Source organism: Amycolatopsis sp. w19, assembly GCF_051373225.1.
Taxonomy (GTDB): domain Bacteria; phylum Actinomycetota; class Actinomycetes; order Mycobacteriales; family Pseudonocardiaceae; genus Amycolatopsis; species Amycolatopsis japonica.
In genome coordinates this window covers 112,826-160,452 of record NZ_JBPQFM010000020.1, presented here as the reverse complement: position 1 = coordinate 160,452, position 47,627 = coordinate 112,826, and the positions used below count along the sequence as shown (strand labels likewise).

Genomic DNA, 47,627 nt, shown 5'->3' with positions numbered 1-47,627 from the left:
CTACAATCACCACCGCGGCCACACCGCACTCGCCGGCAAACCACCCGCCAGCCGCGTCCCCAACCTCCCAGGTCAATACACCTAGGCGCAAGGATGGGGGCCTTCATGTACCTGAAGGGGGCCATCCAGTAAGCGCACTGGGTGTACCCGCGAGGTGTACCCATGGCATGGGGATGGCTGCGGTCTCGAAGCCCGTACAGCGTCGAAGGCATGACACGACAGCACACCCGCGCCTGGTTCGGCCTGCTGGTGATCCTCTGCCCGGTGTTCCTGGTCTCGATGGACGGCTCGATCCTGTTCCTCGCGATGCCCAGGATCAGCCAGGCGCTCACGCCCACGGCCGATCAGGCGCTGTGGATCCTCGACGTCTACGGCTTCGCGGTCGGCTCGCTGCTGATCGCGTTCGGCGCCATCGGCGACCGGTACGGACGGCTGAAACTGCTGATGATCGGCGCCGCCGTGTTCGGCATCGGCTCGGCGGGCGCGGCCTTCGCCCCGAATCCGGAAACGCTCGTCGCCTTCCGCGCGCTGATGGGGCTCGCGGGCGCGACGCTCCTGCCGTCCGCGCTGGCCGTGCTGAGCGAACTCTTCCCCGATCCGCGACGACGGGCGCGCGCCATCGGGATCTTCGCGGCCGCGTTCGCCGCCGGATTCGCGATCGGGCCGGTCGTCGGCGGGATCCTGCTGGAACGCTTCCCGTGGGGCTCGGTCTTCCTGGTCAACCTGCCGGTGATCGCGGTGTTCCTGGCGCTCGCGCCGGTGCTGTTGCGCGAAGTGCGGGCCGCCGGGACGGGCCGGGTCGACGTGCCGAGCGTGGTGCTCTCCGCCGCCGGTCTCCTGCTCGCGATCTACGGGATCAAGCACGCGGCGGCCGACGGTCTCTCCGTCGCCTCGGTCGCTTCCGGGATCGCCGGCGCGGTGCTGCTGACGTGGTTCGTCCGGCGGCAGCGCGGACTGGAGCATCCGCTGATCGAGTTCTCCCTGTTCCGCGACCGCGTCTTCACGATCGCGATCGTCACCGGGCTGGTGCCGTTGGCCGCGTGGTCGGCGGCCGCGTACCTGTCGGGGATCCACCTGCAGTCCGTACTCGGCCTGCCCGTCCTGCACGCGGCGCTGCTGGCGCTGCCCGGCGCGGCCGTCCTCACGATCATGTGTGTCGTCACGCCCGCGCTGGTGGACCGCGTCGGCAAGCGAACGGCGCTGGTCGCCTGCCATTTCTCCATCGCCGCCGGGCTGGCACTGCTGCTCATGACCGGGGTCATGGGCGGCGCGGGCTGGTACGTCGCGTCGACGGTGGTCGCCGGGATCGGCTACGGCATCTCGTTCAGCGTGGTGGCCGACACGGCCGTCGCCGCGGTGCCCGCCGAACGGGCCGGAGCCGCGGGCGCGATCGCCGAGACCAGCAACGAGATCGGCAACGCGCTGGGTATCGCGCTCATGGGCTCGCTCGCCGCGCTGGTGTTCCGCCTGGCGGGACCGGATCTCGCGCCCACCCTCGGGGAAACCCTCGAAATCGCGCCCGCCGCCGCTCTTGACGCGAAGGCGGCCTTCGTCGCCGGTCTGCACACCGCCGTGGCGGTGCTCAGCCTGCTGCACGTCGGGCTAGGGGTTCTCGCTCTGCGATGGCTCCCTCACCCGGAGAAGGCGCTTGTGCCCCAGGCGTCGGCGTAGGCGAACTCGGCCAGGGGAATCCGCTCCCGCGGCGCCTTCTCGCGCTCGATCCGCCAGTCCTCTTCGAGCACCGACGGGTCCGCGGGGTGGCCGACCGCGATGGCGACCTTGGGGACGACGTCGTCGGGGAGGCCGAAGAAGTCCTTCGCCGCCTCGGCGGAGAAGCCCGCCATCTGGTGCGCGATCAGGCCGAGGTCGACGGCCTGGAGCACGAGGTTCTCACTCGCCAAGCCCAGCCCGTACTCGGCGTACGGGACGTCGCCCTTCTCGTTCGTGGTCACCATCACGCCGATCAGCAGCAGCCCGGCGCGATGGGCCCACGCGCGGTTGCCCGAGTTGAGCGTCGAGAGGATGCGGTCGAACGCCGGCGTGCCGCGCAGGCCGACCAGGTAGCGGGCGGGCTGGGTGTTGCCGAACGACGGCGCCCAGCGAGCCGCTTCGAGCAGCGCGCGGAGCTGGTCTTCGGACACCGTGGCGGCCTCGTCGTAGGCTCGCGGGCTCCACCTGGCGGCCATGATCGGCGCGATCGGGGTACTCGTTCGGGCGGGTTTGTGCATTGGCGGACGATAACAAGGGGTGCTCTCCGTCACTAAAGTGAAAGCCCTCCGACTATTTCGTTGGTGTTAAGGAAGATTTACTTCGGGACGTCCTCTATGTGGTGGTCAGGACAACTTACGAGGGTGGCGGGCGTGCGTGACCCCGGTAGGCTTTCGCCCAAATAAGGGACGCGGGGGCTCCTCGGTGCCCACGAGGAGCACGCCCGGCCCGTCGAGGAGGTTCGGGCGTGGCCCTCGTGGTCCAGAAGTACGGCGGTTCGTCGCTGGAAAGTGCCGACCGGATCAAACGCGTCGCGGAACGCATCGTCGCCACCAAGAAGGCGGGCAACGACGTGGTCGTCGTCTGCTCCGCCATGGGCGACACCACCGACGAGCTGCTCGACCTGGCTCAGCAGGTCAACCCGGCTCCGCCGGAGCGTGAGATGGACATGCTGCTCACCGCGGGTGAGCGCATCTCCAACTCGCTGGTGGCGATGGCGATTTCGGCCCACGGCGCGGAGGCCTGGTCGTTCACCGGTTCGCAGGCGGGCGTGGTGACGACGTCGGTGCACGGCAACGCGCGGATCATCGACGTCAGCCCCAGCCGCGTGACGGAGGCACTCGACCAGGGCTACATCGCGCTGGTGGCCGGTTTCCAGGGCGTGTCGCAGGACACCAAGGACATCACCACCCTCGGCCGCGGCGGTTCGGACACCACCGCCGTCGCGCTGGCCGCGGCGCTGAACGCCGACGTCTGCGAGATCTATTCCGATGTGGACGGTGTGTACACCGCCGATCCCCGGGTCGTGTCCGACGCCCGCAAGCTCGACACCATCGCCTACGAGGAGATGCTGGAGCTCGCCGCGAGCGGATCGAAGATCCTGCACCTGCGCTCGGTGGAGTACGCGCGCCGCTACGGCGTCCCGATCCGAGTCCGTTCTTCCTACAGTGACAAGCCGGGCACCACGGTGACCGGTTCTATCGAGGAGATCCCCGTGGAACAAGCGTTGATCACCGGTGTGGCGCACGACCGCTCCGAAGCCAAGATCACGGTGACCGGCGTACCCGACACCACCGGTGCCGCCGCCCGGATCTTCCGCGTGATCGCCGACAACGAGATCGACATCGACATGGTGCTGCAGAACGTGTCCAGCACCTCGTCGGGCCGCACCGACATCACGTTCACCCTGTCGAAGGCCAACGGGGCCAAGGCCGTGCAGTCGCTGGAGAAGATCAAGGACGAGATCGGCTTCGAGTCGGTCCTCTACGACGACCATGTCGGCAAGGTGTCGCTCGTCGGCGCGGGGATGCGTTCGCACCCCGGTGTCACGGCGACGTTCTGCGAGGCGCTCGCGCAGTCGGGCGTCAACATCGAAATCATCAACACCTCGGAGATCCGGATCTCGGTGCTCATCCGGGACGCGCAGCTCGACGACGCGGTGCGCGCGATCCATGAGGCGTTCGAACTCGGCGGCGACGAAGAAGCCGTCGTCTACGCGGGGAGTGGTCGCTGATGTCGGAAGGTTTGCGGGTAGGCGTGGTCGGGGCGACCGGTCAGGTCGGCGGCGTCATGCGCCGTCTGCTGGCCGAACGGGGTTTCCCGGTCGCCGAAATGCGGTACTTCGCTTCGGCACGGTCCGCCGGTTCGAAGCTTCCTTGGCGTGACGGGGAAATCGTCATCGAGGACGCGACGACCGCGGATCCGTCCGGTTTGGACATCGCGCTGTTCTCGGCGGGCGGCTCGACCTCCAAAGCCCAGGCGGAACGGTTCGCCGCCGCCGGTGCCACGGTGATCGACAACTCGTCGGCGTGGCGGATGGACCCGGACGTCCCGCTGATCGTCAGCGAGGTCAACCCGGAGGCGGTCAAGGAAGCGCGCAAGGGGATCATCGCGAACCCCAACTGCACCACCATGGCCGCGATGCCGGTGCTCAAGCCGCTGCACGCCGAAGCGGGTCTGGTGCGGCTTGTGGCCAGCACCTACCAGGCGGTTTCCGGCAGCGGGCTCGCCGGCGTCGAGGAGCTGGAAGGCCAGCTCGCCGCGGCCGCGGCGAACGCGGGCGCCCTGACCCACGACGGTGCGGCGGTGACCTTCCCCGAGCCGAAGAAGTACGCGCGGCCCATCGCGCACAACGTCCTCCCGCTGGCCGGGTCCATTGTGGACGATGGCGAGTTCGAGACGGACGAGGAGAAGAAGTTCCGCAACGAGAGCCGGAAGATCCTGAGCATCCCGGAGCTGCGGGTCTCGTGCACCTGCGTGCGGGTGCCGGTGTTCTCGGGGCACTCGATCTCGATCAACGCCGAGTTCGCGCAGCCGCTTTCCGTCGCCCGCGCGACCGAACTGCTGACCGGCGCGCCCGGCGTCGAGCTGTCGGACATCCCGACCCCGCTGCAGGCCGCCGGCCAGGACCCGTCCTACGTCGGGCGGCTGCGGACGGACCCGGGCGTCGACGGCGGTCGCGGCCTGGTGCTGTTCCTGTCGAACGACAACCTGCGGAAGGGTGCGGCGCTCAACGCCGTGCAGATCGCGGAACTGGTCGCCGCGAACTCCTGACCCGTGCCATGAAAGGTCCTTTCCTCGCAAAATTTGCGAGGAAAGGTCCTTTCCTCGCATCCGCTGAGCCGCCTTCAGGGCATGAGTGTCCACAAGGGACGCCTGCGCGTGGTGAAATGAACGATTGATCACCATATGCACGGTTTCGCGCGGGGGGTCGTGAGTGGAAATGAGGGTTAGAACGACCATTGCCACTCACGACCCCTCGGTGAACCACTCAAATCGAGCACACGGGCCGACCTGGAGTTCCTTGTGGACGGTGGCGCCATGATCGGTCCCGTGGGCACTCCCGGCTCATGTCACGAGGTCCTTGGGGCGACGGGCGGCCAACGCATTCAGAGGACTAAACGCGCGCAGCACCAGCGCAGGCCGCATACCGCGTAGCGAGGAACTCGCCCCGAGGATCCCCGCTGTAGGACCAAACCCCGCCGTCCGCCCGCGTGCCCAAGTGCCGGAACTGCTCGACGGCCTCGTCGAAGCGTCCGTTCTCCACGAGCGCCTTCGCCAGATACGCCCGGTCTCCCCGTTTCTCCGGATAGTCTTCGCCGTCGAGAAGCGCCAGGATCCCGTCGAGCGCGCCGGACACCCGCGGCGAACGCCAAGCGGGAACGTCCTGGAACTCGGCCTCGTGCGCCGCGGCCAGCAGCAGCGGCGCCAGGTTCGGCGACTCCGCGGCCGCGGTCCCGGCGAACTCCCACATCAGCTCGTTCGAGCCGAACCACTTCGCGCACCAGTACTGCAACGCCCGTGAGTGCGCGCCGCGGTGCCGTGGGTCGCGGGCGACGAGTTCCGCCCAGACCTTCCGGTACTCGTCGTTCTCGTACTGCCGACCCATCGCGATCGTGAGCGCGGTCACCCACGGCGTCGGGTCTTCGGGAGCGAGCCCGGCCGCCTCGTGCACGGCATCCTCGGCCTGCTCCAGCACCCGGAAGAACGCGGCGAACTGCTCCTGCGTGACGTGCTTCGCCTGCAGTGAGCTGCGCACCTCCCAAGCCACGTCCACCAGGGACGCCGCGTTGACGAGCGCCGCGCCCGGGTCGCCGGGGCGGGCCTTGCGCCACGCGCGCAGCCACTCGTCGTCCTTCGCGGCGGCCTCGCCGAGCGCGCCGGTCACCTGGTCGCGGCGAGCCCAGTTCCCCCGGGTCGACGCCAGCAGCGCCGCGGCGCCTTCCCATTCGCCGCGGGCGGTCGACTCCTGCACCGCGAGGATCTCCCCGTCGGTCCAGTACTCCTTGGCCGACACCTCGCCGTCGGCCGGGAGACCCCAGCGGGTGACGTCCGGGATCCTGCCCTTGAACTTGGGCTTCTCCGGCGGCAGCAGCGCGGCGAACTCTTCGGGCGTCAGCACGTTGTCGAGTTCGTCGATGCTGACGCCGCGCCGCTTCGCTTCCTTCATCACGGCGAACACGGCCTTGCGCTGACGGGATTTGAGCAGCCAAAGCATGAAAACTCCTTAAGAACGAACAAGAGTGAGAGCCGGCCGGTAGCCGGCGGGCACGCCGGCGGCCGTCAGCAGCGCACGCAGCGGGGCGGTGTCGGATTCGGCCGCGGTGGCCTGGTCGAGCGCGGGCTCCAGCCGGCCTTCCAGCGGCTCGTCCACGGTGAACGGCGCCGGTCCGGACCACGAAAGCGACCATCGCCCCGCGCCGACGTCGGTGAGCGCCGCGTGCACGACGACCGCCAGCCGCCGGCGGACCGAGACGACGGCGAACTCCCGGCGGGCGCGCGGACCGGCACCGGCGGGCGGCGCCGCGTCCGGATCGGCGAGCTCCTCGTGCCTGCCCGCGTCGAGGAGGTCCAGCGCCATGTCGAGGGTGCGCTCGCCGAGGACCTCGGCGGCCGCTTCGGCGGCGGCGTGACGATGGCCGATGGCGACCAGCGACTGCCAGTCCGTCCGCCGTTTCGTGTGCGCCTCGTCGGAGAAGACGGTGAACAGCGCCTCGTCGAGCATCTTCTCGGCACCGGTCAGCAGTTCGGTCGCCGGACGTTCGCCGCCAGGGCGGACCGGGACCCGGGTGCCCGCTTCGAGCGTCGCGACCCGGTCGCGGGTGGCCGGATGCGTGTCCCATCGCGACGTCTCGTCCTCCGACGGGTTCCGGCGCATCTCCTCCAACTGCTCCGCCCTGGTCGGGTCGGTGAGCAGCGCGCGATAGCCCTCGCCGAACCGGTCCGGGAGATACCCGGCGTCCCAGCCGATCGCGGCGTAGTTGTTCATGAAGAACCGCCAGGTGACGGCCAGCGCTTCGATCTCGCGCAGGGCCGAGGTCGCCGCGTCGGTACCCGCGAGCCGTGCCGAGACGGCGTCGGCCGCGAGCTCCTGAGCCCGGCAGACACTCATCGAGACGACGAAATACAGCTTCGCGTACTGCTTGAAGAGCCATCCGACGAAGCGTTCGAAGTAGCCGTCGCGGTCGAGGCCGTTGACGACCCGCGCGATCGACTTGCGCCCGCGATAGGTCAGTGCGGCGAAGCGGGTGTCCTTGTTGCTGTAATGCCCCAGTTCGTGCGCGAGCACGGCGCGGAACTGGTCCTGGCGCAGGCCCATGATCAGCGGGACCCCGATGATCATGCGGCGGCGCAGCACCCGCAGCCCGAGCCACGAGGTGCGCTCGGTGACCGCGGCGTTGACGTCCGGATCGAGGTAGATCTCGTCCGGCGGGCGGGTGCCCGCCTCGGCCGCCAGTTCCCGGACCAGCGCCCAGAGCGCGGGTTGCGACTCCGGCGTCACCTGGACACCGGGTACGTCGTCGTCGGTCACCCGCTCGACCGTGAGCAGGGTCTTCAGCAGGATCCAGCCGACCGGAACGGTGATGATGCCGAGCTTCACCGCCGCGATGACGTTGTGCCGCAAGGCCAGTACTTCGAGTGTCACGATCCCGCCCACGAAGGCGAGCACGAGCAGCGGGAACCCCGCCAGCAGGACGGCAGCGAGCAGCCCACGAAAAGACTTCACTGTGAAACGGACCTTCCCCAGAGTTGGTGTACCCCCGACACCGAGCGCTCATTGTGCCCGAAGCGCCTCGCGCGGCCGATCACTTTTCGAATACGATCGAAGACTTCGGGATGAACATCACCCCGGCGCGCGTCGTCGCATGTGGACTGTCCATTGTGGATCAGATAATTGCCTTGTCCGGTTCGCCCGATCGGTGCATTCTCGACGACGACAAAACGTTTTCCACGAAAGGAAAGTCATGTACACGGCGGTCGAAGGCTCGCGGGTTCCGATCCGGATGTGGGCGGACCCCGCATCGGTCGAGGACCAGGCCATGCGACAGCTGCACAACGTCGCCAACCTGCCGTGGGTGCACGGCGTCGCGGTCATGCCCGACGTCCACTACGGCAAGGGCGCGACCGTCGGCAGCGTGATCGCGATGCGCGACGCGGTGTCCCCGGCCGCCGTCGGCGTGGACATCGGCTGCGGGATGAGCGCGGTGCGGACCTCGCTCACCGCCGCCGACCTGCCCGACGACCTGCTGAAGCTCCGCCGCCGGATCGAATCGGCCGTCCCGGTCGGGTTCGGCCTGCACAAGACCCCGGTGAACCCGGCGAAGGTGCACGGTGTCGGTGGCTGGGACGCCTTCTGGAAGTCCTTCGGCGACCTGCATCCCGGCGTCCAGGAACTGCACGACCGCGCGTCGCGCCAGATCGGGAGCCTCGGCGGCGGCAACCACTTCATCGAGGTCTGCCTCGAACAGGGCGGCGAGGACGAAGGCCGCGTGTGGCTGATGCTGCACTCCGGTTCGCGCAACATCGGCAAGGAACTCGCGGAACGGCACATGGCCGTCGCGCGGAAGCTGCCGCACAACGCGGATCTGCCGGATCCGGACCTCGCGGTGTTCGTCGCGGGCACGCCGGAGATGCGGGCGTACCGGCGCGACCTGTTCTGGGCGCAGGACTACGCGGCGCGCAACCGCGCCACCATGGTCGCGCTCGTGAAGCAGGCGCTGAAGGACGTCGTGCCGCAGACGACGTTCGACGACGCGATCAGCTGCCACCACAACTACGTCGCCGAGGAGACCTACGACGGCGTCGACCTCCTGGTGACCCGCAAGGGCGCGATCCGCGCGGGTTCGGGTGACCTCGGGATCATCCCGGGCAGCATGGGCACCGGTTCGTACATCGTGCGCGGCCTCGGGAACGCGTCGTCCTTCCAGTCCGCGTCGCACGGGGCGGGCCGCCGGATGTCGCGGAACAAGGCCAAGAAGCTGTACACCGCCGAGGACCTCGCCGCGCAGACCGCCGGCGTGGAATGCCGCAAGGACTCCGGTGTGGTGGACGAGATCCCGGCCGCGTACAAGGACATCGAAACGGTGATCAAGGCGCAGACGGATCTCGTCGAGGTGGTCGCGCACCTCAAGCAGGTCGTCTGCGTGAAGGGCTGAAACGTGGGTGGTGTGGCGGGGAACCCGACATACCACCCACGTTCCTCGCTACTGTGGTCTTCATGAAGAGGTTGGGAATCGCGGCGCTACTGGCGGCCGCCGGACTCGCGCTGGCGGGCTGCAGCGAGGTCACGAACGCCGTCGATCAGACGAACAAGGCCGCGACGAAGGTCGGTGCCTGCGCCGAGGCGCTCAGCCTCGCCGACCTCAATCCGGACCCGGCGACGATCAAGGAACGCGCCGCGGACAAGGAGAAGCGGCTGCGTGAGCTGGCGAACAGCGTCGGCGAGCAGAACGTCGCGAGCGCGCTCACCGGTATGGCCGACTCGTACCTGCAGGTGCAGAAGGAGAACATCCAGGACGCGGGCAAGATCGCGGACTGGACCAAGCGCAACCTCGACCGGCTCGACGCCCTCCGGAAGGTCTGCGCCTAGCCCCTCTCGCATTTCGTCCTCTGAATGCGGTAGTTGGTATCACCAACGACCGCGTTCAGAGGACGAAACGCGTCAGGAGGAGGTGAGCGCGGGCACCGGGGCGGGTGTCCGGGACCGACGCCAGAACAGGCCGACCGATGCGATCGCCAGCGCGCCCAGCGCCGAGGCCGTGAACCCCCAACCGGGGCTCGAATGGTCGATCACGAACCCGATGATCGGGCTCCCGATCGCGAGCCCGATCCGGCTGGCCGCGTCCAGCAGGCCCATCGCCTCGCCGCGCACCCGAGGCGGCGCCGCCGCGCTGACCGTCTCCGTGCTCGCCGCGAGCGTCGGTGCGCACAGCACGTTGCTCGGGAAGAGCACGATCGCCAGCAGCCACCACGGGTGGTCGATCAGCCCGACCGGCAGCGTCAGCACCGCGAGCAGCACCATCAGCGTGCCCTGCGAAAGCGACCGCCGGACCGCGCCGTGGATCGCCCCGCCGAGGACGGACGCGACGCACATGAACGTGATCAGCAGTCCGGACCAGGCGATGTCCCCGCTCGCGCGCAGCGTCGCCAAGGCGGCGAGCTCCATGCCGACCAGGCAGAACAACGCGCCCGCGGCGATGAACATCGCCATCACGAGCCGTCCGGTGAGCCAGCTCCGCACGGGCGGCCGCTCCCCGCTGAACACCTCGGCGTCGGCCTCGGCGCGGATCGGCGGGTTCTGCCGGTAGATCAACGTCGCCGAAAGCGCGAAGCAGACCCCGATACCGGTGAGCGCGTAGACCGCGGGCAGTTGCGTGATCGCCATGATCCCGGCCGACGGCCCGATCATGAACGACGCCTCCACCAGGATCGTGTCCAGTGAGTAGGCCGCGCGCCGCTGCTCCAGCGGCACGAGCGCGGTGAGCACCAGCCGCGCGAGCGTTCCCGCGGGCACCGACAGCACGCCCGCGGGGAGCGCGACCGCGAGCAGCACCTGATACGGCAGATGCGGTGCGCTGATCCAGAACGTCGACGAGGCCACCCCGCAGATCGCGACCACCGGCCGCAGCCCGTAGCGGTCGACGTACCGGCCGACGAGCGGTGCCCCGATCGCGCTGCCGAGGGTGGTGGCGGCGCCGATCAGCCCGGCCGCGCCGTAACCGCGGCCGAGGTCGTTGACCACGTACAGCGTCATCGTCACGCCCATGGCCGTCATCGGGAGCCGGGCCAGGAACATCAGCAGCATCGAGCTGGGGACTCCGGGCACGGCTAACACGCGACGATACGGAGCGAGGGCCATGGAACCGATGAGAACGTAACTTGGTACGCGCGTGCAAGTTTTTTTCGCGAGGTACGGGTCACCCGGTCCGGGGGGTTTTCTTGACTGATTCCAGAATAGGCGAGAGGGTGGTGTCGACTGACCGCTCACCACCACGAACCAGGAGGCACCGGCGTGACCCTGCCGACCACGAACAACGTGGGCATCCCCGTCGCGAGCGACAACGACTCCCTGACGGTAGGCGCCAACGGCCCGATCCTGCTCCAGGACCACTACCTGATCGAGAAGAACGCCCAGTTCAACCGTGAACGCGTGCCGGAGCGCGTCGTCCACGCCAAGGGCGGCGGTGCGCACGGCTTCCTCGAGGTCACCGAGGACGTCAGTCAGTTCACGAAGGCCGCGCTGTTCCAGCCCGGCGTGCGCACCGAGAGCCTGGCCCGCTTCTCGTCGGTCGCCGGCGAGAACGGCTCGCCCGACACGTGGCGCGACCCGCGCGGCTTCGCGGTGAAGTTCTACACCTCCGAGGGCAACTACGACCTCGTCGGCAACAACACCCCGGTGTTCTTCATCCGCGACCCGATCAAGTTCCCCGACTTCATCCACTCGCAGAAGCGCCGCGCCGACAACCACCTGCGCGACCACGACATCCAGTGGGACTTCTGGACGCTGCGGCCCGAGTCCGCGCACCAGGTCACCTGGCTGATGGGCGACCGCGGCATCCCGTCGAACTGGCGGGAGATGGACGGCTTCGGCTCGCACACCTACCTGTGGGAGAACGCCGGCGGCGAGAAGTTCTGGGTCAAGTACCACTTCAAGACCGACCAGGGCATCGGCTACCTGCCGCAGGCCGACGCGGACCGCATCGCGGGCGAGGACTCCGACTACTACATCCGCGACCTGTTCAAGAACATCAAGCAGGGAAACCACCCCAGCTGGACGCTGTACGTGCAGGTGATGCCGTATGCCGAGGCCGCGGACTACCGCTTCAACCCGTTCGACCTGACCAAGGTGTGGCCGAAGGGCGACTACCCGCTGATCAAGGTCGGCCGCTGGGTGCTCGACCGCAATCCGGCGAACTACTTCGCGGAGATCGAGCAGGCCGCGTTCGAGCCGTCCAACCTGGTGCCGGGTATCGGCCCGTCGCCGGACAAGATGCTGCAGGGCCGCCTGTTCGCGTACCCGGACGCGCACCGCTACCGGATCGGCGCGAACTACACGCAGCTGCCGGTCAACGCGCCCAAGTCCCCGGTGAACAGCTACTCGCGCGACGGCGCGATGCGCTACAACAACCCGGGCGACCCGGTGTACGCGCCGAACTCCTACGGCGGCCCGCACGCGAGCGCGGAGATCGCCTCCGAGACCGCTTCGGGCTACGGCGTCGAGGACGAGGTCATCCGGTCGGCGTACAAACTCCACGCCGAGGACGACGACTTCGGCCAGCCGGGCACGCTCGTCCGCGACGTGATGGACGACGCGCAGCGCGAGCGGCTCGCGAACAACATCATCGGCCACGCGTCGAACGACGTCTCCCGGCCGGTGCTGGAACGCGTCTTCGAGTACTGGCGGAACGTCGACAAGGACCTCGGCGACAAGGTCGCGGACGCCTTCCGCGAGTAGAAGGACCTCTTTCGAGAGGCTGCTCCCACCACGGAACGCCCCCGGTGCCCGCACCGGGGGCGTTCCCATGTCCCCACTCGCATGTGAAGCCAGAAGGTGGCGTGGCGTGCGTGGGGGACACCCCGAGTGGAGCAGTGCGACACGCCTGTCCGACGGAGTGATGAAGCCAAACGATCACCGTTTACACCGCTGTGGGTGAACGAGCCGCTCCACGGTGGAGATCGGTCACAGGTGGTCATAAATCGGCGGGAAAAGGATGATCTTCAGGGGGAAGCACAAGATTTCGACGTTAATCAATTGCGGGAGTCTTCCCCGGGAATGAATCCGGCACGTAAGGGTTAGAAAAGTGTTCCAACCGGTGATCGGGTGGTGTTCGGCCGATACGGCGGGTATCGATTTACCTCGTCAGGTCCCAGAGGCCAGGAGGTAAGGAATGAAAGGCAACATTGCCCGGATGATTGCCGTGGTCGCCACCGGCAGTCTGTTGGCGGTGGCCTCGGCCGGCGCCGCGACGGCTGGTACCGATGGTGGAAAGGGTTCGTCGAACACGCAGGCGCTCGCCGCGCAGGTGCTGCAGATGCGGGACGGCCTCACCAAGGTGGCCTACGCCGGTGACGTCGCCAAGACGCGGGCGGACTTGGACAAGCTGAGCCCCGTCCTCGGTGACATCGCCGCGGGCAAGCGCTACCAGATCCAGACCGAAACACAGAAGCTCGGCGACCTGGCCCAGGGCCGCTCCGTCGAGTCCAGCAGGCTGCTGGCCGACCCGACCGCCAAGGCGCGTCAGCTGCCGCCGCTGCCGGTGCCGATCCCGTCGCTCCCGGACCTTCCCGGACCGCTGAAGATCGTCAGCGACCTGGTGAAAGCCCTGCTCGCGGCCGTGACCGGCATTCTCGGCGGCTTGCTCGGCGGACTCCCTGTCCCGCCGCTTCCGGTGCCGCCTGTGCCACTTCCCACGCCTTGATATCGCCGCGCGCTGACGGAAACCTTTCGCAGGGCGCGGGAGCGAGGCCCGCTCACGCAGGCAGGTAGGGGCGCCCTACAAAAGGTTTCCGTGGCCTCCGGCCGAAAGAGGCGCGCGGGTGAAGTCTCTCTTCGCGCTGACGCGCTTCCGAGAGACAGGCATGGGTCGCTAGAGAGTCGTCCGGTTCCGCCGTGCAGGGCGGCGGGCCACGAAATGGGGGCCGGGGCCCGAGTGGGGACATTTCTCCTCACTCGGGCTCTGGCCGTCACCGGGGCGCGAGGCCCACCCGAAGGGCTCCCGCCGCCTCGGCCGTCGCCTCCCGGAACCGCCGTCCGACACCGAGGAAGTTGAGGTACCCGTGGATCAGGTCCGGCTGGCGGCTGAGCGCCACCGGCACCCCGGCTTTCCGCAATTTCTCCGCGTAAGCCTCGCCCTCGTCGCGCAACGGGTCGAATCCGGCCGTCGCGATATACGCGGGCGGTAATCCGGAAACGTCGCCGTGCAACGGGGAGAGTTTCGGGTTGTACAGATCGGTGCCCTTCGGCACGTAATGTCCTTCGAACCAGGTCATATCCGAATCGGTGAGGAACAGGTCTTCCGCGAACAATTCCCGGGAGCGGCGGCGCACGGTGAAATCGGTCGCCGGATAGAACAGCAGCTGGAACGCCGGGATCCCGCCGCCGCGTTTCACCGCCTGCTGCGCCGTCACCGCCGCGAGGTTCCCGCCCGCGCTGTCGCCGCCGACGGCGATACGCGCCGGATCGGCCCCGAGGTCCCTCGCCTTCGCGTAGGCGTACTCGAACGCCGCGATCGCGTCTTCGGTGGCACCGGGGAACCGCGTCTCCGGCGCGAGCCTGTACTCCACCGAAAGAACCCGCACGCCCGCCTGTTTCGCCAGGTAGCGCACGCTGTTGTCGTGGGAGGCCCGGCTGCCGACCACCCAGCCCCCGCCGTGGAAGAACACCAGCAGCCCGGACGGATCCGGCAACCCGGCCGGGGTGTAGAGCGTGGCCGGCACGTCGCCGTCACCCGTGGGGATGAGCAGTTCCCTGGTGGCGACCGGCTCGATCGTCGGCCCGCTCACCAGATGCCTGCTCGCCAGGAGCATGCTGCGCGACTCTTCGACGCTTCCCCGCACCAGCGACGCCTTCGCCAGTTTCTGCAGCCGGAGCAGGAGCTGCGCGTCCAACGCCAGTTCCTGACCGTCCAGGCGGAGCGGCGGCCCGGCGATGGCCCGTCTGACCGGCTTCGGGAGCCAGAACGCCAGCTGGGAAAACGCGGCCTCGGCACGGATCTGGAGCGGTATCGCCATGCTTCCTCCTGGGGGCTTCCGGCCAGGTTACTTTCGAGTAGGTATGCCGTCCAGCGGGACCGGGCCCATTGCGGCGAACGGGTGTGACGCAGGCCTCCGTTCCAGATCCTGGTCCTCCACTTAAGTAGAGGGGTTAGCCTCGAAAGCGTGACTTCGACGAACTCGGTGCATGTCCTCGGTATCGGCGGCTCTCTGCGGGAGGGCTCGCAATCCGAGCGCGCGCTGCGGATCGCCCTCGGCGCGGCGGCCGAGGCCGGAGTCACCACTGAGCTGATCTCCGGGCCCGAACTGGTGTTGCCGTTCTACGACACCGCGTTGGACGAGAGGCACGAGCGCGCCACCCGGCTCGTCGAAGCGATCCGTCGTGCCGACGGGATCGTCGTCGTCTCGCCCGGCTACCACGGCGCGCTGTCCGGCCTGGTCAAGAACGCGCTGGACTACGTCGAAGACCTGCGCGACGACGCCCACCCGTATCTCGACGGCCGGGCGGTCGGTCTCGCCGCCGTCGCCTACGGCTGGCAGGCCGCGGTCACCACGCTGGAGCAGCTGCGCACGATCACGCACGCGCTGCGCGGCTGGGCCACCCCTTTGGGTGGTTCGATCAACACCGCGGAGACCAAATTCGACGAAGCCGGCGGTGCCTCGGACGAGAAGAGCGTCCGCACGCTTCGCCTGATCGGAAGCCAGGTCGCCGAGTTCGCGCTGAGTCGCGCCGGTCACTAGTCGTTTGCTCAGGTCGTCGTCCGGGTAATTCCCGGACGTGATGCCTGCCATGGGGTGGCAAGGTTTCGCGGTTGCGGGACGTTGACACCGAAGAGACGCTCAACGGGGCGTGTCTTGAGACCAGAAGGTAGGCGAAGAATGGCTGAGGCTCTGTACACCGCTGTGGCCACCGCTCGCGGCGACGGCCGCAACGGTGAGGTCACGTCTTCCGACGGCGTCATCGACGAGTCGCTGGCGATCCCGAAGGAGATGGGCGGCCCCGGCGGGGACAAGACGAACCCCGAGCAGCTCTTCGCCGCCGGTTACTCCGCCTGTTTCCACTCCGCGCTGCAACTCGTCGCGCGCCAGGCGAAGGTGACGCTGGACGGCTCCACCGTCACCGCCGAGGTCAGCGTGCTCAAGCAGGGCGCGGGCTTCGGTCTCGGCGTGGCACTCAAGGTTTCGCTGCCCGGCCTGGAGCAGGCGCAGGCCGATCAGCTCGTCGAGCAGGCGCACCAGGTGTGCCCCTACTCGAACGCGACCCGCGGCAACATCGAGGTCGCCCTGTCCGCGACGGTCTGATCCCGTCCGCGACAGGTCCGTTCCCGAACCGACTGATTTCTGAAAGGAAGACCGAAAAATGGGCAAGTCTCCGATCCAGAGTCCGTTGAGCGAAGCCGACAAGGAGATCACCGGTAACGCCTTGCAGGCCACGCTGGTCGATCTGGTGGACCTGTCGCTGATCGCGAAGCAGGCCCACTGGAACGTCGTCGGCGCGAACTTCCGCAGCGTGCACCTCCAGCTCGACGAGCTGGTCGACACCGCGCGCCAGTACGTCGACGAGGTCGCCGAGCGCGCCAACGCCATCGGTGTCTCGCCGAACGGCCAGGCGAAGGCCGTCGTGGAGAGCTCCGGCCTGCCGGACTACCCCGACAACTGGCAGTCCGTCGAGTCCACGGTCGCCGCGATCGTCGGCATCCTCGCGGCGCTGATCGAGCGGCTGCGCAAGCGCATCGACGAGACCGACAAGAGCGACCTGGTCACCCAGGACCTCATCATCGCGATCACCCAGGAGCTCGAAAAGGCGCACTGGATGTGGCAGGCGCAGCAGGCCTGATCCACCGGTCCCGAATGCTATGAAAGGACCTTTCCTTGCCAAATTTGCAAGGAAAGGTCCTTTCATTGCACGTCGGGGGGCGATCGAGGTGCCCCCGCCCGCCCGCGGGGCTACGTTCGGTCCATGGTGCTGCACAAGGGAACCGCGTCCGATCCGGACCGCAAGGGCGGAGCCAACCCACTGTACGCCGGCGCGTATCCCGCGCTCGCCGCGAACATCCGTCTCCCGCACGACAGCCTCGCCGAAGACCCGCTCCCGCCCGACACCGCGCTCCAGCTGGTGCGCGACGAGCTGATGCTCGACGGCAACGCCCGGCTCAATCTCGCCACGTTCGTCACCACGTGGATGGAGCCGCAGGCCCGCGAGCTGATGGCCGAATGCGTCGACAAGAACATGATCGACAAGGACGAGTACCCGCAGACCGCGGAACTGGAGCGGCGCTGCGTGAACATCCTCGCCGATCTGTGGCACGCGCCCGATCCCACCGCGATCATGGGCTGCTCCACCACCGGCTCGTCGGAAGCCTGCATGCTCGCCGGCATGGCGTTGAAGCGCCGCTGGTCGAAATTGGGCCGCACCGGGAAGCCGAATCTGGTGATGGGCGCGAACGTCCAGGTCTGCTGGGAGAAGTTCTGCGAGTACTGGGAGGTCGAGCCGCGGCTGGTGCCGATGGACGGCGACCGCTTCCACCTCACCGCCGACGAGGCGATCGCCCGCTGCGACGAGAACACGATCGGCGTCGTCGCGATCCTCGGGTCCACTTTCGACGGCAGCTACGAGCCCGTCGCCGAGATCGCCGCCGCGCTCGACGGCCTGGCGGAACGCTCCGGCTGGGACATCCCCGTGCACGTCGACGGCGCTTCGGGCGCGATGATCGCGCCCTTCCTCGACCCTGAGCTGAGCTGGGACTTCCGCCTGCCGAGGGTGGCGTCGATCAACACCTCCGGGCACAAGTACGGGCTCGTCTACCCCGGCGTCGGCTGGGTGCTGTGGCGTGACAAGGACGCGTTGCCGGAGGAGCTCGTCTTCAACGTCAACTACCTCGGTGGCGACATGCCGACTTTCGCGCTGAACTTCTCCCGTCCCGGTGCCGAGGTGGCCGCGCAGTACTACACGTTCGTCCGGCTCGGCCGCGAAGGTTTCCGTGCGGTGCAACAGGCTTCGCGTGACGTCGCGACCCAGCTGGCGGACGGGATCGCCGAGCTGGGCCCGTTCCGGCTGCTGACCCGTGGCGATCAGCTGCCCGTGTTCGCCTTCACGACGAAGCCGGACGTCGAGGGCTTCGACGTCTTCGACGTGTCACGGCGGCTTCGCGAACGTGGCTGGCTCGTCCCGGCGTACACGTTCCCGGAGAACCGGACCGACCTCGCGGTGCTGAGGATCGTGGTGCGCAACGGTTTCACCCACGACCTCGCCGAGCTGCTGCTCGCCGATCTCCGCCGTCTGCTGCCCGAGCTCGATCACGGCCCGCGACGGCGGACCGCGTTCCATCACTGAGCCGGGTGCCCTGCGTCACGCCGGATTTCCCCGGGCCCTACCGGCGCGTAACGTCGGGGGGTATGGGAGTCGCCGGAGACGAACGTCGTGCGTTGAGCGAGCTTTTCGAAGAGGTCGGCCCGGACGCGCCGACCCTGTGCACGGGTTGGAAGACGCGGGATCTCGCGGCCCATCTGCTGGTCCGCGAGCGGCGGCCCGACGCGGCGCCCGGCATCCTGGTGCCCGCGCTCGCTTCGTACACGCAGCGGGTGCAGGACTCCTACGCCGCCCGGCCGTGGTCCGAGGTCGTCGGCAAGGTCCGGTCCGGCCCCGCCTGGTACTGGCCGACGTCGATCGGCGCGCTCGACGAACTGACGAACAGCGCGGAGTTCCTGATCCACCACGAGGACGTCCGCCGGGGACAGCCCGGCTGGGAACCGCGTCCGGCGGACTCCGCGCGCGACGCGGCGGCCTGGAAGTCCGCGAAGCAGGCCTCGAAGCTGAACCTGCGGAAATCACCGGTCGGCGTGATCCTGAAGACCCCCGAAGGCCGCGAAGCGCGGGTGAAGGAAGGCCCGGACACGGTGACCGTGATCGGTGCGCCGATCGAACTGCTGCTGTTCGTCTTCGGTCGTGACGCCGCCAGGATCACCTTCGAAGGCGACGCCTACACCGTCGACCGGCTGCGGAAGCACGACCGCGGGCTTTAAGTGTCCAGCGCCGGGAATCCGGCACGCATCTCGGCGGCCCAGCTTCCCGTCGGCCGCGTCGCCGGTCCGTCCGAGTACAACCCGGTACGAGGACGAACCGGCGCCTTGCCGACGGAAACCTGGATCCACCGAGATACGCACCGTATTCTCGACGCAGAACACTAGAGTTCCGGCCATGCCGATGATCAGTGTTTCGATGTTCCCCGGCCGCACGGCCGAGCAGAAGCAGGCCCTCGTGCGCGAGGTGACCGACGCCTTCGTCCGCACCTGCGGCGGAAACCCCGAAGGCGTCTGGGTGACCATCAACGAGATTCCCGCCGAACACTGGGCGTCCGGCGGGACTCTCTTCTCCGAGCGCTGACCCGCCGGCCGGGGTCAGCGAAGCCCGACCGCCCGCAGCGCGAAGAACACCTCGATCGCGGTCTGCTTGATCGTCTCGGCGATCACCAGCGAACCGTGGCCCGCGTCGAACCGGTAGAACTCGAACGGGATCTCCCGCTTCGCGAGCCGGTCGAGGTAGTTCTCGACCTGCCGGATCGGGCAGCGCGGGTCGTTGTCCCCGGCGAGCACCAGCACCGGCGCCGTCACGGCCTCGACGTAGGTGATCGGCGAGCATTCCCGGTACACCGCCGGCACCGTCTCCGGCGAACCGCCGAACAACGCCCGGTCGAACGACCGGAGCTGCTCCATCTCGTCCTCGTACGCGGCGACGTAATCCGCCACCGGCACCCCGGCGATCCCCGCCGCCCAGCGCGCGGGCTGGGTGCCCAGCGCCAGCAGGCTCAGGTAGCCACCCCACGAAGCGCCGTTCACCACGCACTTCTCGGGGTCTGAGAGTCCACTTTGGACTGCCCAGTCGTGCACGGCGGCGACGTCTTCGAGTTCGGTCAGGCCGGGACGGCCTTCGATGGCGTCGCGCCAGGCCGAGCCGTACCCGGTCGAGCCGCGGTAGTTGACCTCGACGACGGCGAAACCGGCGTCGAGCCAGACGGCGCGGTACGCGGAGAAGCGGTCCTCGTCGGCCGAGTGCGGCCCGCCGTGCAAGGAGAAGACCGTCGGGAGCGGGCCTTCGGGCGCGTCGGCCGGCCGCGAGACCAGCGCGTGGATCTGCCCGCCGATCCCGTCGACGAACGCGTCGGTGACCGGGGCGGACTCCGGGGCACGCTCACCCGGCGGTTCGAGGAGCACGGAGTCTTCGCCGCCCGCGGTCCGCGCGCGCACCGCCGTCGGCTGCGCGGCACTGGACCACGAGTACTCGACCGTTCCGTCCGGCCGCACGCCCGCGCCGCCGATGCGTCCGGGCGGCGTGTCCAAAGAGGACAGTTCGCCGGTCGCGAGGTCGTACCGGTGCAGGGAACTGCGGCCCTGGTGGAAGTGGACGACGAGCAGCGCCCGCGCGTCGGGGTACCAGCCCGCGACCACCTCGCCGGGCAGATCCAGCTCGATCTCCTGCTCGGTGTCCGCGGCGGTGTCCCAGATCAGGAGCTCTTCGCGGCCGCGCCGCTCGTGCAGCACCAGCAACCGCTGATCGCCGGCGACCGGCGAGTACTCGAGCGCGCCGAGGCCTTTGCCCTCGCCGTCCCATTTGTCGGCGATCGCCGTGAAGCCGTCGGTCGACAGGACACGCAGCGCGGGGTGGCGCGAATCACCGTGTTCGGAGTGGGAGATCGCGAGCAGCGACTCGTCGCGGGACAGCGAGGCGATCCCGGCGTCGTCCTCGTGCTTGTAGAAGGAGGTGGTTTCGCCGTCGATATGGGCGAAGAGTTCGCTGCCGTCGTCGGTCGAGACGCCGACGGCGATCACCCGTGTGCCGATCTCGAGCCCGGCGGGGTAGCCGTCGTGGACGTCCGGCACCGCGCGCTCGGCGGCGGCACCCGGTGCGAACGGTTCGCGGACCCAGGAACCGAATTCGTCGCCGTCGGTGTCGTCGAACCACCAGATCCAGCCGCCGTCGGGGGACGGGGTGGCGTGCATGGTGCCGTTCGGCCGGTCGGTGACGCGGCGGTGTTCGCCGGTCGACCGGTCCCAGGAATAGACCTCCCAGACGCCGCTGGCGTTGGAGACGTAGACGTTCGCGTCTGGGGCGTCGATGGCCCACTCGGGGACCGAGATCCGCGGCGCGTGGAAGCGGGCCCGCCACCTGGTCTCGGCTTCGGCGTCGTCGAACAGGCGGTCCGGGACCGCCGCGGACGGATATTCAGTGCCTGACTGCGTGCTCACCCCTCGATCCTGCCACCCCGGAGCCGTACTGTGTGCGGGGTGCTGGAGGGAAACGCGCCACGCGCGCGGTCCGCGCGTCAGGCGGTCGAACGGGCCGTGTTCGCGCAACCGCTGTTCGGGCCGGGGATGGGGTGCGTCGACGTCGGCTGCGGGCCGGGTTCGATCACCCTCGGTATCGGCAACGGGCACAGAAAGTCCACAGTGGACTTCTTGGTGGCGGAGGCGTGCGCGTTGCCGTTCGCCGAGGATTCGGTGGACGTGCTCTTCGCGCACGCCGTCTTCGAATACCTGAGGGAGCCGGGCGCCGCGCTGGCGGAGTTCCGTCGCGTCCTCAAACCGGGCGGCACTCTCGCACTGTCCACATCGGACTGGAGCCGGGCGCGGCTGCGGCCGAAGACGGCGAACGTCGACGCCGCCCTCCGCGGCCACTATTTGCTGTGGCGCCGCGCGGGCGGTGACCCGTTCGCCGGACGTTCGCTGCCCTCGGCGGTCGCGGCCGCCGGTTTCACCGACGTACGAACGAAAACCCGCTACCGCACGGACACGACTTACCGCGCGCTGGCGACGTCCGTGGAGGCGCGGCTGGTGACGGCGCTGGAAACCGCGACGACCCCGGACCGCGACCAGCTCGCCTCGGCCGCCCGCTCGGCCTGGTCGTGGGCGCGCTCGGGGGACGGGGATTTCGCGCAGTGCTGGACCGAGTTGCTCGCGACCCGCTGAGCACTCTCTCGGGCCCCGGCGACCAATGCCTCATTGGAGACACTCAGCGTCTCGAATGAGGCATTGGGAACCCTCGGCCTTGCTTGCCCCCTCGGTTGTCCACAGCCACCCGCCGTTGTGGACTACTGACCCCGCCGGCCCCGTTTTCGCCCGGTCCCGCCGCCCCTCGGCGATACGCTGGAGCCGGGGTCGCCCCCCTGGGAGTGGCGGGGGCTGCCCGGGGCGCGTGTCGTAAAGGAGCTGCAACGCGAAAGAGCCTTGCTCGCCAAAGCGAGCAAGGCTCTTTCGATCCAACGTCGGGGTGGCGGGATTCGAACCCACGACCTCCTCGACCCGAACGAGGCACGCTACCAAGCTGCGCCACACCCCGGATACTTCTTAGCGGGTCGAGGAGAAGTTTAGCGGACGGTGTTTCGGGCTTTGCGGGGGGCTGCTTTCCGGTGGTTCTCGCTGGTCGTGCCCCGTGGGACGAGGGTCAGCAGGCTCGCCTCGGGCGGGCACGCGAAGCGGGCCGGGGCGTACGGAGAGGTGCCCAGACCGGCGGAGACGTGCAGCCACATCTGGGCGCCCCAGCGGGACGCGCCGCGGGCGCGGGTGCGGTCCAGTTCGCAGTTGGTGACGAGCGCGCCGTAGCCGGGGACGCGGAGCTGTCCGCCGTGCGTGTGGCCCGCGAGGACGAGGTCGTAACCGTCGCCGGCGAACTCGTCGAGCACGCGGGGCTCCGGCGAGTGCGTGACGCCGATGCGGACGGCGGCCGCGGTGTCCACGGGCCCCGCGATGTCGGCGTAGCGGTCGCGGTGGAGATGCGCGTCGTCGACGCCCGCGGTGAACACGTACTGGTCGGCGACCTCGATGGTGCGCCGGACGTGGGTGAGGTCGTTCCACCCGTGCTCGACGAACGCCGCGCGGAGGTCGCGCCACGGCAGGTGCTCGCCGTGGATCCGCTTCTTCTTGCCCTTCGGCATGAGGTAGCGGGCGGGGTTCTTCGGTTTCGGCGCGTAGTAGTCGTTGCTGCCGAAAATGAACACGCCGGGCCGGTCGAGCAGGGGGCCGAGCGCGCGCAGCACCGACGGGACGGCCTGATGATGTGACAGGTTGTCACCGGTGTTGACGACGAGGTCCGGTTCGAGTTCGTCGAGCGCCGCTACCCAGCGTTGTTTGCTCACGTGACCGGGCAGCATGTGCAGATCCGAGATGTGGAGGATCGTAAAGGGCTTCGCCCCTGCCGCGAGGACCGGGAGCTCCGCGGTGCGAAGCGTCCACCGGCGCCTTTCGATACCGACCGCGTAACCGAGGGTCGCGGCTCCCAGGGCGACGGTTCCCACGGCCAAGCGCCGCACCGTCGCCCCCGAAGTACTTTTGTTACTGAGCGTGCTCACAATGTCCAGTTTACGTGCTCTCCGGTGGTGATCGTTCGCCCCCATTCCGGCGATCTCGGTAAATCGCTGGAATGGCCTCTTTTCTTCACCTTCCGTGGTCGGCGCGGAGTGTCGCGATCAACCGACATGGTCTCGTCGACCGCTGTTCCCCGTTAGGCCGCCAGGCGGTCACTCAAAGTTAGAATGACGTGACACATTGTGATTTGCGCTGGTGAATGCCGACCTCAATCCCGTGGATTGTCCGCCGGTGGTGTGCCCTCAGTCTGCCGCTCGCCGACTGTGGCGAGCAATCGCCACAGTATGACGAGGAGGCGGCACAGCGCGATGGCGGCGCCGGGTCCGAAGATCACCACCCAAAGTCCGACGACGCCAGGCTCTCCGTGGTTGACGGAAGCTATACCGAGCCCTGTCATCGAGGCGGCGGATACAAGCAAATGAGCTGATAGAACGAAGAGCTTGGTTCGCCGCGTCGGTTACGACCGGCTGGCAAGGTAGATGGACAAGATGAAGGCGGGAATGTATACGAGCCCTGCTCCGGTCACATCAACCCCTTCGCTCCGGCTGTCGGCGAAGGTCGGCCGGAGCAGGCCTCGGCATGTCAGGCGGGAGTCAGCGTCCGCCGCCCATGTACTTGGGGTCCGGAGCCGGCAACGGCAGCGGTTCCTGGCCGGCGAGGATCTTCGACATCGCCCCGAACCAGGTCTGCGCCGGCGTCTTGCCACCGAACATGTTTTCGCAGCGGGTGGTCACATTACCCGGGCCGAGGTAGCAGAGGCCGCCGTTTCCACCCTTCGGACGGAACACCATCGCCGCGCCCGCGAGCTGCGGGGTGGCCCCGAGGTAGGTTCCCGAGCCGTTGCTCTGCGTGGTCCCGGTCTTGCCCATCACCGGCCGGTTCCAGCCGACACCGTTCGCGGCGCCGAACGACGTCCCACCGGGCTGGCTGTCCCTGCTCATGCCGACCGCGAGGGTGTTCGCGAGGCCTTCGGGCACCACCTGCTCGCAGGCGGCTTCCTTGACGGGCACCGGCTTTCCGTCCCGGTCGGTGACACCGGACAGCGGGGTCGGCGGGCACCAGACGCCACCGCTCATGATCGTGGCGCCGACGTTCGCCAGTTCCAGTCCGCTCAGCGGAGCCGGGCCGAGGGTGAACGAAGCGTTTCCGGCCCAGCCGGGCCGCGGACCGAACGCCTGCAGCTGACTGGTGTTGGCACCGGGGTTGTCGGACTTCGGATCCACGGCGCCACCGCCGAGGTTGCTCGCCATGGTGTCGCGCATCCCGAGTTTGCGCGCCATCTCCACGATCGGCCCCGTGCTCCCGACCTTCTCTTCGAGGGCCACGAACGCGGTGTTCGGCGAAGACGCCAGCGCCTGCTGCAACGACATCTGCCCGCCCGCCGGGTTGTAGTCGCCCGCGTTGCCGAGGCAGTACCAGCGGGAGCGCAACGGCGGCCCGGTCGGAGCGCACTTGGGGCCACCACCGGCGAACACGCGGGAGGTGTAGAAGTCGGGCACCGGAAGGGGACTGTTGATCCCGGCCACACCGGCTTCCAAAGCCGCGGCCGCCGTGAAGGTCTTGTACGCCGATCCCGCACCACCGGTGTTGTAAACCCCGGAAGGCAACGCGAACGTCGTCTGTCCCTGATCTTCGTGCAATCCGTAGTCACGGTTCGCCGCCAGCGCGACGACCTCGTGTCGCTGTTTGCCCGGTTTCACCAGGGAAAGCGTGTTCGCGACGTTGTCCTGCGTCTTCTTGACCTGGGCCTCGGCCGACATCTTGGCCTCGTGGTTCGCCCGTTCGTCCAAAGTGGTCTGGATCCGGTAGCCGCCGGTGTAGAGATCGTCCTTCGTCATCCCGGATTTGAGGAGATAGTCCTCGACGTACTGGCAGAAGAAACCGTTCTCCGTACCGGCGCCGACGCAGTTCGACGCGGGCTTCTGCGGGCCGCCTTCGACCACGCCGAGCGGCTCGGCCTTGAACCGTTCCGCGTCCACCTTCGCGAGCTTCTGGTTGTCGACCATGCGGTCCAGCACCAGGTTTCGCCGTTCGGTCGCCTTCGCCGGGCTCTTCCACGGGTCGTTGACGGCCGGGTTGTTCACCAGACCGGCCAGCAAGGCCGCCTGCGGCACCGTGAGCTTCTCGACGGGCGTGTTGAAGTACGCGTTCGCGGCCGCGCCGACGCCGTAGATCTCACGCGAGAACTCGACGACGTTCAGGTAGCCGGTCAGGATCTGCATCTTGTTCAGCTTGGTTTCCAGCTGGATCGCGATCCGGGCTTCCTTCAGCTTCCGGGCGACCGACTGCTCCTGTGCGCGCTTCTGGCCCGGCTTGTCGTCCCGGTAGACGACGTTGATCAAGTAGTTCTTGACGTACTGCTGGGTCAGCGTCGACGCGCCTTGCGTGTCCCCGCCGGTGCTGTTGCTGACCGCCGCGCGCAGCGTGCCCTTCCAGTCCACCCCGTTGTGCTCGTAGAAGCGCTTGTCCTCGACGGAGATCAGCGCCCACTTCATGGCGTCGTTGATCTGGGTCTCGGTGGTCGGGATGCGGTACTGCTTGTACAGCGTCGCGATCTGCTTGCCGGTGTTGTCCGTGATCGTCGTCACCAACGGCGGCGGGATGTCCGCTAGGTCCGAAGATGTCTTGTCGACGGTCTCGCTCGCCTGGTTCGACAGCACCCCCGCGGCACCCGCCACCGGGAACAACATCCCCGCGACCAGCACCCCCGCGAGCACACAAAGGCCAATGAGCTTCAGCAGACCGTCCGTTTTGCGCACGCGGACCAGGGTACGCGGATGCCGTTAGCCCACCGTGACGTCACCTCGCTGTAAGTGTGGATTCGGTTACGAAATCGACCCCATGAGGTGACGGCCGGTAGTCGGAGGCATTCTAGGGCTTGGCGGAGGGAACCGAGGGCCCTTACAGTCCGTCAACGTCTCACGTATGAAAAAGCCGACAGACGGGTGAGTGCGAGCGGCAGTCGCATTCGGCCGAACGGAGGCACCGGCACCGGGGAGGTGTCGGCTCAACCGACGTGAGCACACAGGGAGACACGCTCATGGGGGCAGGAGCGCAGGCTTTTCGTCCCCCCGTGGTGTGTCGAACACCAGGGTAGGGAGCTGGGGGTATGGAAACCAACCAGTCGAGCTGGCGAGTCAATGCGTCGTGCCGCGACACCGATCCGGACGGGTTGTTCGTCCGGGGGGCGGAACAGAACCGGGCCAAGGCGGTCTGCCTCGGTTGCCCGGTCAGGACGGAATGCCTCGCCGAAGCGCTCGATGGCCGGATCAACTTCGGCATCTGGGGAGGTATGACCGAACGGGAACGGCGGGCGCTGCTGCGACGACGGCCGGACGTTTCCAGCTGGGCGGACCTGCTTGAAGCGGCGAAGCGCAGTTTCACCGGGATCGACGAAGAGGAAGACGTGCGCGTCCGAGTCTCGTGATCAAGGTTGGCGTGAAAGGCCCCTTCCCTGAGTCCAAGGTAGGGAAGGGGCCCTTCGCGAAAACTCAGGACCGGGTGGCCAGACGCGTGCCGATGTCGCGCAGGCCTTCGAGATCGTGCACGTCACTGGGGAGCGCGGGCACCCGCACCAGCGGGACCTCGGGATGCGCCCGCGTGAACCTGGCGAGCAGCCGCGTCTCTCGATCGGCCAGCGCGACCCGGTCCGCGTGCAGGCGAAGGACGGCTTCGGCCAGCGGAGCGCTGGCCTCGCCCTTCGCGAGTTGCTCGGCGGCCGCGACCGCTTCGGCGCTGGAGAGCGGGGCGAGCACCGGATGCGTCCGGTTCGCGACCAGCCCCGCGAGCGGCATGCTCTCCTCCGAAAGCCGCTCCACGAAATAGGACGCCTCGCGCAGCGCGTCCGGCTCCGGCGCGGCAACCACCAGGAACGACGTCCCGCCGGACCGCAGCAGCTCGGAGGTTTTGCGCGCGCGTTCGCGGAAGCCGCCGAACATGCTGTCGAAGGCCTGCATGAACGCCGAAGCGTCCGTCAGCAGCTGGCCGCCGATGATCGTCGAGACGGCCTTCGCGAACATCGAGAACCCGGCGTTGACGACCTTGCGCAAGCCCCAGCCGCCCGCCTTGGCCGGTCCGGTGAGCAGCCGGATCATGCGGCCGTCGAGCGCGCTCGAAAGCCGCGTCGGCGCGTCGAGGAAATCCAGCGCGGACCGGCTCGGCGGCGTGTCGACGATGATCAGATCCCATTCGTCGGTGGCCGCGAGCTGCCCCAGCTTCTCCATCGCCATGTACTCCTGCGTGCCGGAGAACGACGTGGAAATGGTCTGGTAGAAGGGGTTCTGCAGCAGTTGCTCGGCGCGTTCGGGGCCGGCGTGGACGCGCACCATGTCGTCGAAGGTGCGGCGCATGTCGAGCATCATCGCCCACAGCTCGCCCTTGGGCTCGAAGCCTTCGACCTGCACCTGCTTCGGGTGATTGCCCAGCTCACGCAGGCCGAGCGCCTGCGCCAGCCGCCGCGCCGGGTCGATGGTGAGCACCACCGTCTGCCGTCCGCGTTCGGCCGCGCGCAACGCGAGCGCCGCCGCGGTGGTCGTCTTGCCGACCCCGCCGGAACCGCAGCACACGATGACCCGGCTCTCCGGATCGTCGATCAGCTTGTCGACCTCCAAGACGTCCGACATCAGCGCACCCCCTGCTCGGTCAGCGCTTCGGCGAGGTCGTAGAGCGCCGCGACGTCGACGCCGTCGGTCAGATCCGGCAGTTCGAGGCCCGGCAAGTCCGCTTCGGAGAGCTGTTCGCGGGCGCGTTGCTCGGCCGCGACCCGCACGGCGTGCTCGACGGTTTCCTCGACTAGCGCGTCGAGGGTGCTTTCGGGCAGGTCGAGACCGGCCGACGCGAGCCCGGCGCGGACGCGGGAGGCGTCGACACGGCCGTCGGCCGCGGCGGTCACCGAGCGGGCGGGCAGCCGCGGCGGACGGACCCGGTTGACCAGCACGGCGCCGGGGCGCAGGTCGGCGCCGTCGAGTTCGGCGACCGCTTCGACGGTCTCCCGCACCGGCATCTCTTCCAGCAGCGTCACCAGGTGGACCGCGGTCTCACCGGAGTGCAGCAGCCGTACGACGCCGTCGGCCTGGCCGCGGATCGGGCCGGTCTTGGCGAGATCGGTCAGCGCCTTGGTGACGTCGAGGAACTTCACGACCCGGCCGGTGGGCGGCGAGTCTACGACGACGGCGTCGTAGGTGTGGCGGCCGTCCGATTCGGTGCGGCCGACGCATTCCTTGATCTTCCCGGTGAGCAGGACGTCGCGCAGACCCGGCGCGAGCGTGGTCGCGAACTCGATCGCGCCCATCCGCCGCAGCGTCCGCCCCGCGAAGCCGAGGTTGTAGAACATCTCGAAGTATTCGAGCAGCGCGGCCTCGACGTCGATGTGCAGGGCGCGCAGTTCGCCACCGCCGGGGACGGCCGCGATGCGCTGCTCGGCGTACGGGAGCGGCTCGGTGTCGAAGAGCTGGGCGATGCCCTGACGCCCTTCGACCTCGATCAGCAGCACTCGGCGCCCGCCCTTGGCGAGCGCGAGGCCCAGCGAGGCGGCGAGCGTGGTCTTGCCCGTCCCGCCCTTACCGGTGACGAAATGCAGCCTGGCTCTCGCGAGTTCGTCGGTCCAGCCGGCAAGGGGTGTGCTCACCGGTCCCACCCTAATTGAGCGATCAGCTCGCCAGCATCATGACGCCGAGCGCGGCCACGACCAGTCCTGCGACACACCAGGTCAGGACGCCGGGCAGCACCGTGAGCATCACCACACCGAGCAGCAGGAGGGTCACGAGGGCCACCGCGCCGGTGGTCGCGACCGTCGCCGAGCGGCCCGTGCGGTCCCGTGCCTTGGCCATCAGGACCAGCACCAGCGGCAGCCCGGCCGCGGCGAGCAGGACGGTCGCGACCACGCGCCAGGTCTCCACGGGCTCAGCCTAGTGGGGGCTGAAGGACGCCATACCCGCATGAGACGCGGTGAAAGCTCCCTTCACCGCGTCGCATGCGGGGAAAGTCCCCTTCAGCTCCCGATGGGGGTCGCCGGCACGCAGGGGACCGGCTTCGCGTGCGCCGGGTCCAGCGCGTTGAGGACGTGCCCGGCGGCGTTGCGGTCGGCGGCGACCCCGGCGTGCTCTGCCAGGTCGAGCAGGCAGCTGTCCTGCAGCACGATGTTCTTCACGTTCGAGCCGGTGCCCATCCCGCTCGTGTACGGGACGACGGCCTCGTCGTAGCGGGTCATGATGTTCGTGTAGGTCACGCCCGGCTGGAAGACGCCGTTGCCCGACCGCAGGTTCGTCAGGAACTCCGAGCCGCGCAGGAACTGGCGGCACGAACCGCAGAGCGGGTCGAGGATGCCGTTGAACCCGGGCGCGAGCCCCAGCGCGCCGGCGAGCGCGTACAGATGCGAGGCGCCGAACAACGTCGTGCCGTTCCAGAGCGGGGTCAGGCTGACGTACTTGTCCACTTTGGACGCTCCGCCGAGGAACTTCACATAGTAAGAAGGCATCAGCGTGCCCTCGGAATGCCCGAGGATGTCCACCTTGGACGCGCCGGTCGCGCCGCGCACCCTGTCGATGAACGCCGAAAGCTCCTTCGCGCTCTGCTCCATCGGCAGCAGCCCGCCGGGCTGGTAGATCGGCAGCGGTTCGCCGGGAACGCCGTAGGTGAGGGAGAAGACGCAGTACCCCTGGTTCTTGAGAAGCGGGCCGAACGTCTGCCAGTTCACCGTCTGGTTGGCGCCGAGCCCGTGGGTGAGCACCACCGGATTCGGATGGGCCGCGCTCGGGCGGCAGTCGAAGTCGTTCGCGCCGGGTGGCGGGCCGCCGGGGTTCGCCGCTTGCGCGGGCAGTGCCGCGGCCAGCGTCCACGGGACGGGGAGTTCCTCGTCGGAGGTCGCGGGGGAAGCGCAGATCAGGGCAAGGGCCGCGGCCAGGAAGGTGGCGGCGAGGGACTTCGTCGTCCGCATGTCGGCGTCCTATCTACTCCCGAGTAGGTGTGAAGTGAACCACATCGGCGGGAAATCGGCGAACCGTCCGCGAGAGGGTTTTCCGCATGTGTGTCGGGCGCCCTTGCCGGTTTGGCTACGCTCCCGGGCATGAGCGCCACCAAGTGGGAGTACGCGACCGTCCCCCTGTTGATCCACGCCACCAAGCAGATCCTCGACCAGTGGGGCGAGGACGGCTGGGAGCTCGTCACCGTGCTCCCGAACCCGACCGGCGAGCAGCACGTCGCCTACCTCAAACGAGCGAAGAACTGAGGGATTGAAGCCATGACCTGGAGCGATCGACTCGCCGAGCTCGGCATCGAACTGCCGGCCGTCGCCGCCCCGCTGGCGGCCTACGTGCCCGCGGTCCGCACCGGTTCGCACGTCTACACGGCCGGGCAGCTGCCCTTCGTGAAGGGTGAGCTCGAAGCGACCGGCAAGGTCGGCGCCGAGGTCAGCCCCGAAGAGGCGAAGCAGTACGCGCGGACGTCGATCCTCAACGCCCTCGCCGCGGTCGACTCGGTCGCCGGCATCGACAACGTCGTGCGGGTGGTCAAGGTCGTCGGGTTCGTGGCGTCCGCGGAGGGCTTCACCGGCCAGCCCGCGGTGATCAACGGGGCGTCCGAGCTGCTGGGCGAGATCTTCGGCGAGGCGGGCATCCACGCCCGGTCGGCCGTCGGGGTCGCCGAGCTGCCGATCGGGGCGCCGGTCGAGATCGAACTGATCGTGGAGGTGAAGTGATGGACCCGGACATCGAACGGTCCTCGCACGAGCTCCTGCTCCGGCTGGCCGGACGGCTGCCGGACCAGCTCTTGTGGCGGTTCCGTGACTGGCTGGGCGAAGGTGCGATGGGCACGCTCGCGCGGACCCTGCCCAGGTCTTTGCTTAAGCACAGGATCGACCTGGACCAAACCGAGTATCGCCTGCTAGTCGCCGGGCTCATCCCCCACGGAGCCGACTGGCATCAGGTGAGTTCCACCCTGGGGGTAGACGACGTCACCGAGACCAGGTACACATTCACGCAGAGTGCGCCCGAATGGGTGAACTCCGTCGACTCTGTGTCCGTATTGATCCACGCAACGTTGCGGGGACGGCCGGATGTGGGTGAAGTGCGGCAAAGCTGGCGACACCTCGGTGTGGTCGGCGAGGGTGGGGCGAAACGAGTCCTCCTGGTCACGGCGACGAACGGGCTGCCGAGGCTGACCGGTGAACTGCAGCGCGTCCTGCGCGTGCTGGGTGACGAGGAGCCCGGCGTCGAGGTTCTCCCGCCGAGCATCGACCTCACCGGCTATCACCGCACCGCGCTCACCAACTCCGAGCTGGTCTGTGTGGGCGCGGTGGACACCGGAAGTCGGCTGGTCGCCGCTTAACGCTCGCTCCACCAGGCGAGCCGGGAGGGAGCAGAGCAATGGTGGAGGTCCACGACGGCCCGCCCATGGACGGGTTCTCGGTGCCCCTGCGCCTGCACAACCTGTTACTGGCCCTGGCGGGTCGTATCGACGACAGTGCTTTGACCGAAGCGCGTGAGCTGATCGCGCGTGCGCACATCGACGAAGCGGTGGAGCTCACCACCGGCACCCTGATCGCGGGGAAGATCCCGGTGAGCTCCTCCGAACAGCGTGAACTCGCGCTCGTCCTCGAGATGAGCCGGTCCGACGCCACCCTGGCGAACGATCTGCTGGTCGTCGAGGAGGACGAGCCGGTGCTCACCCACCGGTTCACCGGGGAGAACCAGCCCGAATTCGGCCTCGCCGAGGCGCTCGACCGCACCCTGCAGGTGCTGCCGGACGTCCGGTCGGTGCACGCGGTGTGGCGGAACACGCCGGCGGGCAGCGTGCCCGGCGCGCTGCCGCAGCGGGTGGTCCTGGTCGAGATCGGGCCCGAGGGCAATCCGCCCGCGGTCGCGTTCCGCGTGGACACCGCGCTTCGCCGCGCGGGCATCCGTTCGGTCGTCGAGGTCGCGGGCCCCGGCGTCGCGCGGTCCGCGTACCACCAGGCCGCGTCTTCGGCCGCGAGTCCTGTCTGGGTCACCGGGAGTACCCACTCCAGTGACTTTCGGTCCGAGCCGGTGACTCCGCCGCCCGCTCCCGCCCCGGCTCCCGAGCCGGTCAAGGAGCAGCCGAGCAGGCACGGGCTGCGGCCGGTGAGCAGCGGGAGCCACGAACCGGCCGAGCCGATCGCGCCGGTGGTGCCGATCGTGCAGCAGGCGCCCGCGGCGACGACGTCTTCCTCGTCCTCGACGGAGTCCGCGCCGCCGCGCAAGTCGCGGGCGGAGACCCGTGCCGAGCGTACGGCCGACCTGACCCCGGCCGAGGTGGCGCAGCTGCGCCAGGCGCTCAAGGAGGACCCCGAAAAGGGCCGCGAGATCGCCACGGGCAAGCCGAGCATGCACGAGGTCGTCGAGCTGCCCGCTCTCGATCTCGACGACCCCAGCCTGAGCGAGCGCGACCGCGCGCTCCTGCGCGAGCTGCACGCCGAGCTCGCCGAACGGGAGCGCGCCGAAGCGGCGAAGATCCGGCTGAACGGCGCTTCGCGCAGCAGCGGCTCTAGCTGGTCCTGACCGAACGCCACGCGTTTCGTCCTCTGAATGCGGTAGTTGCACGCGCGACGATCGCAACCAGAGGACGAAACGCCGTCTCCGAGGGCGCTCAGCGCCCGACGGAGACTTCGTCGAGCGCCCTCTTTGGGCCGGAGGCCCCCGGAAACTCGATGAAAGGGCGCCAACCGCACGCGACCTCCGGGTGCCTGCTGCCGGCGCCCTTTCGGCGTGTTCGCGGCAGCGCTCGACACACAGACACAGTGTTAGGTTGCGGGTGTGGCTGAAGAACTGACATTCGACATCCCGGTGGGGGCCGGGGTGGGCACCCGCGCCAACGCCGACGGCGAGCCCGTGACGCCCAAGGACGCGGCGACCGTGATCCTCCTCCGCGACGGCACCGAAGGCGTCGAGGTCTTCCTGCAGCACCGGGTGAAGGGCATGCCCTTCGCGGGCGGCATGACGGTCTTCCCCGGCGGCGGTGTGGATTCCCGCGATGTCGACACCTCCGTGAGCTGGGCAGGCCCCGAGCCCGCCTGGTGGGCGGAACGCTTCGGCTGCGACGAGTCGCTGGCCCGTGCTCTGGTGTGCGCGGCCGTGCGGGAGACGTTCGAAGAGTCGGGCGTACTGCTCGCGAGCACCGGCGACACGGTCGTCACCGACACGACGCCGTATCACGACGCCCGCGAAAAGCTGGTCTCCCGTGAGCTCTCGCTCGCCGCCTTCCTCGAAGCGAACGGTCTGACGCTGCGCGCGGATCTCTTGCGCCCGTGGGCGAACTGGGTGACCCCGCCGCAGGAACCGCGCCGCTACGACACCTGCTTCTTCGTCGCCGTGCTGCCCGAGGGACAGCAGGCGGACGGCGCCACCACCGAGGCCGTCAGCTCCGGCTGGCAGCGGCCCGCGGAGGCCATCGCCGATGCCAAGGAAGGGCGCCGCATGCTCATGCCACCGACCTGGATGACGCTCGCGGAACTCGGCGAGTTCGAGTCGTCGGCCGCGGCTCAGGCCGCCGAGCGCGAGATCTCGAAGATCATGCCGACGCTGGTGCGCGACGGCGGCAAGGTCCGCGTCATCCTGGACCCGGCGTGAGCGCCCCCGCGTACGGCGTGCTGCGCCGGATCACGCCGACGACTTCCGTGCTGCTGGAGAACAATCCTTCGTCGATGACGTTGGAGGGCACCAATTCCTGGGTGCTGCGCGGGCCCGGCGCGTCCGGTTCCGTGGTCGTCGACCCCGGTCACGAGGACGTCGAGCATCTGACGCGGCTGGCGGAGACCGGCGCCGTCGAGCTGATCGTGCTCACCCACCATCACCCCGACCACGCCGAAGGCGCGCCCTGGTTCGCCGAGCGCGTCGGCGCTCCGGTGCGAGCGTTCGACGAGTCGCTTTGCATCGGTGGGAAGTCCCTTGTGGACGGTGAGGTGATCGAAGCGGGCGGGGTCCGGCTGTCGGTGCTGCACACGCCGGGACACACCGGCGACTCGATCTGCCTGGTGTCCGACGGCCAGATCCTCACCGGTGACACGATTCTCGGCCGCGGCACCACCGTGCTGCACGATCTCGGCGACCACCTGCGCTCGCTGCGGAAACTCATCGGGCTGCCCGACGGCACCGTCGGCCTGCCGGGACACGGCCCAGAACTGCCCGATCTGGCCGCGACCGCGCGCGAATACCTGGCACACCGGGAAGAACGGCTCGACCAGGTGCGTTCGGCACTGGAGACACTCGGCGCGGACGCCACCCCGCGCCAGGTGGTCGAGGTCGTCTACGCCGACGTCGACAAGGCTTTGTGGGCGCCCGCCGAATGGAGCGTGCGGGCGCAGTTGGACTACCTGAGGTCGGAGGACGGCGAATGAGTGACGTCGAGGTCGAGTTCTACTGGCGCCCCGGATGCGGGTTCTGCGCCGCGCTGGAGCGGCCGCTGTCGAAGAGCGGCTTCAAGGTGAAGCGGGTCAACATCTGGGAGGACCCGGACGCCGCCGCCCGCGTGCGTTCGGTGGCGGACGGGAACGAGGTCGTGCCGACGGTCTTCGTGGGCTCGAAGGCGATGGTGAACCCTTCGTTCGGGGAGATCGAGGCCGCCGTGAAGGCCGCCTCCGCCTGATCCCTCAGCGTGCTATGAAAGGTCCTTTCCTTGCAAAATTTGCAAGGAAAGGACCTTTCATGGCGTTCGGGTGCGGGCGGGTGGCGGTTGACCTGTCGAGCTTCGGTGTTGCGAAAGCCACTTTCGCAACCCTCAACGTTGCGAAAGTGGCTTTCGCAACACGCCGCCGAGTCGCCCCCGCCACGTACGAAGGCGGGTGTCAGCGCGGCAGCATCGGCATCACGTAGTACGTCAGCTCCACCTCGCCCGGCTCCACTGCTCGGATGACGCAGGCGCGCATCCCGGGCTGGATGTCCAGCCGCACCCGTTCCCCCGCGAAACCCTGCAGCGCGTCCAGCAGGTAGCGCGCCTGGAACGAGGGTGACGTCCGGCCGCCGGAGACCTCCGCTTTCAGCGTTTCCTCCGCCTCACCGGTGTTCTGCTTGGCACTGGCCAGCCGCAGATGCGCGTCGCCGACCTCCAGCGTCAGCACCCGGCGATCGTCCGCGTAGACGCCCACGCGGCGCACGGCGGCGGCCAGCGCGTCGGCGGCGACCTCGACCTTCGTGTCCACAGTGGACGATTCGATCAGCTTCTCCGACAGGAAACCCGCGTCGAGCACGGCGGTCGTGACGGCGACGCCGGCCCAGCTCAGCCCGAACCGGGTGCCGTCGCCGTGCAGGCCGACGGTGCCGCGCGCCTGCTTCGCCGTCTCGGCGAGCAGGCCCGCCGGGACCAGTGCGTCGATCGGCTCGCCCGCGGAGCGCAGCGGCAGGGTGGCCACTGCCATCCGGTAGCGGTCGGACGCCGTCAGCCGCAGCTCACGGCTGAAGCTCTGCACACGGACCCCGGTGAACATCGGCAGCGCGTCGTCCTTCGCCGCCGTGCCCGCGACGGTGCGCAACGCGGTCACGAGCGCGTGACCGTCCACTTCGGACACCTTCGGCGGCATGTCCGGGAGGTTCAGCTCACGGCTCAGCAACGGCAGCGCGTAACGCCCGCCCTCCACCCGCACTGCCAGCCGCGAACCCTCGACGACCAGACGCACCAGGTCGTCGTCGAGCATGCGCAGCGTCTCCGCCAGCGGCCCGGCGGGGACGAGGACCTCGCCATCGGTGTGGGCCATGGCCTCGGCGGTCAGGCGGACGGCTCGTTCGCTGTCGTTGCCGCCGACGGTCAGCCCGTCCTTTCCGGCGCGCAGCAGCAGGCCGGAACGGGCCGACAGCAGCCGGGCGGCGGCGGAGACGGCGGACGAAAGGGGGCGGGTGGCGGCGGTCAGGTCCATGCCCGCAAGCTAGCGGGCGGCACCGACAAGTTCGGGCGCTTCAGCGACGGCCGCGGCCGGCTGCGGGCGGAAGGTGCCGCGCAGCAGCCACACCACCGCGGCGAGCGCGAACCCGACCACGCCGGCGGCGAGGAACGCCGCTTCGTGTCCGGCGTGCTCGACGAGGTAGCCGCTGATCGACTGCCCGAACGCGAGGCCGAGGGTCACCGCGGTGAGCACCCAGCCGAACGCCTCGGCCGCCGTGCCCTTCGGCGCGGCGATCTCGATGGCCGCCGAGTGTGTCGTCGACTGCGGGGTGATGAGCGCGCCCGCGGCGAGCATGGCGAGCGCGAGGCCCCAGAGCGAACCCGGCAGCGCGAGCAGCGCCACCAGCGCGCCGAACCCGGCCAGCAGCACCGGCAGCCGCAGGCCCATCTGACGCGGCCACGGGCGCAGGCTGTACGCCACCCCGAACGCGACCGAGCTGACCGACCACGCCGACAGCAGCAGACCACCGATGGAGGTGTTCCCCGCCTCGGTCGCGGCCGCCGGGACGGCGACCTCGACGAATCCGATCACGGCGCCGAAGCCCAGCGCGGCGATCGCGAGCGTGCGCATCCCGGGGCTGGCCAGCGCGCCGAGCAGTTTGCCGCCCGTCGACGGCGACGGCCCCCACGCGCGCACGGTCGGGCTCAGCGCGAACAGGACCGCGCCCGCGATCATGGTCAGCGAGCCGGTCACGATGCCGGTGCCCGCCCATGGCGCGGCGATCAGCAGCCCCGCGAACCCGGGACCGAGGATGAAGAAGACCTCCATGCTGATCGCCTCGTAGGAGAACGCGGCGTTCCGCGTCGGCCCGGCGGGCAGCAGCCGTGTCCACAGTGCTCGCGAGGCGGAACCGACCATCGGTTCCGTGATCCCGGTGCCGAAGGCCAGCGGGACCAGCACGAGCGTCGGCGCGTGCGCCTCGATCGCGAACACCAGCCCGGTCATCGCCAGCGCGAAGAGCACCGTGGTGGTCAGCAGCGGCCTTGTGGGCCCGAAGCGGTCGATGAGCCGTCCCTGCACGACCGCGCCGACGGAGACGCCCACCAGCGACCCGGCCGAGACCAGACCGGCTGAGGCGAAGGAGCCCGTCTCACGCTGGACGTAGAGCAGCGCGGAGATGCCGATCATCGCGATCGGCAGGCGGGCGAGCAGCGACGCGATCACCGCCCCGCGGGATCCGGGCGCGGTCAGCGCGGCTTTGTAGTCGGCGAGGGAGGTGCGGTGGCTCTCGGCGGAAGCGGACACAGACTGGGACACGCGTACCAGTATGAACACTTTGGTACGCGAGTACCAGATCTGCGGCGGTAAGTTTGGTCACCACCGGATCCGGGTACTACGGACCACGAATCGTCCAGGTTCGTCACGATCAGGTAACAGTCGGTCGATTCTGGGTCATTCGGGGCAACAAATCGACGCAGATGGCGTCCTTGAGAGTGAAAGAACTTGAGTTCACGGCCGATGGCCGTGGATGGTTGTACGACAGACACACAGCTTCCAGCTCCCTCCGGCGTACGGGTCGGGGCCTTGTTCCGGAGGGCGGGGAGCGCGGATCGTCGGGGGATGGTCCGCGCACAGCGAAGAGCCGGTGCGCCACGTCGGGGGTGGCGCCCGGCTCTTCGTTGTGTCGAGCAACTAGTACGTGAAGGCCCCCTTCGCTGCGTCTAGCGCAGTGAAGGGGGCCTTCACGTACTTGAAATCAACGGGCGCGACGAGCCAAGCGCTCCGGGTCCAGGATCAGCACGCTCTTGCCTTCGAGCCGCAGCCAGCCGCGGTGCGCGAAGTCGGCGAGAGCCTTGTTGACGGTCTCGCGCGAGGCGCCGACGTACTGGGCGATCTCTTCCTGAGTCAGGTCGTGGGTGACCCGCAGCAGGCCGGCCTCCTGGCTGCCGAAGCGCTGCGCGAGCTGCAGCAGCGCCCGCGCCACGCGGCCCGGGACGTCGGTGAAGATCAGCTCGGCGACCATGTTGTTCGTCCGGCGCAGCCTGCGGGCGACCACACGGAGCAGCTGCTCGGCGATCTCCGGGCGGGTGGAGATCCACTGCCGCAGCGCAGGGCGGTCCATCGTCACCGCGCGGACCTCGGTCACCGTCGTCGCGCTGGACGTCCGGGGGCCGGGGTCGAAAATGGACAGCTCGCCGAACATGTCGGACGGGCCGAAGATGCCCAGCAGGTTCTCGCGGCCGTCGGGTGACTTGCGGCCGATCTTCACCTTGCCGGACTGGATGATGTAAAGCTTGTCGCCGGGTTCACCCTCGTTGAAGATGACATGCCCGCGAGGGAACTCCACGGATTCCAAGGTCTGTGCCAGCGCCTCGGCGGCTGCCGGCTCAACACCCTGGAAAATGCCCGCTCGGGCCAGGGTTTCGTCCACCTCGGGTGCCTCCTCATCGAGATACGACGTCGATCCTCGTCGGGCGGGGACCGTGTCGTCGATCACTTTTCGCGTCAGTCTAGGTCGTGCGCGCGAGATCGCTCGTCGGCACGCCGAACGCGCGCGCGGGCCGGGAACGATCTCGCTCGAACGTGGAGCCTAACTCCGCACGCGTCGCGCGCGAAGCCTGGCCGCCTTCCCGCCCAGCCTGCGCAGCCGGAAAAGCTCGAGGGCGCGCCCGATGCCGTGCCCGTAAAGGGCCCTGACCTCGTTGGGCTGAGCCTGCTCGAGGAACTCCTCGACCTCGTTCTCCTGCACCGCGACGTGCTTGAGCCTGGTCTCCACGCGTTCCATGAACAGCGCGAAGAACATGATCACCAGGGGCACGAGGATGACGAACCAGACGGTCATGAGCCCTGCCCAGGGAATTCCGAAAAGTTGTGCATTACTCCAGATCCTCGCTCATGGCGTCCTCGATCGAAGCGCCGAGGTGGTGCTCTGGCGTGTCGGCCGTCGACCGGCGGGATGCTCCCACTGGCTCGTCCGATGGCGCCCGTAGGCTATCGGGGTGCCTCCTGCCCTCACCAATGCCCCCCGCGCGGGGGGCAAGGGTGAAAGCCGGCTCGCGTTGGTGAGACGCGCCAGGCGGATGAAGCGTTGCCTCGACGACGAGTTCCCCGACGCGCACTGTGAGCTCGACTTCACCACTCCGCTCGAACTGCTGGTCGCGGTCGTGCTTTCGGCACAGACCACCGACGTCCGCGTGAATCAGGTCACGCCCGCGCTCTTCGCGCGCTACCGGACCGCCGAGGACTACGCCGGCGCCGACCGCGCCGAACTCGAGGAGTACCTCCGCCCGACGGGTTTCTTCCGCGCCAAGGCGAACTCGGTCATGGGGCTGGGTGCCGCGCTGGTGGAGCGCTACGACGGCGAAGTGCCCGGCAAGCTGAAGGACCTCGTCACGCTGCCGGGGGTCGGCCGCAAGACGGCCAACGTCGTGCTCGGCGACGCCTTCGGGGTCCCAGGGATCACCGTCGACACCCATTTCGGGCGCCTGGTCCGCCGCTGGGGCTGGACCGAGGAGGAGGACCCGGTCAAGGTCGAGCACGCCGTCGGCGAGCTGATCCCGCGCAAGGAGTGGACGCTCCTCTCGCATCGGACGATCTTCCACGGCCGCCGCGTCTGCCACGCCCGCAAACCGGCCTGTGGCGCCTGCCCGCTGGCCAAGATGTGCCCCTCGTACGGAACCGGCCCGACGGAATTCGAAGAGGCCGCGAAGCTGGTCAAGGGCGAAGAACGCGACCACATCCTGGATCTGGCGGCCCGCCGGTGACCAGGGTCACCAAACTGGCCCTCGGTGCCGCCGTGCTGGTGGTGGCCCTGATCGTCGCGTTGCTCACGACGCGCGACGGCCAGGCGCCCGCGAAGACGTCGGGGGATCTCACGGCCGCGCGGGCGAAGGCCTCGCTCGCCCCTTGCCCGCCACCAGGGCCGGGTGAAGTGGCGAAGCTGCGCGGTGTCGACGTCGAATGCCTCGGCGACGGCTCCAGGGTCGACCTCGCCAAGGTGGTCTCGGGTGGTCCCGTGCTGGTCAACCTGTGGGCGTCGTGGTGCGAGCCGTGCCGCGCGGAGCTTCCGCTGCTCCAGCGGTACGCCGCGCTGCCGGGCGCCGCGCGCGTGCTCCTCGTCCAGGTCGCGAGCTCCGGGGCCGACGGGCTGGCGATGCTGAGCGAATTGGGGGTCCGGCTGCCGTCCGTGTTCGACGGTGACGGACAGTCCGGGCCGGTGCGGACGGCACTGAAGGTCCCTTCCTCCCTGCCGGCGACGTACCTGGTCACGGCGGGCGGCGACGTCCGGCTCATCGAGAACCCACGCGTCTTCCTGAACACTGACCAGGTGCGCGCCGCTGTGGAAGGGACACCATGACCGGCCCCCTCGTGGACCCCGACGCCGTGCCCGCCTGGTTGCAGCCGCTGGTCAAGATCAGCGGCGACGTCGACGCACGCGCCTTCAGCCGGTTCAGCGTCCCGCCGGACGCGAGCTACCGGTCCGCGTCCGTCCTGATGCTCTTCGGCGAAGGCCCGCAGGGGCCCGACGTGCTGCTCCAGCGCCGTGCGGACACCCTCGGCTCGCACGCCGGCCAGGTCAGCTTCCCCGGCGGGGGCGCCGAACCGGAGGACGGCGGGCCGGTCGGCACCGCGTTGCGCGAGGCGGAGGAGGAGACCGGTGTCGAACCCTCCGGCGTGCTGCCCGTGGCGGTCTTCCCGGAACTGTTCGTGCCGGTGTCCAGTTTCGCCGTGACGCCGGTGCTCGCCTACTGGCGGACGCCGTCGCCGGTGCACGCGGTCGATCCCGGCGAGACCGCCGCGGTGGCCAGGGTGCCGATCGCCGAGCTCACCGACCCGGCCAACCGCTTCCAGGTCACGCGCGCGGGCTACGACTGGAAGGGCCCCGCGTTCGACGTCGGCGGGATGTTCGTCTGGGGTTTCACGGGCGGACTGCTGGCGATGACGCTGGCGCTCGGCGGCTGGGAACGGGACTGGGACCACGGCGACGTCCGTGACCTTGACGTAGCGTTGGCCGAACATCAGGCGCGGGTCGACGGGCGGCAAGTGCCGGAGAAGGAGTAGGCGCCGGTGAACTGGGTCGACGTACTGGTGATCCTGCTCGCGCTGCTGGCGGGCGTGTCCGGCGCGTTCCAGGGGGTGATCATCGCCCTCCCCTCGCTGGTCGGGGTGGTGCTCGGCGCGCTCGCGGGGATCAAGATCGCGCCGCTGGTCGTGGAACTCTTCCAGCATCCGGCGGCGAAGGTCGCCTTCGCGGTGGCGACCGTGGTGTTCCTGGTCGCGCTCGGCGAGACCCTCGGGGTCTGGGCCGGCCGGAAGCTGCGGCAGAAGATCAACCCGGACAAGCTTTCCGGCGTCGACAAGACGCTGGGCGCGGTGGTGCAGGCCGCCGTGGTGTTCGTGGTCGCGTGGCTGATCGCGACGCCGCTCACCGCCGTCTCGGGTGTGCCGGGACTGGCGAGGTCGATCAACAGCTCGGTCGTGCTCGGCGGCGTCAACGACGTCATGCCCGAAGCGGCGCAAGGCTTCCCGAGCGAACTGCGCAAGCTGCTGGACGCCTCGGGCTTCCCGTCCATTGTGGACCCGTTCCAGAAGCCGAACGTCGAGGACACCAGCCCGCCGGACACCGCGCTGCAGGCGAGCGCGATCGTCAAACAGGTGCACCGCAGCGTGGTGAAGATCCGCGGCAACGCGACCTCGTGCTCGCGGGCGCTGGAGGGCAGCGGTTTCGTCGTCGCGCCGCAGCGGGTGATGACGAACGCGCATGTGGTCGCGGGCACCGACGAGGTCGCCATCGAGTCGACGTCGGGCAAGTTCCCGGCCAGGGTCGTCTACTTCGACCCCGAGGCCGACGTGGCCGTGCTCGCGGTGCCGAGGCTGCAGGCCCCGGTGCTCCCGTTCACGCCGCGGGTGGCGCGGGCGGGTGACAACGCGATCGTGCTCGGCTACCCGCTCGACGGCCCGTACACCGCGACGCCGGCCAGAGTGCGCGGCCGGATCAACCTGCGCGGACCGGACATCTACGAGTCCAACACCGTGCAGCGCGACGTGTTCACCGTGCGCGGGCAGGTCCGCAGCGGGAACTCGGGCGGGCCGATGATCAACCCCGATGGCGAGGTCATCGGGGTCGTGTTCGGTGCGGCCGTCGAGGACCCGGAGACCGGCTTCACGCTGACTTCGGAGCAGGTGCGGCCGGTGGTCGAGACGGCTCCGGCGCTGAGCGCGAACACCTCGACCGGGCCCTGCGCTAACTAGCGGCTTCGCGCCAGGAGGTCACGACCTCTTCCACGTCCAGCGGCCGTGCCCGCAGCACCGGACCGCCTGCCGGACGCCGGTGCTCGGCGCGGATCCGTTCGTTCAGGTCCTCGACGATCTCCCGCACCCGCGCCTCACGACGTACACGAGCCAAGGTGTCCTGCAGATCGTCGAGCTCCTTCGCGATCGCCAGCGAAGGCGGCAGCAGCGCCGAAACGTCGTGCCCCTCGGCGCGGACCTTGTTCACCACCCAGGCCAGCGCGGTGTCCTTGCCGTCGGTCTTCGGCAGCGGTTTCCCCGCGCCGGGAAGGTCGTCGAAATCGCCCTTCGCGGCGGCCGCGCTGACCTGCCTGTCCACCCAGGACTCGAACGACACGCCCGTCGGTTTGCGCTCGGTCATGCTTCCAGGATACGGAAAAAGTCCAGCAAGGCGGCCGACGTGCGGTCCGGGGCCTCCAGATGCGGGAAGTGCCCGATGCCCGGCCAGCGTTCGAGGCGGGCGTCCGGGGCCCAGCGACGGGACGCCGCCGCGGTGTCGGGCAGGACGCACCGGTCCTCCTCGCCGTGCAGTTGCAGCACTCGGGGAGCGAAGCGGCCTCGCAGCGCTTCGCTGAACCGGCGTCCTTCGCCGCGGAACTGCGCGCGGAACGCCCATCGGTAGTACTCGAGCGCGCTGTGCGGCACTCCCGGCACGAGCATCGCCTGCCGGAACGCCCGCACGGCCTCGGCGAACTCCGCCGTGTCCGTCCACTGTGGACCGGACCAGGCGCGGAACAGCTCTTCGACGGCGAGCGCGTCGTCCTTGACCAGCCATTTCTCCGGTGCCATCGGCACTTGGAAGCGGAACAGATGACCCGAAGCGCGCAGCTGTCCCGGCCGCCGGATGGCCCGGCGCAACGCCAGCGGATGCGCGCCGCCCAGCACGCTGACCGACGAGACCAGCCGCGGGTGCAGCGCGCCGACCGTCCACGCGAGCATGCCGCCCCAGGCATGCCCGACGAGATGGGCCTTGCGCGCGCCGAGCGACTTGATCAGCCCGCCGACGTCGCCCGCGAGGGTCCAGGCGTCGTAGCCGCGCGGGGGTTTGTCGGAGTCGCCGTAGCCGCGCAGATCCACCGCGACCACGCGGAAACCGGCGTCGGCGAGCGCGGTCAGCTGGTGGTGCCAGGTCCACCAGAACTCGGCGAACCCGTGCAGCAGCACGACCAGCGGCCCGTCGCCGAGTTCGGCGACGTGCAGCCGGATGCCGTTCGCCGAGACGTCACGATGGGTCCACGGACCGTCGATCCGGACGATCGACGGATCCGGTGTCGCCTGCACCGACTCGAAGACTTCTCAGTCGCGGTCCGCGGGCGCGTCGTCATGACGCGGCTTGAACGCGGCGGCGGTGTCCTTGAAGCTGTTGATCGTGCGCTCGGGCGCCTTGATCTTCTTCACCTTGCGGTAGCCCAGGAAACCCGCGACCGCCGTCGTGGCGAGCATCAGCCCGAACACGATCGCGAACGCCGCCCAGCGCATCAGCCACTCCGACAGCAGCTCGCCGAGGAAGAAAAAGAAGAAGAACGAGCTGTACAGCCCGACGACCAGCGCGACCAGGAAGAAGATGGCGCCCTTGAGGCCCTTCTTCGCCTCCGCGACGACCTCGGATTTGGCCAGCTCGACCTCGGCGCGGATCAGCGTCGAGACGTGCTGTGTGGCATCGCCGACGAGTTTCCCGAGGGACTGCTCGCTCGCTACCACGTCGTCATCGCTCGACAGGGGGAGGTAGGGCACGGCCCCCACGCCGTCGGGGCCGGTACGTTCGTGCTTGGGGCTGCTCACACCGGTCATCGTGCCACGTGCCCCGATCACGGGCGCGGCGGACCGGCGAGTGTCGCGTTCTCAATCTTCGCGCGCGTGCACGCGGCTGCGGTGCAGCAGCATCGCGGCCGCCGCCAGCGAGGCGACCGCCGAGGCGATCAAGACCGCCATCTTGGCTTGGTCCACGGCTTCCCCGTCGAGCGCGAGATCGGCGATCAGCAGGCTCACGGTGAACCCGACGCCGCCGAGCATCGACAGCGCGCCGATGTCCCGCCAGCCCATGCCCCGGGGTTTCTCCGCGAGCTTGAACTTCACGGCGAGCAGGCTGGCGCCGAAGATCCCGAGCAGCTTCCCGCCGACCAGGCCGATCAGCACGGCCAGCGGCAACGCCGTGGTGAACACCGCGCCGAGCGATTCACTGTCCACCTTGATCCCGGCGGCGAACAGTGCGAACAGCGGCACCGCGACCGCGGCCGACCACGGCTGCAACCGGTGTTCGAGCCGGATCGCGGGCGCGTGCTCCTCGCCCTCGTCGGCGCGGACGCGGGTGAGCAGGCCGAGCGCGACGCCGGCGATGGTGGCGTGGATGCCCGCCGAATGCACCGCGACCCAGGTGATCAAGGCCAGCGGCACGTAGATCCAGGCGCTGCGGACGCGACGGTGCTGCAGGTACGCGTACAGCGCGAGGGCGACGACGGCGACACCCGCGGCGACGAGGTCGAACTTCGCGGTGAACAGGATCGCGATGAGCAGGATCGCGCCGAGGTCGTCGACCACCGCGAGCGAGAGCAGGAAGACCCTGGCGCTGCTCGGCAGGTTCGACGCGGTCAGGGCGAGCACGCCCAGGGCGAACGCGATGTCGGTGGCGACCGGGATGGCCCACGCGCGTTCGATGCCCGGGGTTCCCCAGCCCACGGAAAGCGCGACCAGCGCCGGCACGATCATGCCGCCGACCGCGGCGACCACCGGCAGGATCGCCTGTTTGAACCGGGAGAGTTCACCGACCACGAGTTCGCGTTTGAGTTCGAGCCCCGCGACGAAGAAGAACAACGCGAGCAGGCCGTCTTTCGCCCAGTCGCCGATCGTCAGATTCAGATGCAGGAATTCGGGACCGAGCCGGAAATCGCGGATGGCGCGGTAACTGTCGTCGATGGGCGAATTCGCCCACAACAGGGCGATCGCGGTGGCGCCGAGCAGGATCATTCCGCCGGTGGTCTCCGTGCGGAGATAACGGGCGAACTCGGCGACGACGACTTTCGCGGGACGGTTCGGTCCGGACAAGACGACCTCCGGTTTTCGGCAACGACGAATACTGTTGCCGACCAGACTTCCCGGCGCACCTTGACGCCATTTTAACGCCTCAAGCTGCGGAAATCTCGCCTTCATGACAGCTGCCACAGAGATCATGCGGACGTCGGTGTCCCGTCCACATGGTGGGCTTCTAGCATGTCAACTGAAAACCGACAACGATGTCTTCGATAAGGACGGCATGGTGAGTACCTCTACCGAGGTCCAGCAAGACACGAGGTTCTTCGGGCACCCACGAGGGCTGGCGAACCTCTTCGGCGTCGAGATGTGGGAGCGTTTCTCGTACTACGGGATGCTCGGCATCCTCCCCATCTACCTCTACTACGAAGTCAGTCAGGGCGGCCTCGCGCTGCCGAAGGCCTCCGCGCTCGGCATCGTCGGCGCGTACGGCGGCATGGTCTACCTGTCGGCGGTGATCGGCGCCTGGGTCGCGGACCGCGTGCTCGGCTCCGAACGGACGCTGTTCTACAGCGCGATCCTGATCATGATCGGGCACATCAGCCTCGCCGTGCTGCCGGGGCTGGCGGGCATCGGCGTCGGCCTCGTGTGCGTGGCCGTCGGCAGTGGCGGGCTGAAGTCCAACGCCACGGCCATCGTCGGGACGCTGTACGCCGACGGCGACGAGCGCCGCGACGGCGGTTTCACCATCTTCTACATGGGCGTGAACATCGGCGGTTTCGTCGGGCCGCTGCTGACCGGCCTCGCGCAGAGCGAGATCGGCTTCCACGTCGGCTTCGGGCTCGCCGCGTTCGGGATGGCGCTAGGCCTGATCCAGTACACGATCGGCCGCAAGAACCTCGGCGACAAGGCGAGCGAGATCCCCAACCCGCTGCCCGCGTCGCAGCGGCCGCTGGTCTTCGGCGGCACCGCGGTGGGTGTCGCGGCGATCGTGCTGCTCGTGGTGTTCGGCGTGATCAACCCCGGCAACCTCGTCGACGTCGTCGTCTGGGCCGTCGCGGTCATCTCGGTGATCTACTTCGTGGTGATCATCGGCAGCAAGAAGATCACCTCCGACGAACGCAGCCGGGTGTACTCGTTCATCCCGATGTTCATCGCGAGCGCCGCGTTCTTCTCGCTGTACCAGCAGCAGTTCACCGTGGTCGCGGCCTACACCGACGAGCGGCTGAACCGGACGATCTTCGGCTGGGAGATGCCGGTCGCGTGGGTCAACTCGATCAACCCCGTGTTCATCATCCTGTTCGCGCCGGTGATCGCGGCGATCTGGACGAAACTCGGCTCGCGGCAGCCGTCCTCGCCGATCAAGTTCGTGCTCGGCACGGTCACCATGGGCGTGGCGTTCCTGCTGTTCCTCCCGATGGTCGGCAGCGGCAAGAACGCGAGCCCGCTGCTCGCGCTGGCCGGCATCCTGTTCGTGTTCACCATGGCGGAACTGATGCTTTCGCCGGTCGGGCTCTCGCTGTCGACCAAGCTCGCGCCGGAGGCGTTCCGGACGCAGATGGTGGCGCTGAACTTCCTGTCGATCTCGCTCGGCACGGCGATGTCCGGGAAGCTCGCCGAGTACTACACGGTCGACGACGAAGCGCCCTACTTCAGCATCGTCGGCGGCGTGGCCATCGTGGTCGGTGTGGCGCTCCTGGTGGCGACGCCGATGATCCGCAAGCTCATGAAGGGCGTTCACTGACGCACTTCTTCCCGCGCTGACGAGCGACCCTCGGAGGTGCTGAAAGGGCCCTTCACCGCATAGGACGCGGTGAAGGGCCCTTTCGCTGTCTTACGGCTCCAATCACGCGAGATCGCCGTCTGATCACGCGAGATCGCCGCTCGATCACGCGTGTCGTCCCTCCGATCACGCGAGATCGCCGTCAGCCGACGGTGGTGCCGAACAGCACGCCGACGTAGTACGTCACCAGCATCGTCAGCGCGCCCACGCCGACGTTCCGCGCGATCGCGCGGCCGGCCCGGGCGTCGCCGAGTTTCGCGCTGATGAACCCGGTCAGCGCCAGCCCGACCACGACGGCCGCCGCGCACGCCCAGACCCGGGCCGAGGTCGACGTCCACACGATCGCCAGCAACGGCAGCAGCGCGCCGACGGTGAACGCCACCAGCGAGGCCCACGCCGCCTGCCACGGACTGGTCAGATTGTCCGGATCGATGCCGAGTTCGGCCTCGGCGTGCGCCTGCAGTGCGTCCTTTTCGGTCAGTTCGCGGGCGACCTCGGCGGCCAGTTCCGGGGAAAGGCCCTTGCCTTCGTAGATTTGCGCGAGTTCCCGTTCTTCGGCTTCCGGCATCTCTTTCAGTTCACGCTTTTCCAGCCGCAACTGTGCGCGTTCGGTGTCGCGCTGCGTGCTCACGGAGACGTATTCGCCGCCCGCCATCGAAAGCGCGCCCGCGACGAGCCCCGCGATTCCCGCGGTGGCGATCG

Annotated in this window: 48 protein-coding genes and 1 tRNA gene (1 of these 49 cut by a window edge); 27 read left to right on the top strand and 22 right to left on the bottom strand. The window is 68.9% G+C overall.

Annotated features, from left to right (window positions below; translation table 11 throughout):
• The first annotated feature begins 210 nt into the window (after positions 1–210).
• Positions 211–1,671 carry an MFS transporter gene (locus ACSMFO_RS31715; RefSeq protein WP_436461527.1) on the top strand — a complete coding sequence of 487 codons (1,461 nt, stop codon included), beginning with the start codon at positions 211–213 and terminating at the stop codon, positions 1,669–1,671.
• Here the strand turns inward: ACSMFO_RS31715 and ACSMFO_RS31710 are convergent.
• Entirely contained in the window at positions 1,632–2,228 is a 597-nt protein-coding gene (locus ACSMFO_RS31710) for a nitroreductase family protein (protein WP_436461526.1), read from the bottom strand. The genes ACSMFO_RS31715 and ACSMFO_RS31710 overlap by 40 nt on opposite strands.
• A gap of 227 nt (positions 2,229–2,455) precedes the next feature.
• Here ACSMFO_RS31710 and ACSMFO_RS31705 point away from each other — a divergent pair, with 227 nt between their 5' ends.
• Positions 2,456–3,721: an aspartate kinase gene (locus ACSMFO_RS31705; protein WP_037334984.1), complete on the top strand. Its 1,266-nt coding sequence runs from the start codon at positions 2,456–2,458 to the stop codon at positions 3,719–3,721.
• Complete coding sequence (locus ACSMFO_RS31700) at positions 3,721–4,761, top strand: aspartate-semialdehyde dehydrogenase (RefSeq protein WP_073845707.1); 1,041 nt, start codon at positions 3,721–3,723, stop codon at positions 4,759–4,761. The genes ACSMFO_RS31705 and ACSMFO_RS31700 overlap by 1 nt, the downstream gene beginning before the upstream one ends.
• A gap of 343 nt (positions 4,762–5,104) precedes the next feature.
• Here ACSMFO_RS31700 and ACSMFO_RS31695 read toward each other — a convergent pair whose 3' ends face one another.
• The gene (locus ACSMFO_RS31695; RefSeq protein ID WP_436461525.1) at positions 5,105–6,205 is read right to left on the bottom strand and encodes a DUF4034 domain-containing protein; all 1,101 of its coding nucleotides are present in this window, start codon (positions 6,203–6,205) and stop codon (positions 5,105–5,107) included.
• 9 nt (positions 6,206–6,214) lie between these two features.
• Complete coding sequence (locus ACSMFO_RS31690) at positions 6,215–7,714, bottom strand: M48 family metallopeptidase (protein WP_436461524.1); 1,500 nt, start codon at positions 7,712–7,714, stop codon at positions 6,215–6,217.
• 238 nt (positions 7,715–7,952) lie between these two features.
• On the opposite strand from ACSMFO_RS31690, the gene ACSMFO_RS31685 reads away from it, so the two are divergent.
• Both ACSMFO_RS31685 and ACSMFO_RS31680 read left to right on the top strand, forming a co-directional pair.
• Positions 7,953–9,143, top strand: coding sequence for an RtcB family protein (locus ACSMFO_RS31685; RefSeq protein ID WP_436461523.1), 1,191 nt, complete (start codon positions 7,953–7,955; stop codon positions 9,141–9,143).
• A gap of 62 nt (positions 9,144–9,205) precedes the next feature.
• Positions 9,206–9,577, top strand: coding sequence for a hypothetical protein (locus ACSMFO_RS31680; RefSeq protein ID WP_037336230.1), 372 nt, complete (start codon positions 9,206–9,208; stop codon positions 9,575–9,577).
• 72 nt (positions 9,578–9,649) lie between these two features.
• Here the strand turns inward: ACSMFO_RS31680 and ACSMFO_RS31675 are convergent, their stop codons facing one another.
• Positions 9,650–10,792, bottom strand: coding sequence for an MFS transporter (locus tag ACSMFO_RS31675; protein WP_436461532.1), 1,143 nt, complete (start codon positions 10,790–10,792; stop codon positions 9,650–9,652).
• Positions 10,793–10,999: 207 nt separating this feature from the next.
• On the opposite strand from ACSMFO_RS31675, the gene ACSMFO_RS31670 reads away from it, so the two are divergent.
• Both ACSMFO_RS31670 and ACSMFO_RS31665 read left to right on the top strand, forming a co-directional pair.
• Positions 11,000–12,442 carry a catalase gene (locus tag ACSMFO_RS31670; protein ID WP_038521112.1) on the top strand — a complete coding sequence of 481 codons (1,443 nt, stop codon included), beginning with the start codon at positions 11,000–11,002 and terminating at the stop codon, positions 12,440–12,442.
• 433 nt (positions 12,443–12,875) lie between these two features.
• Positions 12,876–13,406, top strand: a complete 531-nt coding sequence (locus ACSMFO_RS31665) for a hypothetical protein (protein ID WP_350573946.1) — start codon at positions 12,876–12,878, stop codon at positions 13,404–13,406.
• Positions 13,407–13,671: 265 nt separating this feature from the next.
• On the opposite strand, the gene ACSMFO_RS31660 is transcribed toward ACSMFO_RS31665, so the two are convergent.
• Positions 13,672–14,718 carry an alpha/beta hydrolase gene (locus tag ACSMFO_RS31660; RefSeq protein WP_038521106.1) on the bottom strand — a complete coding sequence of 349 codons (1,047 nt, stop codon included), beginning with the start codon at positions 14,716–14,718 and terminating at the stop codon, positions 13,672–13,674.
• Between the two features lie 147 nt (positions 14,719–14,865).
• Here ACSMFO_RS31660 and ACSMFO_RS31655 point away from each other — a divergent pair, with 147 nt between their 5' ends.
• From ACSMFO_RS31655 to ACSMFO_RS31630, 6 genes are all read left to right on the top strand, one after another.
• Positions 14,866–15,441, top strand: a complete 576-nt coding sequence (locus tag ACSMFO_RS31655) for an NADPH-dependent FMN reductase (protein ID WP_436461522.1) — start codon at positions 14,866–14,868, stop codon at positions 15,439–15,441.
• 138 nt (positions 15,442–15,579) lie between these two features.
• Complete coding sequence (locus ACSMFO_RS31650; RefSeq protein WP_016337902.1) at positions 15,580–16,002, top strand: organic hydroperoxide resistance protein; 423 nt, start codon at positions 15,580–15,582, stop codon at positions 16,000–16,002.
• 58 nt (positions 16,003–16,060) lie between these two features.
• Complete coding sequence (locus ACSMFO_RS31645) at positions 16,061–16,537, top strand: Dps family protein (RefSeq protein ID WP_038521101.1); 477 nt, start codon at positions 16,061–16,063, stop codon at positions 16,535–16,537.
• 123 nt (positions 16,538–16,660) lie between these two features.
• A complete protein-coding gene (locus ACSMFO_RS31640) occupies positions 16,661–18,034 on the top strand; it encodes a glutamate decarboxylase (protein WP_436461521.1) in 1,374 nt (457 codons plus the stop codon).
• 62 nt (positions 18,035–18,096) lie between these two features.
• Positions 18,097–18,723: a TIGR03085 family metal-binding protein gene (locus tag ACSMFO_RS31635; RefSeq protein WP_436461520.1), complete on the top strand. Its 627-nt coding sequence runs from the start codon at positions 18,097–18,099 to the stop codon at positions 18,721–18,723.
• 133 nt (positions 18,724–18,856) lie between these two features.
• Positions 18,857–19,084, top strand: a complete 228-nt coding sequence (locus ACSMFO_RS31630) for a 2-hydroxymuconate tautomerase (RefSeq protein ID WP_436461531.1) — start codon at positions 18,857–18,859, stop codon at positions 19,082–19,084.
• Between the two features lie 14 nt (positions 19,085–19,098).
• Here ACSMFO_RS31630 and ACSMFO_RS31625 read toward each other — a convergent pair whose 3' ends face one another.
• Positions 19,099–20,943 carry a prolyl oligopeptidase family serine peptidase gene (locus ACSMFO_RS31625; protein WP_436461519.1) on the bottom strand — a complete coding sequence of 615 codons (1,845 nt, stop codon included), beginning with the start codon at positions 20,941–20,943 and terminating at the stop codon, positions 19,099–19,101.
• A gap of 39 nt (positions 20,944–20,982) precedes the next feature.
• Here ACSMFO_RS31625 and ACSMFO_RS31620 point away from each other — a divergent pair, with 39 nt between their 5' ends.
• Positions 20,983–21,663 carry a methyltransferase domain-containing protein gene (locus ACSMFO_RS31620; protein WP_038521090.1) on the top strand — a complete coding sequence of 227 codons (681 nt, stop codon included), beginning with the start codon at positions 20,983–20,985 and terminating at the stop codon, positions 21,661–21,663.
• A gap of 296 nt (positions 21,664–21,959) precedes the next feature.
• Here the strand turns inward: ACSMFO_RS31620 and ACSMFO_RS31615 are convergent.
• From ACSMFO_RS31615 to ACSMFO_RS31605, 3 genes are all read right to left on the bottom strand, one after another.
• Positions 21,960–22,033 (bottom strand) — tRNA-Pro (locus ACSMFO_RS31615).
• Between the two features lie 28 nt (positions 22,034–22,061).
• Positions 22,062–23,003: a metallophosphoesterase gene (locus ACSMFO_RS31610; RefSeq protein ID WP_038521088.1), complete on the bottom strand. Its 942-nt coding sequence runs from the start codon at positions 23,001–23,003 to the stop codon at positions 22,062–22,064.
• A 648-nt stretch (positions 23,004–23,651) separates the two neighbouring features.
• Positions 23,652–25,817, bottom strand: coding sequence for a transglycosylase domain-containing protein (locus ACSMFO_RS31605; protein WP_143202453.1), 2,166 nt, complete (start codon positions 25,815–25,817; stop codon positions 23,652–23,654).
• A gap of 350 nt (positions 25,818–26,167) precedes the next feature.
• On the opposite strand from ACSMFO_RS31605, the gene ACSMFO_RS31600 reads away from it, so the two are divergent.
• Positions 26,168–26,485 (top strand): WhiB family transcriptional regulator, encoded by a 318-nt coding sequence (locus ACSMFO_RS31600; protein WP_005166974.1) that lies wholly within the window; start codon positions 26,168–26,170, stop codon positions 26,483–26,485.
• A 64-nt stretch (positions 26,486–26,549) separates the two neighbouring features.
• Here the strand turns inward: ACSMFO_RS31600 and ACSMFO_RS31595 are convergent, their stop codons facing one another.
• The 4 genes from ACSMFO_RS31595 to ACSMFO_RS31580 form a co-directional block, all read right to left on the bottom strand.
• Positions 26,550–27,680, bottom strand: coding sequence for an ArsA family ATPase (locus tag ACSMFO_RS31595; RefSeq protein ID WP_436461518.1), 1,131 nt, complete (start codon positions 27,678–27,680; stop codon positions 26,550–26,552).
• Complete coding sequence (locus tag ACSMFO_RS31590) at positions 27,680–28,684, bottom strand: ArsA-related P-loop ATPase (protein WP_016337892.1); 1,005 nt, start codon at positions 28,682–28,684, stop codon at positions 27,680–27,682. The genes ACSMFO_RS31595 and ACSMFO_RS31590 overlap by 1 nt, the downstream gene beginning before the upstream one ends.
• 22 nt (positions 28,685–28,706) lie before the next feature.
• A complete protein-coding gene (locus tag ACSMFO_RS31585) occupies positions 28,707–28,955 on the bottom strand; it encodes a hypothetical protein (protein WP_436461517.1) in 249 nt (82 codons plus the stop codon).
• Between the two features lie 92 nt (positions 28,956–29,047).
• Entirely contained in the window at positions 29,048–29,992 is a 945-nt protein-coding gene (locus ACSMFO_RS31580; protein WP_436461516.1) for an esterase/lipase family protein, read from the bottom strand.
• Between the two features lie 129 nt (positions 29,993–30,121).
• On the opposite strand from ACSMFO_RS31580, the gene ACSMFO_RS31575 reads away from it, so the two are divergent.
• The 7 genes from ACSMFO_RS31575 to ACSMFO_RS31545 all read left to right on the top strand — a co-directional run bounded on the left by ACSMFO_RS31575 (position 30,122) and on the right by ACSMFO_RS31545 (position 34,653).
• The gene (locus ACSMFO_RS31575; RefSeq protein WP_005166970.1) at positions 30,122–30,283 is read left to right on the top strand and encodes a DUF4177 domain-containing protein; all 162 of its coding nucleotides are present in this window, start codon (positions 30,122–30,124) and stop codon (positions 30,281–30,283) included.
• A 12-nt stretch (positions 30,284–30,295) separates the two neighbouring features.
• Positions 30,296–30,751 carry a RidA family protein gene (locus ACSMFO_RS31570; RefSeq protein WP_016337888.1) on the top strand — a complete coding sequence of 152 codons (456 nt, stop codon included), beginning with the start codon at positions 30,296–30,298 and terminating at the stop codon, positions 30,749–30,751.
• Positions 30,751–31,380 (top strand): hypothetical protein, encoded by a 630-nt coding sequence (locus ACSMFO_RS31565; protein WP_038521077.1) that lies wholly within the window; start codon positions 30,751–30,753, stop codon positions 31,378–31,380. Before ACSMFO_RS31570 ends, ACSMFO_RS31565 begins: the two co-directional genes overlap by 1 nt.
• Positions 31,381–31,418: 38 nt before the next feature.
• Positions 31,419–32,570, top strand: a complete 1,152-nt coding sequence (locus ACSMFO_RS31560; RefSeq protein WP_038521074.1) for a hypothetical protein — start codon at positions 31,419–31,421, stop codon at positions 32,568–32,570.
• Positions 32,571–32,825: 255 nt separating this feature from the next.
• A complete protein-coding gene (locus tag ACSMFO_RS31555; protein ID WP_436461515.1) occupies positions 32,826–33,638 on the top strand; it encodes an NUDIX hydrolase in 813 nt (270 codons plus the stop codon).
• Positions 33,635–34,405, top strand: a complete 771-nt coding sequence (locus ACSMFO_RS31550; RefSeq protein WP_436461514.1) for an MBL fold metallo-hydrolase — start codon at positions 33,635–33,637, stop codon at positions 34,403–34,405. Before ACSMFO_RS31555 ends, ACSMFO_RS31550 begins: the two co-directional genes overlap by 4 nt.
• Positions 34,402–34,653: a glutaredoxin family protein gene (locus tag ACSMFO_RS31545; protein ID WP_125679760.1), complete on the top strand. Its 252-nt coding sequence runs from the start codon at positions 34,402–34,404 to the stop codon at positions 34,651–34,653. The genes ACSMFO_RS31550 and ACSMFO_RS31545 overlap by 4 nt, the downstream gene beginning before the upstream one ends.
• A 199-nt stretch (positions 34,654–34,852) precedes the next feature.
• Here the strand turns inward: ACSMFO_RS31545 and ACSMFO_RS31540 are convergent, their stop codons facing one another.
• From ACSMFO_RS31540 to ACSMFO_RS31525, 4 genes are all read right to left on the bottom strand, one after another.
• Positions 34,853–35,917, bottom strand: a complete 1,065-nt coding sequence (locus tag ACSMFO_RS31540) for a DNA polymerase III subunit beta (protein ID WP_436461513.1) — start codon at positions 35,915–35,917, stop codon at positions 34,853–34,855.
• Positions 35,918–35,926: 9 nt separating this feature from the next.
• Positions 35,927–37,189 carry an MFS transporter gene (locus tag ACSMFO_RS31535; RefSeq protein WP_436461530.1) on the bottom strand — a complete coding sequence of 421 codons (1,263 nt, stop codon included), beginning with the start codon at positions 37,187–37,189 and terminating at the stop codon, positions 35,927–35,929.
• 451 nt (positions 37,190–37,640) lie between these two features.
• A complete protein-coding gene (locus ACSMFO_RS31530) occupies positions 37,641–38,315 on the bottom strand; it encodes a Crp/Fnr family transcriptional regulator (RefSeq protein ID WP_003081747.1) in 675 nt (224 codons plus the stop codon).
• Between the two features lie 159 nt (positions 38,316–38,474).
• A complete protein-coding gene (locus ACSMFO_RS31525; RefSeq protein ID WP_005166943.1) occupies positions 38,475–38,726 on the bottom strand; it encodes a hypothetical protein in 252 nt (83 codons plus the stop codon).
• A gap of 238 nt (positions 38,727–38,964) precedes the next feature.
• On the opposite strand from ACSMFO_RS31525, the gene nth reads away from it, so the two are divergent.
• Genes nth through ACSMFO_RS31505 form a run of 4 tightly spaced genes read left to right on the top strand, consistent with a single transcriptional unit; the run spans position 38,965 to position 42,136 of the window.
• Positions 38,965–39,648, top strand: a complete 684-nt coding sequence (gene nth, locus ACSMFO_RS31520) for an endonuclease III (RefSeq protein ID WP_394360864.1) — start codon at positions 38,965–38,967, stop codon at positions 39,646–39,648.
• Positions 39,645–40,241 (top strand): TlpA family protein disulfide reductase, encoded by a 597-nt coding sequence (locus ACSMFO_RS31515; RefSeq protein ID WP_436461512.1) that lies wholly within the window; start codon positions 39,645–39,647, stop codon positions 40,239–40,241. Before nth ends, ACSMFO_RS31515 begins: the two co-directional genes overlap by 4 nt.
• The gene (locus ACSMFO_RS31510; protein WP_436461511.1) at positions 40,238–40,945 is read left to right on the top strand and encodes an NUDIX hydrolase; all 708 of its coding nucleotides are present in this window, start codon (positions 40,238–40,240) and stop codon (positions 40,943–40,945) included. The genes ACSMFO_RS31515 and ACSMFO_RS31510 overlap by 4 nt, the downstream gene beginning before the upstream one ends.
• A gap of 6 nt (positions 40,946–40,951) precedes the next feature.
• Positions 40,952–42,136 (top strand): MarP family serine protease, encoded by a 1,185-nt coding sequence (locus tag ACSMFO_RS31505; RefSeq protein WP_436461510.1) that lies wholly within the window; start codon positions 40,952–40,954, stop codon positions 42,134–42,136.
• Here ACSMFO_RS31505 and ACSMFO_RS31500 read toward each other — a convergent pair.
• The 4 genes from ACSMFO_RS31500 to nhaA are packed head-to-tail and all read right to left on the bottom strand — an operon-like array spanning position 42,129 to position 45,217.
• The gene (locus ACSMFO_RS31500; protein WP_436461509.1) at positions 42,129–42,536 is read right to left on the bottom strand and encodes a DUF1992 domain-containing protein; all 408 of its coding nucleotides are present in this window, start codon (positions 42,534–42,536) and stop codon (positions 42,129–42,131) included. The genes ACSMFO_RS31505 and ACSMFO_RS31500 overlap by 8 nt on opposite strands.
• The gene (locus ACSMFO_RS31495) at positions 42,533–43,456 is read right to left on the bottom strand and encodes an alpha/beta fold hydrolase (protein ID WP_436461508.1); all 924 of its coding nucleotides are present in this window, start codon (positions 43,454–43,456) and stop codon (positions 42,533–42,535) included. The genes ACSMFO_RS31500 and ACSMFO_RS31495 overlap by 4 nt, the downstream gene beginning before the upstream one ends.
• A gap of 15 nt (positions 43,457–43,471) precedes the next feature.
• Positions 43,472–43,966 (bottom strand): phage holin family protein, encoded by a 495-nt coding sequence (locus tag ACSMFO_RS31490; RefSeq protein ID WP_016337874.1) that lies wholly within the window; start codon positions 43,964–43,966, stop codon positions 43,472–43,474.
• Positions 43,967–44,017: 51 nt separating this feature from the next.
• The gene (gene nhaA, locus ACSMFO_RS31485; RefSeq protein ID WP_436461507.1) at positions 44,018–45,217 is read right to left on the bottom strand and encodes a Na+/H+ antiporter NhaA; all 1,200 of its coding nucleotides are present in this window, start codon (positions 45,215–45,217) and stop codon (positions 44,018–44,020) included.
• 208 nt (positions 45,218–45,425) lie between these two features.
• Between nhaA and ACSMFO_RS31480 the strand changes: the two genes are divergently transcribed.
• Positions 45,426–46,886 (top strand): peptide MFS transporter, encoded by a 1,461-nt coding sequence (locus tag ACSMFO_RS31480; protein ID WP_436461506.1) that lies wholly within the window; start codon positions 45,426–45,428, stop codon positions 46,884–46,886.
• Positions 46,887–47,067: 181 nt separating this feature from the next.
• Here ACSMFO_RS31480 and ACSMFO_RS31475 read toward each other — a convergent pair whose 3' ends face one another.
• Positions 47,068–47,627, bottom strand: partial view of a VIT1/CCC1 transporter family protein gene (locus ACSMFO_RS31475; protein WP_037335059.1) — the 3' portion only. The gene runs 160 nt beyond the window's last position; the window shows 560 of its 720 coding nt (coding positions 161–720); the start codon falls outside the window, past its right edge; it ends in the stop codon at positions 47,068–47,070.

Excerpts from the sequence above, each read along its gene's own strand:
- ACSMFO_RS31640 (WP_436461521.1), top strand. The coding sequence starts at position 16,661 with ATGGTGCTGCACAAGGGAACCGCGTCCGATCCGGACCGCAAGGGCGGA.
- ACSMFO_RS31490 (WP_016337874.1), bottom strand. The coding sequence starts at position 43,966 with ATGACCGGTGTGAGCAGCCCCAAGCACGAACGTACCGGCCCCGACGGC.
- ACSMFO_RS31715 (WP_436461527.1), top strand. The coding sequence starts at position 211 with ATGACACGACAGCACACCCGCGCCTGGTTCGGCCTGCTGGTGATCCTC.
- ACSMFO_RS31575 (WP_005166970.1), top strand. The coding sequence starts at position 30,122 with ATGAGCGCCACCAAGTGGGAGTACGCGACCGTCCCCCTGTTGATCCAC.
- ACSMFO_RS31695 (WP_436461525.1), bottom strand. The coding sequence starts at position 6,205 with ATGCTTTGGCTGCTCAAATCCCGTCAGCGCAAGGCCGTGTTCGCCGTG.
- ACSMFO_RS31560 (WP_038521074.1), top strand. The coding sequence starts at position 31,419 with ATGGTGGAGGTCCACGACGGCCCGCCCATGGACGGGTTCTCGGTGCCC.
- ACSMFO_RS31480 (WP_436461506.1), top strand. The coding sequence starts at position 45,426 with ATGGTGAGTACCTCTACCGAGGTCCAGCAAGACACGAGGTTCTTCGGG.
- ACSMFO_RS31500 (WP_436461509.1), bottom strand. The coding sequence starts at position 42,536 with ATGACCGAGCGCAAACCGACGGGCGTGTCGTTCGAGTCCTGGGTGGAC.
- ACSMFO_RS31665 (WP_350573946.1), top strand. The coding sequence starts at position 12,876 with ATGAAAGGCAACATTGCCCGGATGATTGCCGTGGTCGCCACCGGCAGT.
- ACSMFO_RS31545 (WP_125679760.1), top strand. The coding sequence starts at position 34,402 with ATGAGTGACGTCGAGGTCGAGTTCTACTGGCGCCCCGGATGCGGGTTC.
- ACSMFO_RS31675 (WP_436461532.1), bottom strand. The coding sequence starts at position 10,792 with ATGCTGCTGATGTTCCTGGCCCGGCTCCCGATGACGGCCATGGGCGTG.
- ACSMFO_RS31685 (WP_436461523.1), top strand. The coding sequence starts at position 7,953 with ATGTACACGGCGGTCGAAGGCTCGCGGGTTCCGATCCGGATGTGGGCG.
- ACSMFO_RS31635 (WP_436461520.1), top strand. The coding sequence starts at position 18,097 with ATGGGAGTCGCCGGAGACGAACGTCGTGCGTTGAGCGAGCTTTTCGAA.
- ACSMFO_RS31680 (WP_037336230.1), top strand. The coding sequence starts at position 9,206 with ATGAAGAGGTTGGGAATCGCGGCGCTACTGGCGGCCGCCGGACTCGCG.
- ACSMFO_RS31595 (WP_436461518.1), bottom strand. The coding sequence starts at position 27,680 with ATGTCGGACGTCTTGGAGGTCGACAAGCTGATCGACGATCCGGAGAGC.
- nth (WP_394360864.1), top strand. The coding sequence starts at position 38,965 with ATGAAGCGTTGCCTCGACGACGAGTTCCCCGACGCGCACTGTGAGCTC.
- ACSMFO_RS31660 (WP_038521106.1), bottom strand. The coding sequence starts at position 14,718 with ATGGCGATACCGCTCCAGATCCGTGCCGAGGCCGCGTTTTCCCAGCTG.
- ACSMFO_RS31540 (WP_436461513.1), bottom strand. The coding sequence starts at position 35,917 with ATGGACCTGACCGCCGCCACCCGCCCCCTTTCGTCCGCCGTCTCCGCC.
- ACSMFO_RS31565 (WP_038521077.1), top strand. The coding sequence starts at position 30,751 with ATGGACCCGGACATCGAACGGTCCTCGCACGAGCTCCTGCTCCGGCTG.
- ACSMFO_RS31510 (WP_436461511.1), top strand. The coding sequence starts at position 40,238 with ATGACCGGCCCCCTCGTGGACCCCGACGCCGTGCCCGCCTGGTTGCAG.
- ACSMFO_RS31700 (WP_073845707.1), top strand. The coding sequence starts at position 3,721 with ATGTCGGAAGGTTTGCGGGTAGGCGTGGTCGGGGCGACCGGTCAGGTC.
- ACSMFO_RS31650 (WP_016337902.1), top strand. The coding sequence starts at position 15,580 with ATGGCTGAGGCTCTGTACACCGCTGTGGCCACCGCTCGCGGCGACGGC.
- ACSMFO_RS31645 (WP_038521101.1), top strand. The coding sequence starts at position 16,061 with ATGGGCAAGTCTCCGATCCAGAGTCCGTTGAGCGAAGCCGACAAGGAG.
- ACSMFO_RS31570 (WP_016337888.1), top strand. The coding sequence starts at position 30,296 with ATGACCTGGAGCGATCGACTCGCCGAGCTCGGCATCGAACTGCCGGCC.
- ACSMFO_RS31525 (WP_005166943.1), bottom strand. The coding sequence starts at position 38,726 with ATGACCGTCTGGTTCGTCATCCTCGTGCCCCTGGTGATCATGTTCTTC.
- ACSMFO_RS31710 (WP_436461526.1), bottom strand. The coding sequence starts at position 2,228 with ATGCACAAACCCGCCCGAACGAGTACCCCGATCGCGCCGATCATGGCC.
- ACSMFO_RS31600 (WP_005166974.1), top strand. The coding sequence starts at position 26,168 with ATGGAAACCAACCAGTCGAGCTGGCGAGTCAATGCGTCGTGCCGCGAC.
- ACSMFO_RS31580 (WP_436461516.1), bottom strand. The coding sequence starts at position 29,992 with ATGCGGACGACGAAGTCCCTCGCCGCCACCTTCCTGGCCGCGGCCCTT.